49 protein-coding genes and 3 tRNA genes are annotated in these 51,493 nt (G+C 61.6%); 30 read left to right on the forward strand and 22 right to left on the reverse strand.

The window, feature by feature from the left end:
• Window positions 1-1,443: SDR family oxidoreductase (locus LJE93_04990; protein ID MCG6948257.1), on the forward strand; the 1,443-nt coding region annotated here is incomplete at its 5' end.
• 164 nt (window positions 1,444-1,607) lie between these two features.
• Here the strand turns inward: LJE93_04990 and LJE93_04995 are convergent.
• Both LJE93_04995 and LJE93_05000 read right to left on the reverse strand, forming a co-directional pair.
• Window positions 1,608-1,895, reverse strand: a complete 288-nt coding sequence (locus LJE93_04995) for an RNA-binding protein (GenBank protein MCG6948258.1) — start codon at window positions 1,893-1,895, stop codon at window positions 1,608-1,610.
• 168 nt (window positions 1,896-2,063) lie between these two features.
• Window positions 2,064-2,693 (reverse strand): hypothetical protein, encoded by a 630-nt coding sequence (locus LJE93_05000; GenBank protein ID MCG6948259.1) that lies wholly within the window; start codon window positions 2,691-2,693, stop codon window positions 2,064-2,066.
• An 84-nt stretch (window positions 2,694-2,777) separates the two neighbouring features.
• On the opposite strand from LJE93_05000, the gene pheA reads away from it, so the two are divergent.
• From pheA to LJE93_05025, 5 genes are read left to right on the forward strand one after another with little or no spacing between them, the layout of a single operon-like run.
• Window positions 2,778-3,956, forward strand: a complete 1,179-nt coding sequence (gene pheA / locus LJE93_05005) for a prephenate dehydratase (GenBank protein ID MCG6948260.1) — start codon at window positions 2,778-2,780, stop codon at window positions 3,954-3,956.
• The gene (locus LJE93_05010) at window positions 3,953-4,762 is read left to right on the forward strand and encodes an MOSC domain-containing protein (protein MCG6948261.1); all 810 of its coding nucleotides are present in this window, start codon (window positions 3,953-3,955) and stop codon (window positions 4,760-4,762) included. The genes pheA and LJE93_05010 overlap by 4 nt, the downstream gene beginning before the upstream one ends.
• A gap of 30 nt (window positions 4,763-4,792) precedes the next feature.
• A complete protein-coding gene (locus LJE93_05015) occupies window positions 4,793-5,698 on the forward strand; it encodes a cation diffusion facilitator family transporter (GenBank protein MCG6948262.1) in 906 nt (301 codons plus the stop codon).
• A 42-nt stretch (window positions 5,699-5,740) separates the two neighbouring features.
• Window positions 5,741-7,480: a phospholipid carrier-dependent glycosyltransferase gene (locus LJE93_05020; GenBank protein ID MCG6948263.1), complete on the forward strand. Its 1,740-nt coding sequence runs from the start codon at window positions 5,741-5,743 to the stop codon at window positions 7,478-7,480.
• Window positions 7,480-8,379, forward strand: a complete 900-nt coding sequence (locus LJE93_05025) for a prenyltransferase (protein MCG6948264.1) — start codon at window positions 7,480-7,482, stop codon at window positions 8,377-8,379. The genes LJE93_05020 and LJE93_05025 overlap by 1 nt, the downstream gene beginning before the upstream one ends.
• A gap of 140 nt (window positions 8,380-8,519) precedes the next feature.
• Here the strand turns inward: LJE93_05025 and LJE93_05030 are convergent, their stop codons facing one another.
• Genes LJE93_05030 through LJE93_05040 form a run of 3 tightly spaced genes read right to left on the reverse strand, consistent with a single transcriptional unit; the run spans window position 8,520 to window position 11,658 of the window.
• A complete protein-coding gene (locus tag LJE93_05030) occupies window positions 8,520-9,722 on the reverse strand; it encodes a GGDEF domain-containing protein (protein ID MCG6948265.1) in 1,203 nt (400 codons plus the stop codon).
• Between the two features lie 47 nt (window positions 9,723-9,769).
• Window positions 9,770-10,132: a hypothetical protein gene (locus tag LJE93_05035; protein ID MCG6948266.1), complete on the reverse strand. Its 363-nt coding sequence runs from the start codon at window positions 10,130-10,132 to the stop codon at window positions 9,770-9,772.
• On the reverse strand, window positions 10,129-11,658 hold the full coding sequence (locus LJE93_05040) for an MFS transporter (GenBank protein MCG6948267.1): 1,530 nt from the start codon (window positions 11,656-11,658) through the stop codon (window positions 10,129-10,131). Before LJE93_05040 ends, LJE93_05035 begins: the two co-directional genes overlap by 4 nt.
• 164 nt (window positions 11,659-11,822) lie before the next feature.
• Between LJE93_05040 and LJE93_05045 the strand changes: the two genes are divergently transcribed.
• A complete protein-coding gene (locus LJE93_05045) occupies window positions 11,823-13,139 on the forward strand; it encodes a hypothetical protein (protein MCG6948268.1) in 1,317 nt (438 codons plus the stop codon).
• A gap of 52 nt (window positions 13,140-13,191) precedes the next feature.
• Here LJE93_05045 and LJE93_05050 read toward each other — a convergent pair whose 3' ends face one another.
• Window positions 13,192-13,863 carry a TetR family transcriptional regulator gene (locus tag LJE93_05050; GenBank protein ID MCG6948269.1) on the reverse strand — a complete coding sequence of 224 codons (672 nt, stop codon included), beginning with the start codon at window positions 13,861-13,863 and terminating at the stop codon, window positions 13,192-13,194.
• 213 nt (window positions 13,864-14,076) lie between these two features.
• Here LJE93_05050 and LJE93_05055 point away from each other — a divergent pair, with 213 nt between their 5' ends.
• Both LJE93_05055 and LJE93_05060 read left to right on the forward strand, forming a co-directional pair.
• Window positions 14,077-14,712 carry a TetR family transcriptional regulator gene (locus tag LJE93_05055; GenBank protein MCG6948270.1) on the forward strand — a complete coding sequence of 212 codons (636 nt, stop codon included), beginning with the start codon at window positions 14,077-14,079 and terminating at the stop codon, window positions 14,710-14,712.
• A complete protein-coding gene (locus LJE93_05060; protein ID MCG6948271.1) occupies window positions 14,709-16,478 on the forward strand; it encodes a long-chain fatty acid--CoA ligase in 1,770 nt (589 codons plus the stop codon). Before LJE93_05055 ends, LJE93_05060 begins: the two co-directional genes overlap by 4 nt.
• 49 nt (window positions 16,479-16,527) lie before the next feature.
• Here LJE93_05060 and LJE93_05065 read toward each other — a convergent pair whose 3' ends face one another.
• From LJE93_05065 to LJE93_05085, 5 genes are all read right to left on the reverse strand, one after another.
• Window positions 16,528-18,033 carry a SpoIIE family protein phosphatase gene (locus tag LJE93_05065; GenBank protein MCG6948272.1) on the reverse strand — a complete coding sequence of 502 codons (1,506 nt, stop codon included), beginning with the start codon at window positions 18,031-18,033 and terminating at the stop codon, window positions 16,528-16,530.
• Entirely contained in the window at window positions 18,014-18,382 is a 369-nt protein-coding gene (locus LJE93_05070) for an STAS domain-containing protein (protein ID MCG6948273.1), read from the reverse strand. Before LJE93_05070 ends, LJE93_05065 begins: the two co-directional genes overlap by 20 nt.
• Window positions 18,379-18,795, reverse strand: coding sequence for an ATP-binding protein (locus tag LJE93_05075; GenBank protein MCG6948274.1), 417 nt, complete (start codon window positions 18,793-18,795; stop codon window positions 18,379-18,381). Before LJE93_05075 ends, LJE93_05070 begins: the two co-directional genes overlap by 4 nt.
• Before the next feature lie 7 nt (window positions 18,796-18,802).
• On the reverse strand, window positions 18,803-18,955 hold the full coding sequence (locus LJE93_05080; protein MCG6948275.1) for a hypothetical protein: 153 nt from the start codon (window positions 18,953-18,955) through the stop codon (window positions 18,803-18,805).
• 145 nt (window positions 18,956-19,100) lie between these two features.
• The gene (locus LJE93_05085; GenBank protein MCG6948276.1) at window positions 19,101-20,582 is read right to left on the reverse strand and encodes a sigma-54-dependent Fis family transcriptional regulator; all 1,482 of its coding nucleotides are present in this window, start codon (window positions 20,580-20,582) and stop codon (window positions 19,101-19,103) included.
• A 159-nt stretch (window positions 20,583-20,741) separates the two neighbouring features.
• On the opposite strand from LJE93_05085, the gene LJE93_05090 reads away from it, so the two are divergent.
• The gene (locus tag LJE93_05090) at window positions 20,742-22,091 is read left to right on the forward strand and encodes a sulfatase (GenBank protein ID MCG6948277.1); all 1,350 of its coding nucleotides are present in this window, start codon (window positions 20,742-20,744) and stop codon (window positions 22,089-22,091) included.
• Window positions 22,092-22,138: 47 nt separating this feature from the next.
• On the opposite strand, the gene LJE93_05095 is transcribed toward LJE93_05090, so the two are convergent.
• Complete coding sequence (locus LJE93_05095; GenBank protein MCG6948278.1) at window positions 22,139-22,621, reverse strand: hypothetical protein; 483 nt, start codon at window positions 22,619-22,621, stop codon at window positions 22,139-22,141.
• A 161-nt stretch (window positions 22,622-22,782) separates the two neighbouring features.
• On the opposite strand from LJE93_05095, the gene LJE93_05100 reads away from it, so the two are divergent.
• Window positions 22,783-23,079, forward strand: a complete 297-nt coding sequence (locus tag LJE93_05100) for an isoamylase early set domain-containing protein (protein MCG6948279.1) — start codon at window positions 22,783-22,785, stop codon at window positions 23,077-23,079.
• Window positions 23,080-23,429: 350 nt separating this feature from the next.
• On the opposite strand, the gene LJE93_05105 is transcribed toward LJE93_05100, so the two are convergent.
• A tRNA-Asp gene (locus tag LJE93_05105) sits at window positions 23,430-23,506 on the reverse strand.
• A 19-nt stretch (window positions 23,507-23,525) separates the two neighbouring features.
• Window positions 23,526-23,602 (reverse strand) — tRNA-Val (locus LJE93_05110).
• Between the two features lie 159 nt (window positions 23,603-23,761).
• Between LJE93_05110 and LJE93_05115 the strand changes: the two genes are divergently transcribed.
• The 4 genes from LJE93_05115 to LJE93_05130 all read left to right on the forward strand — a co-directional run bounded on the left by LJE93_05115 (window position 23,762) and on the right by LJE93_05130 (window position 28,758).
• Window positions 23,762-24,880, forward strand: a complete 1,119-nt coding sequence (locus LJE93_05115; GenBank protein ID MCG6948280.1) for a hypothetical protein — start codon at window positions 23,762-23,764, stop codon at window positions 24,878-24,880.
• 13 nt (window positions 24,881-24,893) lie between these two features.
• Entirely contained in the window at window positions 24,894-26,546 is a 1,653-nt protein-coding gene (locus tag LJE93_05120; protein ID MCG6948281.1) for a hypothetical protein, read from the forward strand.
• A 15-nt stretch (window positions 26,547-26,561) separates the two neighbouring features.
• Window positions 26,562-27,029 (forward strand): NYN domain-containing protein, encoded by a 468-nt coding sequence (locus LJE93_05125; GenBank protein ID MCG6948282.1) that lies wholly within the window; start codon window positions 26,562-26,564, stop codon window positions 27,027-27,029.
• Window positions 27,030-27,201: 172 nt separating this feature from the next.
• Window positions 27,202-28,758, forward strand: coding sequence for an aldehyde dehydrogenase family protein (locus LJE93_05130; GenBank protein MCG6948283.1), 1,557 nt, complete (start codon window positions 27,202-27,204; stop codon window positions 28,756-28,758).
• A 60-nt stretch (window positions 28,759-28,818) separates the two neighbouring features.
• On the opposite strand, the gene LJE93_05135 is transcribed toward LJE93_05130, so the two are convergent.
• Window positions 28,819-29,901, reverse strand: coding sequence for a hypothetical protein (locus tag LJE93_05135; protein ID MCG6948284.1), 1,083 nt, complete (start codon window positions 29,899-29,901; stop codon window positions 28,819-28,821).
• A gap of 114 nt (window positions 29,902-30,015) precedes the next feature.
• Here LJE93_05135 and LJE93_05140 point away from each other — a divergent pair, with 114 nt between their 5' ends.
• Window positions 30,016-31,353, forward strand: coding sequence for a sigma-54 dependent transcriptional regulator (locus tag LJE93_05140; protein MCG6948285.1), 1,338 nt, complete (start codon window positions 30,016-30,018; stop codon window positions 31,351-31,353).
• Window positions 31,353-31,937, forward strand: a complete 585-nt coding sequence (gene pyrE / locus LJE93_05145) for an orotate phosphoribosyltransferase (protein ID MCG6948286.1) — start codon at window positions 31,353-31,355, stop codon at window positions 31,935-31,937. Before LJE93_05140 ends, pyrE begins: the two co-directional genes overlap by 1 nt.
• A gap of 115 nt (window positions 31,938-32,052) precedes the next feature.
• Here the strand turns inward: pyrE and folK are convergent, their stop codons facing one another.
• On the reverse strand, window positions 32,053-32,562 hold the full coding sequence (gene folK / locus LJE93_05150) for a 2-amino-4-hydroxy-6-hydroxymethyldihydropteridine diphosphokinase (GenBank protein MCG6948287.1): 510 nt from the start codon (window positions 32,560-32,562) through the stop codon (window positions 32,053-32,055).
• 96 nt (window positions 32,563-32,658) lie between these two features.
• On the opposite strand from folK, the gene LJE93_05155 reads away from it, so the two are divergent.
• Both LJE93_05155 and LJE93_05160 read left to right on the forward strand, forming a co-directional pair.
• Window positions 32,659-34,170: a hypothetical protein gene (locus tag LJE93_05155; protein MCG6948288.1), complete on the forward strand. Its 1,512-nt coding sequence runs from the start codon at window positions 32,659-32,661 to the stop codon at window positions 34,168-34,170.
• A gap of 136 nt (window positions 34,171-34,306) precedes the next feature.
• A complete protein-coding gene (locus LJE93_05160; protein ID MCG6948289.1) occupies window positions 34,307-36,916 on the forward strand; it encodes a PBP1A family penicillin-binding protein in 2,610 nt (869 codons plus the stop codon).
• 106 nt (window positions 36,917-37,022) lie between these two features.
• Here LJE93_05160 and LJE93_05165 read toward each other — a convergent pair whose 3' ends face one another.
• Window positions 37,023-37,496, reverse strand: coding sequence for a thioredoxin family protein (locus LJE93_05165; GenBank protein ID MCG6948290.1), 474 nt, complete (start codon window positions 37,494-37,496; stop codon window positions 37,023-37,025).
• Between the two features lie 132 nt (window positions 37,497-37,628).
• Here LJE93_05165 and LJE93_05170 point away from each other — a divergent pair, with 132 nt between their 5' ends.
• From LJE93_05170 to fusA, 10 genes are all read left to right on the forward strand, one after another.
• Window positions 37,629-38,861 (forward strand): PP2C family protein-serine/threonine phosphatase, encoded by a 1,233-nt coding sequence (locus LJE93_05170; protein ID MCG6948291.1) that lies wholly within the window; start codon window positions 37,629-37,631, stop codon window positions 38,859-38,861.
• On the forward strand, window positions 38,858-39,562 hold the full coding sequence (locus tag LJE93_05175) for a hypothetical protein (GenBank protein MCG6948292.1): 705 nt from the start codon (window positions 38,858-38,860) through the stop codon (window positions 39,560-39,562). The genes LJE93_05170 and LJE93_05175 overlap by 4 nt, the downstream gene beginning before the upstream one ends.
• A gap of 163 nt (window positions 39,563-39,725) precedes the next feature.
• Window positions 39,726-41,813: a FecR family protein gene (locus tag LJE93_05180; GenBank protein ID MCG6948293.1), complete on the forward strand. Its 2,088-nt coding sequence runs from the start codon at window positions 39,726-39,728 to the stop codon at window positions 41,811-41,813.
• A gap of 77 nt (window positions 41,814-41,890) precedes the next feature.
• On the forward strand, window positions 41,891-42,322 hold the full coding sequence (locus tag LJE93_05185) for a cytidine deaminase (protein ID MCG6948294.1): 432 nt from the start codon (window positions 41,891-41,893) through the stop codon (window positions 42,320-42,322).
• Window positions 42,323-42,656: 334 nt separating this feature from the next.
• Window positions 42,657-43,250 carry a TrmH family RNA methyltransferase gene (locus LJE93_05190; protein MCG6948295.1) on the forward strand — a complete coding sequence of 198 codons (594 nt, stop codon included), beginning with the start codon at window positions 42,657-42,659 and terminating at the stop codon, window positions 43,248-43,250.
• Between the two features lie 141 nt (window positions 43,251-43,391).
• Complete coding sequence (gene pal / locus LJE93_05195; GenBank protein MCG6948296.1) at window positions 43,392-43,967, forward strand: peptidoglycan-associated lipoprotein Pal; 576 nt, start codon at window positions 43,392-43,394, stop codon at window positions 43,965-43,967.
• A 10-nt stretch (window positions 43,968-43,977) separates the two neighbouring features.
• Window positions 43,978-44,814, forward strand: coding sequence for a tol-pal system protein YbgF (gene ybgF, locus LJE93_05200; GenBank protein MCG6948297.1), 837 nt, complete (start codon window positions 43,978-43,980; stop codon window positions 44,812-44,814).
• Between the two features lie 304 nt (window positions 44,815-45,118).
• The gene (gene rpsT, locus LJE93_05205; protein MCG6948298.1) at window positions 45,119-45,409 is read left to right on the forward strand and encodes a 30S ribosomal protein S20; all 291 of its coding nucleotides are present in this window, start codon (window positions 45,119-45,121) and stop codon (window positions 45,407-45,409) included.
• Window positions 45,410-45,413: 4 nt separating this feature from the next.
• Window positions 45,414-46,322 (forward strand): phosphoribosylaminoimidazolesuccinocarboxamide synthase, encoded by a 909-nt coding sequence (locus LJE93_05210; protein ID MCG6948299.1) that lies wholly within the window; start codon window positions 45,414-45,416, stop codon window positions 46,320-46,322.
• Window positions 46,323-46,366: 44 nt separating this feature from the next.
• The gene (gene fusA / locus LJE93_05215; GenBank protein ID MCG6948300.1) at window positions 46,367-48,448 is read left to right on the forward strand and encodes an elongation factor G; all 2,082 of its coding nucleotides are present in this window, start codon (window positions 46,367-46,369) and stop codon (window positions 48,446-48,448) included.
• Between the two features lie 157 nt (window positions 48,449-48,605).
• Here the strand turns inward: fusA and LJE93_05220 are convergent, their stop codons facing one another.
• From LJE93_05220 to LJE93_05230, 3 genes are read right to left on the reverse strand one after another with little or no spacing between them, the layout of a single operon-like run.
• On the reverse strand, window positions 48,606-49,982 hold the full coding sequence (locus LJE93_05220) for an FAD-binding oxidoreductase (GenBank protein MCG6948301.1): 1,377 nt from the start codon (window positions 49,980-49,982) through the stop codon (window positions 48,606-48,608).
• A gap of 27 nt (window positions 49,983-50,009) precedes the next feature.
• Complete coding sequence (locus LJE93_05225) at window positions 50,010-50,429, reverse strand: PIN domain-containing protein (protein ID MCG6948302.1); 420 nt, start codon at window positions 50,427-50,429, stop codon at window positions 50,010-50,012.
• Entirely contained in the window at window positions 50,430-50,678 is a 249-nt protein-coding gene (locus LJE93_05230) for an AbrB/MazE/SpoVT family DNA-binding domain-containing protein (protein ID MCG6948303.1), read from the reverse strand.
• 130 nt (window positions 50,679-50,808) lie between these two features.
• Here LJE93_05230 and LJE93_05235 point away from each other — a divergent pair.
• Window positions 50,809-50,891, forward strand: a tRNA-Leu gene (locus LJE93_05235).
• A 39-nt stretch (window positions 50,892-50,930) separates the two neighbouring features.
• On the opposite strand, the gene LJE93_05240 is transcribed toward LJE93_05235, so the two are convergent.
• Together LJE93_05240 and LJE93_05245 are read right to left on the reverse strand one after the other, a co-directional pair.
• Window positions 50,931-51,071: a hypothetical protein gene (locus LJE93_05240; protein ID MCG6948304.1), complete on the reverse strand. Its 141-nt coding sequence runs from the start codon at window positions 51,069-51,071 to the stop codon at window positions 50,931-50,933.
• Window positions 51,072-51,170: 99 nt separating this feature from the next.
• A partial coding sequence (locus LJE93_05245; protein MCG6948305.1) for a transposase occupies window positions 51,171-51,493 on the reverse strand: 323 nt, incomplete at its 5' end.

The following is a 51,493-nucleotide window of genomic DNA, read 5'->3' on the forward strand; positions in this document are numbered from 1 at the left end:
GGAGGCCGGCTGGTCCCCTTTCTGCTCGAATCGGGCTATCGAGTCAGATGTCTGGCGCGGAGCCCGAAGAAGTTGAAGGACAGAGGCTGGGCCTCCGAACCGAAGGTTGAGATCGTCGCCGGTGACCTGGTGAACACCGAAACGCTCGGGAAACAGATGCTCGGTTGCAGCGCCGCCTACCACCTCGCGCACTCGATGGTAGTTCGACGAGAGAGCCAGACCACCCAGGACGAGGAGCTCGCATATTGTTTCGCGCAAGCCGCCGCTCGAGCCGGGTGTGAGCGGGTTATCTATCTCGGTGGACTCGCGGAGGCTCGTGAGCATGCGAGCGCACGCTTGCGCTCGCGCACGGAAGTGGAGGCTGCACTCAGGTCGGGCCCAACTCCGGTAACGGTCCTTCGCGCGGGCACAATCATCGGCGCGGGTTCCGCGTCGTTCGAGATTCTGCGCTACCTGGTCGAACGGCAACCGGTGATGGTCGCGCCAAGCTGGGTAGGCCATCCATGCCAGCCGATTGCTGTTCGCAACGTCCTTCAATACCTCGTGTCGGCTCTGGAACGTGCGCCGTCGGCATCATGTTCATTCGACATCGGTGGACCCAAAGTCGTTCCCTACAGAGAGGTGATACAGCACATGGCGAAGGCCCTGGGCCTTCCTCGCCGGCCTGTCCTGCCGGTCCCGCTGATGACCGCGCGAATGGCTGCCCTCTGGATTCATCTCGTGACGCCGGTGAGCTATGGAACTGCGTTGCCCCTCGCGGACGGTCTCCAGATCGGAGCGGTGTGCCGCGACGAAAGCGCCCAACGTTCGATGCCGCAGCGGCTGCTCGGTGTTCGCGAGTCGATTGACGATGCGCTCGGTAAGGTGGCCGCGGGTGCGGTGGAGACCTCGTGGACCGACGCTGGGCTGATTTCAGGCGACCCTGACTGGGCAGGGGGGACCGTATTCGTGCATCGAGAAGAAACCGAGGTCGTCGCGTCAGCGGAAGACCTGTTCCGCAGCGTCTGCAGGATCGGCGGTCGCCACGGCTGGTATGCGGCGGATTCCCTGTGGAGGCTTCGCGGACTCATGGATCGGGTGATAGGCGGACCGGGGCTCGATCGGGGCCGAAGGAGTCCTGATCAGATTCGACACGGAGATGCTCTCGATTTCTGGCGTGTCACCGAGATTGAGCCCAACCGCTCTTTGATCCTGCGCGCCGAAATGAAGGTCCCCGGAGAGGCCATCCTGGAATTTCGAATGTGGCCGATGGAGTACCGGCCTGGCATGACCGTGCTCGAGCAGACTGCTCGCTTCACACCAAAGGGCCTGACGGGGGTGTTGTACTGGTATTCCGTGTTGCCCTTCCACGGCATCGTCTTTCGCGGGATGATCGACGGCATTCGTCGCGCGGCAGAGAAGCGGGCTGCCGCCAATTCCGGTGACCCCCGTGTCTCGAGTTGAGTGCGCGGCCAGGTGAAGGCCCGCAGAGGCGGGGGTGACTCACGTCTTCGGAATGAGAAAGACCGTCTGGTTGCCTCCCGAGGAGGTCGGGAAAGGTCACGGGCACCAAAAAACCCCCTCCACGTGGGAGGGGGTCGATGGATCGCCTTGGCGGGCGAGGCTATTTACCAACCGCCGCGGTGGCCGCCGCCACCACCGCCACCACGCCGGTCCTGGGCCACGTCGACCCGGATCGGTCGGCCGTCCAGCTGAAAGCCGTTCATCGCCGATATCGCCTTGTCGGCAGCCTCGTCATCGGAGAAGGTAACGAACCCGAAACCACGCGAGCGGCCGGTGTCGCGGTCCGTGATCACCTTGGCCTCGGTGACCTCGCCGAACTGCGCGAAAGCCTCGTGCAGCCCTTCGTTGGTTGTATCCCAGCTCAGACTTCCTACGAACAGTTTCTTGCTCATCGCTCCCGTTTTCCTTTCGGGGCTTCGCCGCCCCTCCGTCGCTCGGTTTCGGCAAATCTTCCATTTTGCCGTTTCGCCGGACGCCCCGCTGGCATCCACAAAGGCGCACCAATATACATGGGAATTGCGGGTTTTCGGCCGAGATGTCGCTAGCCACGCTGGCAGCAATCACGGGGTTGTCGCGGTGGTGGCCGGCGGGTAGCCGCATGCCGTCAGGAGAGTCGTGACGAGCTCGAGGCGCGTTCGCAAGGCGTCCGGGTTCTCGTCGAGGCGTCGCACGCGCGGTGACCACCGGATGTCGATCCGATTCGGATGGACGTGAACGCTCTCGAAATTCTCACTTGTGGCAAGGGCGCGTAACGCTTTGCGCACGGACTCAGTACCGAAGAGCGATCGCAGGCTGCCTTCATCGCTGCCGGCAAAGCGGAGGAGCGCATCGAGCTCGCGATCACTGATCTCGAAATCCTTGACGAGGCCGATTTTGGCCAGCAGCCGGCTGCCGGGTTTTTCGATCTCGGCGGTCCAGCGGCCCGGAGCGGCAATCGACATCTTCAGGGTGGCGCCTCCGCGGTCGTACTGCGAGGGATACTGAATCAGGTAACGGCACGAATATCCTCGGTACATGCCGTCGACCGCGCCGCGAAGAAACCCGCCGTGCCGCGATGTGCCGAGCTCGAATGCAGGGCCCAGGAGCTCGGCCCGCCGCTGCCCCTTTCTCAGGAGCAGAAAGCCGGCGAGTGTGAGACCGGCCGTCACGACGGCTGCGACCAGGGCGATGTGCATCGTTGCCGGATCCATGTCACGAACATCAGTGTAACCGGTGGTCGGTGTCAAGGGGCTCCGCAGTACCGATCGCGCTTCCTCGGGCTACAATGCATCGCCATGAATGATCTCGAGAGACTTCGCGGCAAGCTGGACGAGGTTGACCGGCGCCTGCTCGAGGCGCTCGGCGACCGGCTGAAGACGGTGGCAGAGATTGCGCGGGTCAAGGCCACGGGCCTGTCCTTTCTCCGTGACCACGACCGCGAGTCGGAGCTCCTGGAGCGGGTCGAGGGCTGGGCCAGAGAGCTCGGGCTCGACGGTTTCCGGACCCACGAGATCTACCGCGAGATCATCGCCATGTCGCTCAAGGCGCAGGAGGAAGCGCTGCTCAAGCGCGAGCAGGTGGAGCGCTCTGCTCGCGGGGCGCACCGGGTCGCATTTCAGGGTATCGAGGGGTCCTACAGTCAGCTGGCAGCTCGAAAGTACTTCGCTGTGCGGTCCGAGGGCATGGAGTTCGTCGGCACGCGGACGTTTTCCGAGGCGTTGACCCTGGCCGAAAGCGGAGAGGTGGGCTATGCATTCCTGCCGGTGGAGAACACCACCGCAGGCTCCATCAACCAGACCTACGATCTGCTGCGCCAGACGGCTCTCTCGATTGTTGGTGAAGAGGTGCTTCACGTGCGCCACCGGCTTCTCGGGCTACCGGGTGCGAAAGAGGAGGGCCTGCGACGCGTGCTGTCCCACCCGCAGGCGCTGACCCAGTGCTCGCGCTTCCTCGGGTCGTTGGAGGGCGTCGAACTGGTGGCATTCGTGGACACTGCCGCCGCGGCTCGAGAGGTGAGCGGCTCCGATGATCTGTCGCAAGCTGCCATCGCCAGTGCCGAGGCCGGAGAGATCTACGGCCTGACGGCGCTTCGCGACGGAATTGCGGATCAGGAGGAGAACTGGACGCGATTCGTCGTCATTTCGGGCCTCGAGATCGAGCTCGACCCGCGCATTCCGGCAAAGACCTCGCTGGTGTTCACGACCCCTCACAGGGAGGGAGCGCTGGCCCACTGTCTTCAGATTCTCGCCGAACACGGAGTGAACCTGACCAAGCTCGAATCACGGCCCGTCCCGCAGCGCCCCTGGGAGTACCTCTTCTACGCCGACATCGAGGGATTCGTGGGGTCGGAGAGCACGAGACTGGCCGTCGCCGAGCTTCGGCGCGAGTGCCCGTATCTGAGGGTCCTGGGGAGTTACCCTGCGCGCACCACGGCCGACGGATCGGTTGATAGATTCTCGGAGGACGGCGTGTGATCCGCGTCAGCCGACTTTTCATTTACCCGATCAAATCGTGTCGTGGCGTCGAGGTGGGCGAAGCCCGGGTGGGCGCTACCGGTTTCGAGCACGACCGGCGGTGGATGCTCGTCGGTGGAGACGGTTCGTTTCTCAGCCAACGCGAATATCCGCGAATGGCGCTGGTCAAAGTCCGGGTTGGAGAGGACCGGCTCAGCCTGGCGGCCCCGGGTCTCCCGGCGTTCGAGGTGGGGTTCGGCGAAGAACCGCGGCGGAGCAGTCGAGTCACCGTGTGGGACGACGTCTGCGAAGCCGTCGACGAGGGTGAAAAGGCTGCTCGTTGGTTCTCCGAACACCTCGGTGTTTCCGCTCGACTCGTGCGGCTGGCCGACGACGATGCGCGGCCGCTGAGCTCACCTGCGGCCCAGCCAGGAGATCGCGTTTCCTTTGCAGACGGCTTTCCGTTTCTCCTCCTTTCACAGGCATCGCATGACGGCCTCAACCGTCGATTGTCGCTTCCGGTGCCCATCGATCGATTCCGGGCGAACATTGTGGTGGATGGCTGTGAACCCCACGCCGAGGACCGGTGGGATCAGGTCCGCGTCGGTGAGGTGGAGTTCAAGGTCGCGAAACCGTGTGCCCGCTGTGTCATCACGACCGTCGATCAGGCGACCGGGGAACGGGGCCGGGAGCCCTTACGAACACTCTCGACCTATCGGACGCGGGACGGCCAGGTGCTCTTCGGCCAGAACCTGGTGCACCGGGGTTCGGGGATCGTCCGGCTTGGCGACCCGGTGGAGATACTCGCCGATATCCGAAACCGATGATCAACCTGCGACAGTTGCTACAATGACTACATGCAAGAGCAGACCATAATGGCATCGAGATCAGCAAGGGTGTCTCAGGTGGGTTGGGTCGGTCTGCTCTGCAATCTGGCATTGGCGGCCGGCAAGGCGGCCGCCGGCATCGCCGGTAACAGCCAGGCGGTGCTCGCCGACGCCCTTCACAGCTTGACCGATTCGGTGACCGATGTTGCGGTAATCCTCGGTGTCAAATATTGGACGGCGCCCGCCGACGAGGACCATCCGCACGGCCACGGGCGGATCGAGACCCTGATTACGGTGGCGATCGGCCTGGTCGTCGGTGCGGTGGCTGTCGGCATGGGTGCGCACGCCATCCGGGGTCTGCGCAGCGATGTCCTGATCGTTCCCTCAGGCGTGGCACTGGGCGTGTCACTGGCCTCGATAGCGATCAAGGAAGTTCTGTACCGATGGACCGCCAGGGTCGGACGCGAAGTGAAGTCACCGGCTCTGGTGGCCAACGCGTGGCACCATCGATCGGACGCGATCTCCTCGATACCCGCGGCGGTGGCGGTTGGGGTGGCTCTGATCGATCCGGAGTGGGCCGTGGTCGACAGGGTCGGTGCGGTGGTTGTGTGCCTCCTGATCCTGCAGGCGTCGTGGCGCATTCTTCGTCCCGCGCTGGACCAACTGGTTGACACCGGGGCGCCGACAGCCGCTCGGAAACGCATCGAAGAGCTTGCTTTGGAGGTCGACGGCGTGGAAGACGCCCACGCTGTGCGCACCCGGTACGTCGGATCGGAGCTGGCGGTGGATCTGCACGTGGAGGTGGATGGCGGGCTCAGCGTCGGCGAGGGTCACTCGATCGCGGTTGCGGTGCGCAGGAAGCTGCTCGAGAACGGTCCTGACGTGACGGACGCAGTGGTCCAGATTGAACCGCACAAGCTGCCGACCGGGAGCTGAAGGGGTTCGGGCTGGGTGGGCTCGTCATCATCAGGTGCCACCATGAAATCGAGTGGTCTGGGATTTTCAGCGTCGGGCGCGGTTGTGTGGCTTACCGTTGTTGCCCTGGCGGTCTCCTTCGGGATTGGTGGATACGGCCTGATCGAGCCTGACGAGGGCCGCAACGCCGAGGTCGCACGCGAAATGGCGGCGACCGACAATTACGTGTTGCCGCACCTCAACGGGCTGCCGTATCTGGACAAGCCAGTTCTCTATTTTGCCGCGGTCGCCGGGATGGTCGAGTTCATGGGTCCGACCGAGCTCGCTGCACGAAGTGTGTCCCTCATGTTCGGCCTGGCGACGGCAGCCCTCGTTGGGGGGTTCGCCTATCGACGATGGGGCCTCGACGCGGCTGTGGTGGCCGCCACTGCGGCCGCCACCGCACCGCTCGCGCTCGGTCTGTCGCGGGTCGTGATCATGGACTCGATGTTGAGCTTTTTCGTGGCCCTCGCCCTCATGGCTTTTTTCATCGCAATCGAGAAACGAAACGGCGCTGAGGAATTGGCAGCGGGCGGCCGGACCTCGATGTACTGGACCCTGGTCGCGTGGGCGGCAATGGGGCTCGGCGTGCTGACCAAAGGTCCGGTTGCGATTGCGGTTCCACTTCTTGCAGCGACCGTCTACGGCATTCGAAGACGCTCCCTGCGTACCGTGTGGCACCCGTTCGGTTTTGTGACGATGTTGATCATCGTTCTGCCGTGGGTGTGGGCCGTCTTGCGGGAGGTTCCGGATTTCTTCAGGTATGTCGTCGTTACCGAGACGTGGGCGAGAATGACTACGGATGAACTCGGTCGGACAGAGCCTTTCTGGTTCTTCGTACCGGTCCTGTTGTTCGGTGCCTTCCCGTGGTCGTTCCTCGTGCTGTCGAATCTGCGAGCGAATTTGATTCCGGACGACCCTGACGACCGTTGGATCCGCCTCTATCTGTGGTTGTGGATTGTGTTACCGCTCGTGTTTTTCTCTCTTGCGCGCGGCAAACAGGAGCAATACGTGCTCCCCCTGATACCTGCGGTGGCGCTCCTGATCTCAGGCCAGTGGTCGGATCGCCAGAGAGGGGTTCGCGTGGCCGCATCGGCGTGGGCACTTCTCGGCCTGGCGGCATTGTTATATGCCTCTCTCGGAATGCCGGGTCTCGATACCTCGCGGGTTTCAGCTGCGGTGGCTTCGCGGACGGCGATTTTCTTCGGTGTGGTGGCACTGGTTGGGGCGTGTGTGGCCGGGTTCGGTTCTGTCGCGCGGTATTCTCTGGCGGTTATTGGCTTGGCATTTCCGCTGATGATGCTCCCAGTTGCCAGCTCCGTTCTGATGAAGGAGGTGGCGGCGAGTCGATCGACACGAGGTCTGGCGGCGGCAATCGAGGATCACCTGACACCGCTCACCCAACTGCTGTGGATCGAGAGCTACGCACCTGGGATGTCGTTTTATCTGGAGAGGCCCATCCCAGTGGCGTCGATTGACGGTAATGAGCTTCGGAGCAACTACATCCTTGGTCACGCGGAGGCATACTTCGACGAAGCGGGTGTGATTCGGCCGCTGGCTTCTGCGTGGCGGGAAATGGCGGCCTGCAACGGGCCGCAGTTCTTCCTTTTCGGCGTCAAGAAGCCAGATCTCCGGAAAGCGGCCGAGGCGGCAGGTTGGCAGCAGTTGACCAAAAACCGACGCTGGATGGTCTATGGTCCGGATTGCAGCCGAGAGACCGGGTCGGCCAGCGAACCGCCCGGCCGAGAAACGGTGGTGAATTGATGCCTGGAATCAGAGAGTTTGCGAGCGTGGCTCGTGCCCCTTTTCTGCTACTGCCCCCGACGCTGGTTGCTTCGGGTGCTGCGGCGGCCGCTTGGGACGGAGCATTCTCCTGGACGCGAACCTTCCTTGCCGCTGTAGGTCTGGTGGCTCTGCACATGGCGGTCAATATTTTCAACGAGTGGAGCGACATGCGCACCGGGATCGACCTCGAGACCGAGCGCACGCCGTTCTCCGGCGGCAGTGGGACTCTGCCGGCCAGCGGTATGAGCCTGCGGACAGCCCTGGTCTTCGGCCTGGTCTGCAGCAGCGTCGGGCTCGCCATCGGGTTGTGGTTCGTGTCGAAAGTCGGGTGGGTGCTGGTGCCGCTGATGATTGCGGGGGCGGTGTCCGTGCTCGCTTACACCGATTTTTTGGCGCGGATCGGGATCGGCGAACTGGCGGCCGGCTTCGGACTCGGTGCGGGACCGGTGATCGGCAGTGCACTCGTGCAGGGCGGAGGGTGGAGTCACGCTGCCGTTGCTGCGTCGATTCCAGCATTCTTCATGACGTTCAATCTGCTTCTCCTGAACGAATTCCCTGATGAGGAGGCCGACCGCAAAGGCGGGCGGCGAAACCTCGTGATTCTCTTCGGGAGGAAGTCGGCGGCCCGGATCTACGCTCTCGCGGGGTGTGCAACGCCCGCTTCGGTCGCGAGTGCGGTGGTCGTCGGTATTCTTCCGCCGATGTGCTTGACCGCGGCTTTGCCGTCACTTCTATTGACCAAGCCGCTCAAGTGGGCCTTCACCGATCCGTCGCAGTCGGTGCCCATTCCTGCCCTCGGCGCGAATGTCGTATGGAATCTGGCGACGAACACGCTCTTGGCGTTGGCTCTGGTTGTGGCGATACTTTTTCGGAGTTAAGAGTTAAGAGTTAAGAGTTAAGAGTTGAGAGTTGAGAGTTGAGAGTGGAGAGTGGAGAGTACTTCCTGCCCGTCCCAATGGGACCGGGAGGGTGGGTGGGAACTCTCAACTCAAAACTCACAACTCAAAACTGCCGAAGGCTACGCGCTCCTGACCCCGTACCGCACCACCCGATTCCTCCCCTTGCTCTTGGCCCGATACAGGGCTCTGTCGGCCGCTTGTAGAACTGCCTCTGTGCCGACCGCCCGGGCGGAAGGTCCGGCAAAACCGATGCTCACAGATACGTTGATCAGCTTCGGAGATCGACTCTGTTTGCGCGGAGGATCGGGTTTCTTTCGTGGGCGGTTGGGCCCCCGAAGGGCGAAACGCCGGTTGGCGATCGCTTCCCGTACGTTCTCGAGCGGATCCGCGGCGCCCGACGGTTTGGTGCCCGGGAAGACGATCGCGAACTCCTCACCGCCGTAGCGATAGGCCTTTCCGCCGCCACCGACCTTCTGCAACTCGGTCGCGACCATGCGCAACGCCTGGTCTCCCGCGGCGTGGCCGTGGCGATCGTTGAATCGTTTGAAATGGTCGACATCGGCCATCGCAATCGTGTAGTCGCCGTTGAGAGTGCGGAGCGCTTCCTCCAGCGCTCGTCTTCCGGGAAGGCCGGTGAGCTCGTCGTGATAGGCGAGGCGATAGGAATCCTCGACCAGTCCGGTCAGCAGCACGAGCTGTGCGGCGGTGAAGCCGAGGGTCGCTGCGTGGGGTCCTCTCCAGGAGAGCAGGGCGATGGAAGCAGCCACGATCACCCACAGCAGCGAACCCTCGAAAGTGGTGCGGCGGGCCGCGAAAGCCAGGGCGATGAATGCGCCAGCTATCAGAAAAACGAGTCGTGAGAAATCGGGCGATGTGAGGAGCTCACCGATGCTTCGGACAAGGCTGTTACCCGCTTCCGAAGGCACCAAACCGGCGACCTGTCCGACGAGGACCGCCTGGAGAACGACAATCGCTGCCAGAAGGAGGATCGTTGGCCCGGTGATCGGTTGCTCTGGAAGCAGCGAGAGCAGCGCCAGAGTGATCGGCAAGAAGAACGACAGGGTGGCGAGGCCGACCTCCGAAGACGGGTCTGCCAACGGGCCGCGGGAGAGGAAGTTCGCGAGCGCGACGGCGAGTGCGGCGATCACCAGCCGACCACGCCGGAACCTCCACCCGAGAACCAGCAGGAGAACCGCGAGGAACTCGGCGAGCACGTTGGTTATCGGTCGTTGCGCCTCCGGCAGGCCGGAGATGCCAGCGATCCAGGCCGCCAGAACCGGCAGACCCCCAACGACCATCGTGATCTTGCCGGCGCCCCTCATCATTCAATTGTAAGTTCGATAGTGGAGGCTTCAGGAAAAATGCGGGTTCAGCGCCGCCAACGCATCCGAACGAGATAGGTGTCGCCGGTGCGGGTCGACCACAACATGTTCTCATCATCCGGAAACTCGAGATCGTAGACGGTGGATTTTCCGCCTTCGGTCGTGACCTCGATGCGCGAGCCTCTGAGCAGCTTGTAGCTGGCCCATTCCTCGCCGTTCAGGCTGATGAAGGTCTCGGAGAAATTGTACGAGTCGGTGTTGGTGAAATCCATCTCGACCTTGTGCCAGTCGCCCTGAATGCGTACGTTGTTGTTCGAGAGCACGGCAATGGTGTCGCGATTGGACCACAGCCACGCCGCGCCCACAGCCAGGACTACCAGGATGAACAGCCGAGTCAGGAAGGATTTCACGTGTTTTCTCCTTGCGCAGGCTGCTGGACCGCATATCTGTTATACACCAAGAGCCCGATCGCCGTCGTGATGGCGAGTCCCGCGAACAGCACCCACATGACACCCGGCCGGTCGACTCCGTATGGACCGTAGTGCTGATAGGCGAGGCCCGAAAGAAGGCCTCCAAACAGGTTGCCAAGAGCGACGCACCAGTAAAAGTAACCCATGTACATGCCGACTTTTTCAGGGGGGGCGATACGCCCCGCGTACTCCTTGGAGCGCGGACTGGCCAGCATCTCGCCAACCGAGAACACGAGAACCGCCGCGACCACCACCCAGCCGGTCGCACCGGCGAGGTAGATCAGGAAGCTGACAACGGTTACTGTAACGCCGAGAATGATGCTGGTGAGGGGCGACCTGCGGCGCACCAGATAGGCGATGAAAACCTGGAAGCAGATGATGCCGAAAGCGTTGAGGTTGATGATGTACTCGGGCTTGATCTGACCGTTCTCGAGGAGGGCCCGGCTCCAGTTCGTGATATCGGCGCCGACCAGGCTGGCGAAGCCGGTCAACGCGGCGAGCAGATCTGATGTGTCGATGTAATCGCGGATGTACTCGGGCAGGGTCATGAAGATCTGGTTGAAAGAGGTCCAGAAACCGGCCATCAGGAGCAGGAAGATCAGATAACGTCCCTCCCCGACCTTCATCGGCTGCAGCAGCCACGGCGCCGACTGATCTTTGCCTGCGGCCCGGAGCACCATGTCGAAGAGGAGGTTGAACCCGAGCCATGTCGCTGCAAGCGCTCCCACCAGCGGGAAGCTCCACCATTTGGACCCCATCACCAACATGACCAGAAGGCCGGCGACGAGCACAAAGAAACGGGCGTTACCCACGACGCCGATCATTCCGGAAAAGACCTCCCTGAGACTCCGTTGGCTTTCTGCCTGGGCGTCTCGAGGCGGTTCCCTATAGAGGGCGATGCAGGTGAGGCCCATGATGATGATCCAACTGGCGGAAGCCCAGAAGACGTACTTCCAATCCCAGCCGCGAACAATGCCGGCGACGATCGGGCCGATGAATCCCCCGATGTTGACCATCATGTAAAAGATGCCGAATCCCATCGATCCGGTTTCCTCGTTGGTTGTCTTGACAACGGTCGATATGACGACCGGCTTGAACATCCCGTGGCCGACCGCCACCAGGAAGTAGACCGAGAGAAATCCCCAGAAGGTGCGCGGTGCAGCGAGCAGTATGTAGGCCGGAGCCATTACGACCGCCGAAGCGAGGAACATACGTTTGTAGCCGAAACGGTCGGCAAGGGCGCCGAAGACAGCCGGGAAGAGGTACAGGAAGAAGGTTGCGAGCCCCTGAATCACCCCGCGGTCTTCAGAGCTGAAACCGAGGCCGCCGTCGGCAACACTGTTGGTGAGATAGAGGGTGGATACCGCGTAGAAGCCGTACCAGCCCATGCGCTCGAAGATCTCCATTGCGTTGGCGGTCCAGAAGGACTGTGGGAATTGTCGCCAGACGGACTGTGTCTCGGTCACTCGGTGTCTCCCAACGCGCTCTGCGCCACGTCACCGTACGGAGACTGCATGCGGGTGTCAATTGGTGTAGGACCAGACCTCGGGCTTCTCTTGTGACAAATCACCACCCGAATCGGGTAACTCCTCCGGGCTCGATGTCGTACATTGACCAAGCGAGTCGATTCATGGTGACCTTTGTATCTTTATTCCTCTGGCTGATGACCGGGGAGCAGCCGGTCAGGGTAGCGGTCGACCCGACGGTAGCGTCGGTCGAGATTCTGCTCGATGGACAGAGCATCGGGGTCGCGACCGATCCGGCTTGGCAGGTCACAGCCGATTTCGGCCAGCGCTTGCGACCTCACGAACTGGTTGCGATCGCGCGGGACGAATCCGGCCGAGAGGTCGACCGCGAGGTTCAGGTGATCAACCTCCCTCGACCGGAGGCGGAGGTCGAGCTGGTGTTCGAGGAAGGAACGCCAGAGGCGCCGACGTCGTTGCGAGTGATCACTGTGAGCGCCGAACGGCTCGAGCCGCTCGCGGTTTTTGCCACCTTTGACGGTGTGATGCTGCCGAAGGAGGGTGACGGACGTTTTCGTCTGCCACCGTACGATCGCCGGCAGATGCACCTTGTTTCCGCCGAAGCGTATTACCCGGACGGGATCACCGCTCGACGTGATGTCACGTTCGGAGGCACCTACGGCGGCAGGATTGCCACCGAGCTCACTGCCGTACCGGTGACCGTCGATAAGCGACGAGATCTGCGTGCCGGGGATCTCGGGGGACTGCTCCGGGCGCGCGGCGAGGTTCTCAGTGTTGCCGCCGTGGACCGTCCGGGCGGGCGGGTCTATTTCGTGCGTGATCATTCGGCATGGCCGGCTCTTCGCAGGACCGGCTACCAGTTGGATCGGCGCCGGCACACGACTCGTATGAGGTTCAACAAATTGCTCTCCAACATGGCGCAGGGTCCCGGAGCCATATCGGAAATCCCGTCTCAGAAAGAGAGATTTTACCTGATCGTTCCCAACCCGGCCTTTACCCGAGGCCTGGCACTTTATCCGATTCTCCAACCCTTCAATATCGACCGCTGGGGGCTGCCGTGGCTGGCCACCCACCTGGTGAGCAACGAAGCCGCGATACCAGGACAGCGACTGCCCGATGCGGTGGCCGTGGCGGCGCTCCGGGCGGCGGGTGACGGCTGTCCTCGCGCCGTGGTGTTGGTGCTGGGCGGGGATGGGTTTGAGGCGGGCAACTATGGCGCCGTAGCTGTGCGCGAGTACCTGAGGACCCTCAAGGTGCCGCTCTACGTGTGGAGGGTCGCCGGTGAACCGATCACGCCCTGGGGTCGGGCGGAGATCGTCGACAGCACCCACTCACTGTCCGGGGCCTCGAAGGGTCTTCTCAAGGATCTCCGTCGCCAGTGGATCGTGTGGGTCGAGGGGCTCCACCTGCCGAATGAGATCGAGATCGATGAAAACCGTTTCGGGATCCGTCTCGCAAACTGAAAAGGGGGCCGCAACGGTCACCCGGGCATTGGAACATCTGGGTTGATTGCGCTCAGTTGCGGGTCGGCTGGCCTGCAGGACCCGCCACCGCAAAATTCAACAGGGCGACGATGATCGCCGTCAGCTCGTGTTCGAAATCGAAATGATAGACCTCGAGACCGGGTACCGAAAAAGAGCTGTCGATTGAAGCAGGATGGCTTCCTGCCCACGACAGCCCTGCGACAACGGCTTCGATTCGAACAAGGAGGCGAAGCGCACCTGCCTCGTTCAGGCTCTCAATACGCTCGGCCATGGCGGGAGCCAGGGAGGACATCATTCGACGGTGGCGATGCCGGAACGCTGTCGTGGTTTCGAGATCGATGTTTGGAATGATGGTGGAGTGGAGAAGCCCGTGGAGGCGAACCAGTGTGGCTTTCGAGACCAGCGTCGAGGAGATGGCACGGGCCGCGGCGGGGATTTGAACGGTTCCTGCGTCCTCCCTGGCGAGGGCCTCGATCTCTGCGTACCAGGTGCCGAGTTGCTGCTCGAAGAGGCGGAGAAAGAGCTCCTCCTTGGTTCGGAAGTAGAGGTAAAGAGTTCCCTTGGCGATGCCGGCGCGTTCGGCAATTCTCTCCATCGAGATGTCGCCGTAGGACCAACCTTGGAGGAGCTCGCCGGCGGATGCAAGGATCTGTTGGCGGCGGGCTTCTTTTTCCACCGCCCCGGTGGCCCGGCGTTTACCCATGATGATTCTTGATTGAACTGACCATAAGTCATTTATAAACGACTATTGGTCATTTTTCAAACGAGGAGTATCCCCCCCAGTGCGGATTCGTCCTGGCGCGTGCCAAGGCTGTGCCTGCACAGGAGGTTTCGAGGCATTCGCAGCGATGCCAGACCTTGACACGGTGCGTGGGTCGTTCAAACATGAATGAGTGCTCATTCACCGGGAGGACACATGCCGGAGAGCCAGAAGAGCCGTGAGTTGACGCCCCGCGAACAGAAACGAAACCGGATTCTCCGTGCGGCTATCGAGGTCTTCGCATCGAAGGGCTATTTCGCGGCACGCATGACCGACGTCGCCGCCGAAGCTGATGTGGCGGACGGCACTTTGTACCTCTACTTCGAGGGCAAGGAGCACCTGTTGATGTCGATCTTCGACGACGTTCTGGGACGCTTCATCGACCATCTCGATGCTGAAATATCAGAACTGACTGATCCGATCGAGAAGCTCGCGGTGATGGTCCGGCTCCACCTCGAGACCGTCGGACGAGACCGTGCGCTGGCCAACCTACTCCAGATCGAAACCAGACACTCACGCCGATTCATGAGCCTTTTCACCCGTGGTAAACTCGGCGAGTATTTGAATCGGGTGCGCGACATCATAGTGGAGGGCCAGGAGTTGGGCGTGTTCCGAGGAGATATCAGTCCCGGACTCGCCACCAATCTCGTCTTCGGTGCGGTCGACGAGCTTGTCACCAGCTGGCTGCTGGCCGAGCATCCAGGTGACCTCCTGCGCCACTACCGACCGCTGGTCAGCATGTTGACCGACGGCATTTCACCCTGTCGCCATCACGGGGGAGAGCAACCATGACCGAGAAGACTGTCCTCGATCTGTACCGGTGCGATTTCGAAAACCCGAAGGAAGAGCACTATTTTCACTACACCCTCGACGGCCACACCACGACCAGCACCGAGGAGTTCTTCAGCAACACGGCGGGACTCGCGGTCGGCCTCGAAAAGCTCGGCGTCGGCCGTGGCGACCGAGTGATGCTGTTGACGGACAACCGACCGGAGTGGCACATGGTGGATCTCGCCACAGTCGATCTCGGCGCCGCCGACGTGCCGGTGTACGGCACGCTGACTCCGTCCAAAATCGCTTACCAGGTCAAAGACTCCGGCTCCAAGATCGCGATTGCTGAAAACGCAGAGCAAATGGCGAAATTCCTGCAAATTCGCGATGAGTGTCCGACTCTCGAGCACGTGATCCAGATCGATGGCCCGTGTGCGGCTGGCGTGTTACCGCTGGCCGAGGTCATTGATACCGGGAGATCGGGAGAGTCGGAAGACCTTTTCTGGCAACGCGCCGAGAGAGTCGCTGCCGAAGATCTCCTGACCCTGATCTACACCTCGGGCACCACCGGCAACCCCAAGGGCGTGGCGCTGACCCACGAAAACCTGGTGCAGAACGTTCTCCCATCTGCAGAGAGGGCCGCGGTCGATCGTGACGATTTCTGTCTCGAGTTCCTGCCCCTGTGCCACGTATTCGAGAGAATGCTCGGCTACCTTTACATGTACAAGGGAGTCACCAAGGCATACTGCTCCGTCTACCACGTCGGTGACCTGGTCGCCACGATCAAACCGACGGTCTTCGCGAGCGTGCCGCGAATTTACGAAAAGGTCTACGACAAGGTCAACGACAAGGTGAACAACTCGCCTGCCGTGCGCCGCGCGTTGTTCAACTGGGCGCTGGGAGTCGGCCGCAAGGCGTATCCCGAGAGACTTGCCGGGGGCGATCCCGGCGGGATCTCCTACCGGCTTGCGGATGCTCTCGTGCTGTCGAAGGTGCGGGAGGCCCTTGGTGGTCGGCTGCGGTTCTGCGTCTCCGGGGGCGCGCCACTGCCGCTGTTCATCAACGAGTTCTTCCACTCGGTCGGCATCCGGATCCTCGAGGGCTATGGCCTCACCGAAACCTCTCCAGTGATTTCAGTCAACGGATTCAGCGGTGGAGAGACGCGTCTGGGAACGGTGGGTCGCGCGATTTCGAACGTCGACGCCAAGATAGCCGAGGACGGCGAGCTGTGCGTCAAAGGGCCGTCGATCATGAAGGAATACTGGAACCTGCCGGACAAGACGGCCGAGGTTTTCGATGCGGACGGTTACTTCCTGACAGGTGACATCGCGGAAATCGACAGCGAGGGTTTCATCCGCATTACCGATCGAAAGAAGGACCTGATCGTGACCGCGGGTGGCAAGAACATCGCCCCGCAGCCGATCGAGGCAGAGCTCAAGCGCTCGCCGTTGGTCGACAACGCGGTGATCATCGGCGACCGGAGGCCGTACCTGGTTGTATTGCTCTCACCCAACACCGAAGCCGTAGAACAGTGGGCTGAGAACGAAGGCGTCACCTACTCGTCGATCGGGGAAGTCACCAGCAATCCGAAGCTTGCCGAGGCTTTCGCCGAGGTCGTGGAAAACACCAACAATGGCCTCGCGAGTTACGAGCAGATCAAAAAGCACGCGATTCTGCCGCTCATGTTGTCGATCGAGGATGGGACCCTGACCCCGACTCTCAAAGTCAAACGGCGAGTCGTGGAGAAGGAGTACCTGGACCTGATCGAGAGCCTGTACGAGGGCTAGCTGTGGCGTCTCACAAGGATGGTCAGTGAAAGGCAGAATCTGACAACCGCTACAGGCGTTCCACCACCAGAAGCGTGGCATCATCCTCCAGCGACCCGCCTCCGGTGTGGTTTTCCACCGCCCGGAGGATCTCGTCGCAGAGATTCTCGGCGGTAGGTTTTTCGACCGCGGCGGTCACCTCAGCGACCCGCTGAACCCCGAACTCCTCCTCGTGCGAATCTTCCGCCTCCGTGAGACCGTCCGTATAGAGCACCGCCAGATCACCAGGCTCCAGCCGCGCGGCAGATTCCGTGTACTTCGCCGAGTCGAGGATGCCGAGCGGCAGCCCGCTGCTCGTGAGCTCCTCGATCGAACCATCGGCCCGCCTGATGAGGATCGGGAGGTGGCCGGCGTTCACGGCTCGCAGCGAACCGTCGCGATCGATACTGACCATGGCCAGGGTCGCGAATCGATTATCGGCGGTGGCTCCGAAAAGGTAGGCATTGATGCGTTCTGCAAGCTCGGCAAGGTCGCGCGATCCACGCGCCATCAGGCGCACCCCGGCATGGACGCCGGAGGCGATCATGCCCGCTCCGACTCCCTTTCCGGATACATCGGTGACCGTGGCGATCAACGTATCGTCGCGGATCAGCACGTCATAGGTGTCGCCCGCGACCTGCCTGCTCGACGATGAACGAACGGCAAGACGAAATCCCTCGAGGTCCGGGAATTCCCGCGGGTGGAGGTGCGACTGGATGACGGCCGCCATCTCGAGCTCTCGTTTGAGCCGTTCACGCTCGAGCGATTCGCGCGTCAGCCTCACGTACTCCATTGCGACGGTAACCTGAACCGCAAACAGCTCGAGCAGGCGCACATCGTTGGCCGCAAATGGCTCGGTGCCGGCTCTCGCCTCTTTGTCGGAAGCGACCAGCAGCCCGAGGGTTCCGGAATCGGTCTGCAATGGAAGCGCGACCACCTCATCGGTATAGATTCCGTGCAGCCAGGCTTTGCCGATTTCGTTTTCAGCGAGGCGAGTCGGACCGAAGCCGCCGGCGACGGCTGCCGACTCCGGCGAATCACCGAGGTAGAGATGTGCGGAGCGGACGCCGAGCAGCGCAACCAGGTGGCTGATCAGTTCTTCAGCGATCGCTTCGGTCTCGAGAATGTCGCCGATGCCGGTCGCGATGGAGCGGATTGCCTCGAGCTCCCAGAGGTGGATCCGTTCATCAAAGCGGCTACGTTTGAGCTCTTCGCGAAGCTGCCAGGCCCGGAGGCCGATCCTGACCGCATCGAGAGTCGATTCATCGAGACGATCGAGCTGGAGTAACCGCATGCACCAGTGACCCTCACCGCTACCGAACGGGATCTCACTCCAGCCCTCGGTCGCGTTCTCGACCTGGGGAGAAACCGTTCTCGGCCAGCGGGCGACCGGATCCTCGCCGCTCTTCAGAACCCCCGCTCGCGAACCGGATTCCTCCACCACCACCCTGAGGATTTCTTCGGGGAGGTCAGGACCGGCGTGACCGCTGAGCGCGATATCCGCGAGGCGCAGCAGATCAGACAGAGAGGTCTCCAAGGATGGCGGTTTGGGCAGCGTCGCGATCCGGAAAGATCGTCGCGTACTGTACGAGGCCCATGATTTCGAAGGTTTTGGAAATCGTTGGCGTTAGATTACAGAAGGCGAGTTGGCCCTTTTCGTCCATCAGCTTTTCGAGTATTTCGAGAAGGATCGAAACCCCGATAGAGTTGATGATCCGCGTGCCGTCGAGATCAATGAGAAGCTTCTTGCAGCCCTGACTCATCAAGGTGTTGGCCGCGTCGGCGATGGCCTGTCCACCTTCGTTATTGATGTATCCGGACGCGGCGATGACGCCAACGTCGCCAGAGATGAAATCCTGAGAGATCTTGATCCGCTCTTCGTTCATTGTGTACCTTCCACCAGCTTGCGCATAGCTACCACGGTTTTGCCGGGTGTCGACTCTATCTGAACATCGTCCATCAGTTCCCTAATCAACGTCAGGCCCCACCCCCGTTTCGAGGCGCAACCAATGACTCGAGAAGCGCTGTTCTTTGGCGCCGTCTCCGGGTCGAATCCTCCACCGTGGTCCTCGACCTCTATTACGAGGCAACGTTTGGAATCGTGGTTGTCCTCCCGCAGCCGGACGGTCACCGGCCCCCCTCCGTGCTCCATGGCGTTCAGGCACGCCTCGACCACGGCCACGCTCGATGCCTCGACGTGCGTCTGGTGCATCCCGAGGGCGCCACCCAGGGTCTCTACAGCCTTGGCTGCCACCAACTCCACGTTGGGCACCACCGGAAGGTGCAGGACCACCTCCATGATGAGCCTACAACTGTAGCAGAACTCGCGTCAGCGTCCACGCAAGCTTGATGTGTGGGATTGCGGGGTCGAGGTTGAAGGTCAGCACTTGCGCCATGGCGACTGCGAGAGCAGTGATGGTCGCGGCAGCCGAAAAGCGTTGGATCGCAATGGACCTCATCAAACAACCTCCGCTGTCACAAGTGGCAAGAACCGTGCCAAAACCCAACCCTGCATGTACACATCTCAATTGGTGTATTTTGCATCAAGTGAAGCAGGAATGACTATTGAATGGTTGTTAAGTTGTTTTTAAGAGGGGATTAATATCAATTGATGCTTTCTGCATCATGAGTTGCAAAACGCTGCAATTTTCTGTAGAGGGTTGTGCGATCGATGCCCAGGATGCGGGCGGCCTCCTGCCGGTTGCCATCCACCGCTCGCAGTACGGCCTCGATGTGGCGCCTCTCCACCTCGGACAGGCTTACGAGGCCGCCGGAGCTCGGATCTTGCTTGCTTTCGACGTCGAGCCGCAGGTCGTCCACCGTAATCGTCTCTTCCGGAGCCAGGGCGATGGCCGCCTGGATCGCGTTCTCCAGCTCCCGAACATTGCCTGGAAACGGGTGCGCCATCAGCGCTGCGAGGGCTTCGCGCGACAGTGAGAGGCCCGGGCGGCCGAACCGCTCACCATACAGCTCGAGAAAATGTCGCGCTAGAAGCGGAATATCTCCCCGGCGTTCACGCAGGGGTGGAACGTCGACAACGACCACCCGAAGGCGGTAATACAGATCTTGGCGGAACTCGCCCTGCTCCACCATTGCCTCCAGGTCGCGGTTGGTCGCGGTCACCAAGTGGATGTCGACCGGAATTCTTTCGCGACCGCCAAGCCGCTCGAATTCACGTTCCTGTACGACCCGCAGAAGCTTTGCCTGGAGTGCAAGAGAAAGGTCGGCCACCTCGTCGAGAAACAGAGTGCCGCCGTTGGCGAGCTCGATCTTGCCGTGCCGCCGCTGGACGCCGGTGGCTACGCCCTCTTCGATACCGAAGAGCTCGGACTCGAGGAGGGTTTCCGGAAGCGCGGCGCAGTTGAGCGGAACGAACGGCGCCCGCGCTCGATCGGAGAATGAGTGGAGGAGAAGCGCCACACGTTCCTTGCCGACCCCGGATTCGCCCCGTAGCAGCACGTTGACTCCGGTCGGAGCGGCTCGCCGTACCAGTTCCAACATGCCCTCGATCTGGCTCGACTCGCCGATGAAGCCCTCTCTCCGCGCGACGTCGCGAAGCGCCCGGTTTTCATCGGCCAGCCGCTGGCGATCACGCTCGATCGCCTGAATACGGCGCGCCGTGGCGACTGCTGTCGCGACCATCCGCGCCATCGACTGCAGCAGGCGAGCGTCCGTTTCGGAGAAGGGAATCCTCCCCTCGCGGGTTTCCTTGTCGGCGAGCACGACCATCCCGAGGTTGCGTTGCTGCCAGAAGATCGGGGCCGCCATCAGCTCGAATGGAGGTTCCTCTGTGTTTCGTTGCGTGCTGACCACCTGGCCGGCGGCGAGCTCCTCCAGAAGGTGGGTATCGAAGAAGGACCTCACGACCTCGAGGCTTTGCGGGAGCCCGACCGAGCGTACCAGGGCTTCCTGGCCGCCCGGATGGAGGGTGCTGACGAAGCCGGAACGTGCATCGAGGGTTCCCACCGCGCGCTGCAGCAGCTCCTCGATCAGCTCTTCCTCCGAAAGAACGCCGCCGATCGTCAGCGACAGATCGACCAGCGTCTCGAGCTGGAGGCCGCGCCAATCTCGGTAAAAAGAATCCATCTGTGGTCAAGTGTACCGTGAGACGTACACTGATACTGGCTTTCAGCGCCATCCGCCACCTGGCGGGGCGAGGGCGGGACATCTCCGATCGAAGTTACGGCAGACTCGAGTACAATACGCGGCCAACAACGACCCGTGGGGAATTTTCAGGGTATGTCGATGCATCGCAAACTCATCTGTACGTCAACGTTCATCCTGCTCGCCGCGGTGGTGGTGTCGCCGGTTCCCTGCGAATCGGCCGAACCGGGCCCATCGGTCGTGATCATTACCGTGGATGCTCTGCGAGCCGATCACCTCGGTGCCTACGGTTACGCTCGCCCGACCTCGCCGGTCATCGATCAGCTGATGTCCGACGGCCAGCGTTTCGAACGCGCGTGGACGCCCGAACCGCTGACCGGGCCAGCCATGTGTTCGATGATCACCGGCCTCTATCCGCACGTTCACGCGGCAACACGGAACGGCCTTCGCATGCGGGAAGGACTCGATTCGTTGCCGAAAATCCTGGCGAAAAACGGCTGGAAGACTGCGGCCTTCGTCGGCACCTGGACGCTTAAAGACAATCTGACACGCCTCGGCGAGCATTTCGACACCTACGGCGAGCGGCTCGAACGGCGTCGGTGGTTCGGCATTCTCAACAGCGAGGCCACCGCCGAAGACCTCACCGATGACGCCCTGGGTTGGCTGGGCGAAGAACGAAAAAAGGGACCGGAAAAACCATTCTTCCTTTGGGTCCACTACATCGAACCACACGCGCCATATCGCCTTTGGGAGGAGTTCGCCGGCGGGCTGGGCGTCAACCCGGGAAAAGCCACCAAAGCCGACCGATACGACACCGAGATTGCAGCCGTGGATGAGTCGATCGGCCGGTTGCTGAACGGTTTGCGACAGGCGGTAGACGAGAAGGACCTCTTGATCGTGTTTACCGCCGACCACGGCGAGAGTCTGGGTGAGCACGACTACTGGGGCCACGGCCGATACCTTTACGAGCCGTCCCTCCGCATACCCCTCGGAGTCATCTGGAAGGGGGCCATCCGGGCAGGCACCGTCAGCTCCCAGGCGAATCTCCTCGATCTGATGCCGACCCTGCTCGAGCTCGTCGGGCTCGATGTGCCCCCGGATCTGCCAGGTGCGAGCTGGGCAAAGACAGTCCTTGGTGGCGTCGAGCTCGAAGAACGCGTTGGCTGTTTCCAGGCCCATCGTGGCGCGGTCCATGGCGGCACCCACGACAGCGACAAGAAGAGATCCAAAGGCCTCCTCTCGGTGGGCGTCATCGGGGGTGCCCGAAAAGAAATCGTCCACCTCGACCCGCAGACCAGGTTTCTCTTCAACCTCGACGAGGATCCGCTGGAGTTGCAGAGCGCGGTTCCGGCCGGCTCGCAACCCTCGAAGGAGCTGTTCAGTTGCCTGGCTGAGGTCTCTGATGGGCTCGGGAGCCTCGATCGGCTTGCCACGGAGAAGCTCGACGCCGAGACGGTCGAGAAATTGCGTGCGCTCGGTTATTTGGAATGACCCTGCCGGCCATCTGATCTTCGGCCGGGCGGCCGGCCGCCGACGCATCAGGGTTCGTTGATCAGATTTTCGAGGGCCGATCTCAGATCATCCATCTGATCTCCGCTCAATCTCTGGCCCAGCTGACTCGCGAGGTAGAGCAAAATGCCGAACAGGCCGACCATCGGGATACTCGCCAGCGCCCAGGGAGTTCGGTCGGTTGCCCACTGCGCGTAGCCCCAGGTGCTGCCGACCAGGAGGGCGAACCCGAGACCGAAGGCTAAAAAGACGTACAGCGTCCACACGTTGGGTTGCGGTGCGAACTGGCACCGGAGTCGCGATCTTTCGCCATCCTGATCAGCGGTGACGCTGAGCCACGGCGACCACAGTCGGCGGTCGCTCTCGGGCACGAACAGCTCTGCATGGCGGCCCACCGATACGCCGGCACAGTGGGGGCACTTTGGAAGGCGGTCGCGCAGTCGTTCCATGATCGCGTCGGCATCGCGGTCGAACTCGATTTCGAAGCGCGGCCTGATGCGCGCCGTGCTCACCGTAACGCTCTCTTCATATCAGAATTGATTCCGGGTCGCAGTGTATAACAACCGTGTGCCCCACCGGGAGTCGTCATCGAAGGCGGATTACGGACCGATGAAAAAGGGAATGTCGTGGGCGACTGGAGCGTTCGAACAGTGGTCGCGATAAAGGAGTCCTCATGATCAAGCGCAGGAAGATCAGTGGTTCGGACACGGTCAAAGTCAGCTTCATTCTGCCCGCCGACGACTCCCGGCTGCCGGCTTCCGTGGTCGGCGATTTCAACCAGTGGGATCCCAGTGCGGACCTCATGGTACGTCGCAGCAACGGAACCTTCAGCGCGGTGGTGCCGCTGGTCTGCGGAGAGACTTATCGCTTTCGCTACCGCTCAGACGATGGTGCCTGGTTCAACGAAGAAGCGGCTGACGGGTACGATGCCAACGTCCATGGTTCTACCGACTGTCTCATAGAGCTTTGATCCGGGTGGGGATGAACCCCGCTCCAACAGTCTTCAGGGTCGGGAGACAGCGCCAGTGACCGGAGTCAGGAACAGGAACCGGGGCAGTGGTCATGCTCCGAGAGGCCGCCATGTTCACCTCAGGCTTCTCGCACACGCTCGTGCAGCCGAGCCTGAAGACTTGCAGATGGCTTTGGCTTTGATTGACGAGGTGCGAGCGGTGACTTGGCGGTTGTTGCACCCGAAGAACTGACGTGGCGGGGCCGACGAGACTCGACCACGGAGGGGCTGGGAGGGGTGGAGAAGTGGCGACGTCGAGGACATCCAGTGAAAAACAAAGGCCGCCCGTGGGGGCGGCCGACTTATTCACATGGCGGGGCCGACGAGACTCGAACTCGCGACCTCAGGCGTGACAGGCCTGCGTTCTAACCAGCTGAACTACGACCCCGCATCTGCCCGGTCAGAGTTGGTGGGAGGTGGGGGACTCGAACCCACGACCCCCTGCGTGTAAGGCAGGTGCTCTGACCAACTGAGCTAACCTCCCGAACGGATGACCGTTGGGAGCGTTATGGTAGAGGTCAATCCCATGTGTGTCAAGCTTGTGGGAGTCGTCGGTCACGGGTTTTCCAAGACCGGTCGGTGGCTGACTCTCATCGATTTTGTTTGCTTTACAACTCCCCGCGAGACGCAATACACTTGGGCCATGAGTGACCCACATGAGATATGGCGTCTCGGGCAGTGGATCGGCCGCCGAGAGGGCGGCGCGGCGCGTCTCTCGTGGGATGGTGGTGAACTGATAATTCGCGTCCACGACGGTCGAATACGCTTTGCCGAAGGGATCGATTCGAATGAGCTCAGCAAACGGTTGAGCTGCCAACCGACCGGCCGGACAGATCTCCTGGAAGAAGCCCGCGCGCTGGCTGGCGAAGGACAGATCGCCGAGAACCACGCCATGAGTGCAGCCAAGGAGCTGATTCAAAAGGACCTCAATGCGTGGCTGCTCGATCCGAACCGGGAGCTGGAAATCATCGAGGGGGAACCCGACGAGGTTGACGGCGCTACGATCTCGATTACGCATGCTCTGGTCGAGCTGGTTTTGTCTGACATCTCGGGTGACACGGCCCGGGCGATTCTTCCGGACGATGATGTGTTGCTCGCGCGCTCGCCAGGATTCCTCGAGCTCTACGCGCCGCTGCGTCTCTCGGAAGAGGCGGATTTGATCGTTTCCAGAATCACCGGCGAGAAGGCGGTCAACGAAATTGCAGAGAGCTCGGCTCACGGTGCGCGCGAGGTCATGCGTCTTCTCTCGGGCCTGGTCGTTACCGGAATTCTCGAGCCTGAAACGCCTCTGCACATCAGTGACGAAGTCGACCTCCTCCCGGCGGAGGAGTTTGAAGTCGAGTCGAAGAAGAGCATTCCGGTCTCCTGGATCGTGGCGGCTGCAGCCGTACTCTTGGTCGTGCTCGCGGTGATCATCTTCATCATGACGCGATCCGGGGAGTCCGTGCCGGCGCAGGGCGCGATAGCCACTGAGGGACTCGCCTGGACGTTGGTGATCGACATGGGCTGTGAACCTCAGGACCTGCAAAGGGTGCTTCGAAAGGCCCAGGAGAATCCGAAGGCGGTCCGACCCGTTGCGACGGAAGCCAACGAGGACGGTGAGCAGTGCTGGCGCCTCGTGTGGGGCCGGTTTTCTTCCCGCGACGCAGCCATCGCAGCTACCGGCGGAGTGCCGGACGACTTGTTGCAGCAGGGCTTCGACCCGCATCCGATCGAACTGACCGGAGAAGAGACGGTGCCATCAGCCCCCGCGGGCGGTTAATCCCATGTCGATGATGCGAAACCGACCCCTGCCATCCCTGATGGCTGATCTGGCAAAAGGCAAGGTCACCGGCACGCTCAGCTCGACCTCCGGCGGCCAGACCAGAGAAATCATGTTCACCAACGGCGAGATCCGTGCAGCCCGTTCGTATGTCGAAGACGAGAAGCTCGGAACCTGGTTGGTGGAGCAGGAAGTTCTGACGGAAGACGATCGGGCGCTCATGCTCCTCGCCCAGGGTGGCGGCGGCGATGAGCCTTTCGGTCAGATCCTGATCGAGAAGGGATACCTCACCCTCGAGGTGCTCGACAAAGAACTCGAACAGCTTGCGCTCGAAATCATTCGTCGGGCGGCGAGAGCAAAGGGGGCGGAAAACGAGTTCATCGATGGCGCTGGGGAAGGTCAGCTCGATACGCTCCCCAACGTCGTGACTTCCGAGGTCATCCTCCTCGCCGCGAGGGAGTTCTCGGACGTTGACGCGATCCGCGAAATGATCGGGTCGACCGACCGGATAATCAAGCTAAGGAGTTCGCTGAACGACATGCTCGAAGAGGTTCAGCTGACTCCGACGGAGGGATTTCTCCTCAGTCGCTTGGACGGGGCCGGCAACCTTACCGGACTGATTCGGCTCTCCTCTCTGCCGGAAGAGGATACCTATCTGACGCTTTACCCCCTGTTGTTGTCGGGAACCGTGGTCATCCTCAGCGAGGACGGAGAACCGCTGCCGGAACCAGAGGTCGAGTCGACGGCGCCTCCTGAAGAGCAAGTACGAGAAGAGGTACCACAGGTCGAAGAGGCGCCCGCAGAGGATACCGGCGAAACCAAGGTGCCCGAGGAGAAACTGATTGAAGACGAGCCTTCTGGGGAAAAACCCGCCACCATCGCTGATGATGCGACAGAGCGTACGGAGGACGGCGTCGACTTCACCGAAAAGCAACTCGAGGAGCGTCGATTCATTCTGAAGCTCTCGGAAGACGTCACCAAGGTGGACCACTATCGCGCGCTCGGCCTCAAACGCACCGCCAACCCGAACGAGGTGGACGACGCTTGGAAAAAGCTCCAGAATCGTTACTCGCCGGATTCGGTCGCATCCTACCTGACGGACATGACCTCTCACCTCGAGCGGATCGTCGAGCGGGGCCGCGCCGCGCACGAGGTGCTTTCTTCGCTTCGTGACCGGTCGCGCTACGACAAAATTCTGCGATCACTCGACCGGGACTACGAAGCAATCGAGAAATCGCACAAAGAAGAGGAGGGCGCCAGAGCCCGTAGAGCGCTGGTCGAGGCGAACATCAAGCGAGCGGACGAGCTCATCAAACAAGACGAGTTCTTCCTCGCCATTCAGCTGCTCGAGCAAGCGTGCTCAATTCAGCCGCGGCCGAGGGAACTCATCAAGCTGTCGCGGCTCCTGCAGCGCAACCCGCCTTGGGTGAACCGCGCGCTGGCATGCCTGCGGCGTGCGATCGAGACGGATCCGAAGAACGTAGAAGCGTGGCTGGAGCTCGCGGATTTCTGGCGGCGGCGCAATCACGCGGAACGTCAGCGCAAGTCCCTCGAAAGGGTCCTCGCGATCGATCCGGACCATGAAGAGGCGAACCAGATGTACAAGGACCTGGTGGGCAACCGAGAACTGCAGAGACTGCTTCGCCGTGCCCGCCAGATGCGTTGATCAGTCGCGCTTCCGATGCCAGTTATCATCGACGGCAACAACCTGCTCCACACACTTCCCGATCGCCAGAGGAATCGAAAAGAGGTTCGTCGACTCGCGCTCGAAACGGTTCGACACGAAACGATGCAGCTGGTCGTGGTCTTCGACGGACCCGCTCCGTCCGGATGTCCCGAGGTCGAGGTCCTCGGCTCGGTCACCGTCCGGTACTCGGGGTCGGCGAGTGCGGACGAGACCATCCTGCGTCTGCTGCCAAGCGGCAAAGCACAAGGCTGGGTCGTCGTGACCGATGACCGGGATCTCGGCAGGCGAGCGAGGGAGCTGGGTGCGAGCGTCCGGCCCGTGAGCCATTGGCGCGGGCGAAATCCACCTCGGCGACGGCGCGTGTCGACCGAGCCGAAGCTGTCCTCGCACGAGGTGGGTGAGTGGGAGGCATACTTTTCCGCCCCAGATGAAGAGTCCGTCACTGACCCGCATGATTCATGAAGCCTCGACGCACGGGTTGTTGCTGTCCGTCAGGCATCCTCGTTTCGGGTCGGAGGGTGGCAACTCAAAACTCAAAAATCTCAACTCAAAATTCGAACGGGCCTTCGGGTTGGCAGGACCTGATGAGATCGGTAGAATCCCGGCGCGGTGAAATTACGCCGGAGGTTCACAGATGGCCAACCACATCAACCAAATCAAGAAATCGTTCTCCGACCTCGGGATCGAGATGAATTTCGGGATCGAGGCATCGAATATCGGCGCCTGCACCGGCGAGTGGGTCGTCGCCGAAGACATGCACGAACTGATCTCGGTCAATCCGACTGACGGCCAGCCAATCGCTTCAGTCATCCAGGCGGATGAGGCGGCATACGAAAGGGTCGTGGCGACTGCAGCCGAGACCTTCAAGTCCTGGCGGATGATGCCCGCTCCGGCTCGCGGTGAAATCGTCCGTGACCTCGGCAACGAGTTGCGGATCTTCAAGGATCCCCTCGGCAAGCTCGTGTCACTCGAGATGGGCAAGATCCTCTCCGAAGGCCTTGGCGAGGTTCAGGAGATGATCGACATGTGTGATTTCGCGGTCGGTCTCTCGCGCCAGCTTTATGGCCCTACGATGATGTCGGAACGTGCACGCCACCGGATGTATGAGCAGTGGCACCCGCTCGGCGTCGTTGGTGTCGTCACCGCCTTCAACTTCCCGGTCGCAGTATGGGCGTGGAACGCCGCACTTGCTGCCGTGTGTGGCGACACCGTCATCTGGAAGCCGTCGTCGGACACCCCGTTGACCGCGATAGCCGTGCAGCACATCTGCAACCGGGTCATGGACCGCCATGGAGTGCCCGGGGTCTTCAGCCTCGTTGTTGGCCCGGGACGCACGGTGGGAGAGCGCATGATCAACGATTCACGGGTTCCGCTCATCTCGTTTACCGGGTCCACCAAGATGGGCCGCCACGTATCAGAAACCGCGGCCCGGCGGTTCGGCCGAAGCATTCTCGAGCTGGGCGGCAACAATGCGATCATCGTCGCTGAAGACGCCGACCTCGAGCTTGCTGTGCGTGCCATTCTCTTTGCCGCAGTCGGTACGGCCGGTCAACGCTGCACTAGCCTGCGCCGTCTCTTCCTTCAAAAGGGTATCGCCGGTGAGGTCATCGATCGCCTGCTCAAGGCCTACCCGAGCATCGCCATCGGCGACCCGCTCGACGAAAACGTCCTGATGGGACCGCTTGTCAACGAACGTGCAGTCGAGGATCACATGGCTGCGCTCGAGGCAATTCGTGAGCAGGGCGGCGAGATTCTGTATGGCGGCGGTCGACCGGACCGTGAGGGCTTCTTTGTCGAGCCGACGATAGTCAAGGCCCGGCCCGACATCGAGATCGCGCAGGACGAAACCTTCGCACCGATTCTCTACGTCTTCGAGTATGACGACCTCGGCGAGGCCATTCACTATCACAATGCGGTGATGCAGGGCCTGTCGTCAGCGGTCTTCACCTCGAACCTCCATACCGCCGAGAAGTTCCTTTCGCACGAAGGCTCGGACTGCGGCATCGCCAATGTCAACATCGGCACCTCGGGCGCAGAGATCGGCGGCGCGTTCGGTGGAGAGAAGGAGACGGGCGGTGGTCGCGAGGCCGGATCGGATGCGTGGAAAGCGTACATGCGGCGCCAGACCTGCACCATCAACTGGGGTGGTGAACTACCATTGGCCCAAGGCGTGAAGTTCGACGTGGAGTAGGGGCGGGTCGGGTCGATTCAAAAACTACCAACGACGCCGGAATCTGATCGAAAGAACGGATTACGGAACGGTCTGTGACCAGTTGGTGAGGTCACCCGACTGGAACCCATCGGAGAACACAGCGCTATTGTCAGCGAGAGAGACAACTGTTACGCCATAGTGGGCCATCCCGGAATACGACCCACCCCACGTCATTTGATGGTCCGTGTAGTCCCAGGTGTCGTGGATGTATATGAGCGAGCCAGCGGTGTTGTAGCCGTAACCGAGCATCGTGTGTCCCGCTACGTGAATGAGGACCGGCCGCCCGGCATCGATCTCCTGCTGGAACTGTTCGAACGAAAATCCATACGGAAGCCCTTGCTCGATGATGTACTGGTTGAAGCGGTTCGTCACAACGTATCCCCGCGATTCGAAGAACAGTTGGAGACCGTATCCACCATCCGCCGCATAGGCCGAGCTCGAAAATTGCTCGCCGTTCGTCCAAAAATAGAATGTCGTTGCACCATCAACATTGTTGAAGTTCGACTGATTCGTCCTCATGAAATCCGCAGTGCAGTCGGTGGCCGTATGTTCGGGCCAGCCGTTAGTGATGAAAGGGTCTGGACCTGCGTTTCCATAATTCTCGTAGTAGTCATCAACGTGTCCCCTCACGGCGCGTCCATCCAGGCCCTGGTGGGTCGCGCTCAACGGACATTCCCCATATCCCCATGCGCTGTTGTCCATCGGACAGCGTCCGCCATTGGTGGGTCCGGTGTACATGTTGGGGTAGCCTGTGTTGTCGTAGTGCCCAGCGAGCATCGCCGCAGATGTCGCTGAACAGCCGTACGACCAATCGAAAGCCGGAACACTCGAAAGGACATTGACCCCCGCCGCCATGTTCGTTTCTGGCACGAGCGCGGCTTTCATTTTCACCGCGGGAGGAAGGCCGCCCGGTACAACGATCCTGTCGAGAAGCGCCCCACCTGGCAGCTCGATTGTTTCAATGTCCCGCAGATCGAGGGGTGAGAGGGCGGAAACCGCTGAAGCTATTACGGCGATTACCACCGTTGAAGTGAGGATTATTCTGCATTTCCTCATACCCGCTCCCAACGTGTGTCGAGCCGCCCTCATATTCACGCTATCGACGTGGCTGTCACGAGTCAATGAAGATAGGTTTTTTTAAACTAAATTTGACATTTGATAAGTGAGATATAACCTATTATGCTCTTGAATGGCCCCTGGACCCCTTGAAGTGATCACACTGCTACCATGGTCCACATGGAAGGCACGGTTCTGGTCATCGACGACGACCCGGGGGTCCGAAAAGCGCTCAAACGCATCCTGACCGGGGCCGGCTATCATTTCGAGGAGGCCAGCGATGCCTTCCAGGCGCTGGAAGCCATCGATGCCAGCCCGCCGGATGCGGCGTTGCTCGACATCAAGATGCCCGGGTTGGACGGGCTCGGCTTGATGGAGAACCTCAACCAGCGGGGCCTCGAGATTCCAATCGTGATTCTGACCGGCCATGGCGACGAGTTCACCTCGAGCCAGTGCCTCGAAGCGGGCGCCGCCGGCTACCTGACCAAGCCGCCCGATCGGGCGGAACTGCTGCTTGCCGTTCAGGGAGCGGTCGCTCAGGGTCGGGTGAGAAAGGAGCTCGGCCGGATCGCCGAGCCACCACCACTCCTCGGCGACAGCACGGAAATGCACCAGCTACGCGACGAGATCGCCCGCGTGGCCCCGTCGCATGCGACGGTGATGGTCGAAGGCGAGTCGGGGACCGGCAAGGAGCTTGTGGCGAGGCGCTTGCACCATCTCTCCGACCGAGCGCGGCGCCCGTTCGTACGGGTCAACTCGGCGGCAATCCCGGAGGAGCTCATCGAATCCGAGCTCTTCGGCCACGAGAAAGGGTCCTTTACCGGCGCCCACCGGCGCCAGGTCGGCAAGTTCGTCCAGGCCGACGGCGGGACGATTTTCCTCGACGAAGTCGGCGATATGAGCCTCAAGACCCAGGCCAAGGTGCTGCGGGTGTTGCAGGACGGGGAGGTCGAGCCGGTCGGTGCGGGTCGGGCCTTTCAAGTCGACGTGCGGGTCATCGCCGCGACCAATAAGAACCTGGTCGAAGAGGTGCAGGCCGGAAACTTCCGAGAAGATCTCTTCTACCGGCTCGCGGTGGTGGTTCTCAAGACTCCACCGCTCCGGAAACATCCCGGGGACATCCCGGCCCTGGTCGAGCATCTCACCGATCAGTTCTGCCGGGAGTACAACCGCCGACCCAAGACATGGGCGGCACCCGCTCTCGACCAGCTCGCCCGCCACCAGTGGCCCGGCAACGTGCGCGAGCTGAAAAACGTCGTCGAACGCGCCGTCATCATGGAGCTCGAGGACACCATCTCGGTAGTCGACCTGCCGATACTTCCGCAAAGCGGTGCCGCGGATTCGCTGCTCGACATTGCATCCCTGCAGGAGTTCCAGCGGCAATCCGAGATTGCCTTCCTGCTGCACCACCTCGAGCGCAACGGGTGGAACGTGGCTGCGACAGCTCGGGTCATTGGCACGCCGCGCTCCAACCTGTACAAGAAAATGCGTGCCTACGGCATCGAGCGGGAGCAGTAGTGAGCGGCGGCATCACCTTGCAGGATCTGACAGCCTGCGGGGCCCACCAGCGAGGCCATTTCCTGCTCTCTTCGGGTCTGCACTCGGCGGACTATCTCCAGTGTGCACTCTATCTTGCCCACCCTCGGCGCTCGGCTCACGCGGGTGGATTGCTCGCCGGTGCGATCGTGGAGGCCGGTTTCGATCCGGAGATCATTGTCGCCCCGGCGATGGGAGGGCTGATCATCGGCCACGAGACTGCCCGCGCCCTCGACCTGCCATTCATATTCACCGAGCGAGCCGAGGGGGAGATGTTGCTGAGGCGTGGTTTCGGGCTCGCCCCCGGTCAGCGAGTGGTGGTGGTCGAAGATGTCGTTACGACGGGTCGCTCGACGCGGGAGGTGATCTCGATCCTCGAAAATCTCGGCGCCGAGGTGACCGGTGTGGCCTCACAGGTCAACCGGTCGGGCGACCCGCAGCCCTTCGCACCACTCTCCAGCCGCGCACTTCTCGAGGTCGAGTTTCCGACCTGGAAACCTGAAGAGTGCCCGCTGTGCCGCGATGGCGAGCCGATTGCCAAGCCGGGCTCACGACCGATCACATAGGTAGTTTTGAGTTCTCGGTTTTGAGTTTTGAGTTCTGTTCGCTCACTCACGTTTGACACAGGGGTGGGTGGGGGGATAACTCAAAACTCGTAACTCAAAACTCGTAACTCAAAACTCAAAACTCAAAACTCATAACTCCGAGTATGGCGTCCGGCTCATGGCGACGAGCCTCCTCGGCCAGCTCTTCAACCGTGAGTCCGAGGAACGGGTGAACCCAGTCGGCCGCGATCTCCGCCGCCGGCTCGAGGGCGAAACGTCTTTGGTGAAAACGGGGGTGTGGGAGCTCGAGGACAGGACCGCGGCAGACCAGATCGTCGGCCATAAGGAGGTCGAGATCCAGGCAACGAGGCCCCCACCGTTCCTCCAGCGATCGATCCCGCCCGGCCGCTGTTTCGAGTTGACGGCATCGATCCAATAGGTGCCTCGGTTCTCGTGGCCACGCGACGATCGCTGCCGCGTTGAGGTAGTCCGGCTGCGAGGGTCCAATCGCACGGGTGCGCCAGAGGCGAGAGGTCGCGAGAACGTCTCCGTCGCGAGCCAGACGATCGAGACAGTCTCGAAAAACCGCCCGCGATTGGCCCTGATTGCTACCGAGACCGAGAAGCACTTTCAACAAGGATTCCATCATAGTTGATTTAGATCACAGGGTGACATCAACCCGCCCTGTAATATGGTAATGAGGGCGTTTTGCCGTTCAACGGCGTGTCGGGATGGAGAACACATGAAACGATCAAAGGCACGAACTGTGTTGGTGTTCGCCCTTGTTGCAGGTCTGTTGTCGTCAGCGAGTGCAGTTTCCGGCGCCAGGCCCGAGGGCTCCCACCCGGTGGTCCCTCGCCAAGACCGAGAGAGAAGGCCGGCACTTGCCAGGATCCAGGGTGTACTCACGGTCGTGTCCGGTGACCCGCGACCAGGTAATCCCTTTCCTCCGGTCGAGACTATCTTCCTGCGACGAGCCTCCGGCGTCGAGATCGAATTGATCTTCGAACCCGAGCAACTGGCTGCCCTGGGCGGCACCTGGCAGCTCGACGGGCGGGCCGTCGAAGTGGTGATCGAACCAACTGAGGGAGCCATCGCGAAGTCTGCCGCCAGAATGCCCGCGCAGGTACGGTCCGCCCGACTGCTGAGAGACTCGACCTTCGACAAGGCAGCCGTTACCGCCAAGGCGGTCACCGGCGCGCAGCCGTGGGTGTCGATCCTCTGCAAGTTTTCGGACGTATCCGGTGAACCGAAACCTCTTTCGTTCTTCCAGGGGATGTACGCGTCGACCTATCCCGGGCTCGACCATTACTGGCGTCAGCTTTCATACGACACCGCCAACGTGTCGGGCAGCATGGCGGTGGCCTGGGTGACGCTGCCCTATCCCGTGAGCCACTACGAGAGCACGTCGAGTGACAGGCTCAGTGATATGGCTATTGACTGCACCGCGGCGGCCGATCACCTCGTGTATTTCCCGGATTTCGTGGGCATCAACATGATGTTCAACGATACATTCGGCCCCTACGCGTGGGGTGGAAGCCGATACATGACCCTCGACGGTCAGACAAAACGATACCGGGTGACCTGGGAACCCCCATGGGGTTACCAAAACATCGGCGTGATCGCGCACGAGATGGGCCACGGCTTCGGCCTCCCGCATTCGAACAACGCCGATGGTGATGCCGACCCTTACGACAATCCGTGGGACGTGATGAGTAACAGCTGGGGGTACGCTCTCAGCCACTCGACCTACGGAACGGTCGGCAAGGGGACCATCGGCTACCACGCGGACATACTCGGCTGGATTCCGCCCTCGCAGAAGCTTGACGTAAACTCGGCCGGGATCTATACCGCGACGGTCGACAATCTCGAGCTACCGTCAACCGCCAACCTACGCCTCATAAACGTTCAGATCCCCGACTCATCGATGCATTACACGGTGGAGGTCCGAGATCTCGTGAGCTACGACGCCAAGCTTCCGGGTTTTGCAGTCGTGATCCACGAGGTTTACCCGGGCAGGAAGGAAGACGCCTGGCTGGTGGATGTCGAAAACCCGGCCAATGGCGCCGATGCCGGTGCAATGTGGCTCCCCGGCGAGTGCTTCGAGGACGAGCCGAACGAGATCGAGATCTGCGTCCAGAGCCTGACCACCGAGGGCTACGTCGTCAGAGTATCGTATGGCGACACCGGAGTGATCTTTTTGGATGGCCTCGAGGAAGGCAGTACCGCAAGTTGGAGCAGCACTGTGCCGTGACAAACGGGATCGTTGGGGCGTATATCGTTACACTGAGACATTGGTTTTCGTGAGGCTCTGCGAAGTCAGACGCGCGCCACAGAATTGCCTTGGCTTTGCCATCCTACGACTGCACCGCATCTGCTAAAGTCCACCCGTGATCAGGAAGAAGACCGTTCCTGCGGGAAAGACACCGCCGAAGAGCATCACTGGGGTGTTCAGGAAACTGACGTCCGGCAAGAGCTGGATGTCCCTCGCGATCGTGCTGCTGTGGGCGGCGGTTGCCGGCTGCCTGGTGGGTGCCGTCGGAGGGTGGGCGATTGCCCAGTTTCTGCGCGTGCCGCAGGTCGATCTGCTGGACACCTTCGAGCCTGCCGCGACGACCCAGATCTACGCCGCCGACGGCCAGCAGGTCGCGTCCTACGCTCTCGAACAGCGCTTCGTGCTTCGCCCGGAGGAAATCCCCGAGCACTTCAAGCTGGCGGTGGTGGCAATCGAGGACGCCGACTTCTTCTCGCACGGAGGAGTCGATCCGCAGGCGATCATGCGTGCCGCGTGGTACAGCTTGTTGGATCGTCGGATCGGTTCGAGAGGTGGCGCGTCGACCCTGACCCAGCAGTTGGCGCTCAACCTGTTTCTCAAGCGCGAACGCACGATCGGCCGCAAGGTCAAGGAAGCGCTCCTCGCGATGGACATCGAGAAACGCTACTCGAAAGATCAAATTTTGACCATGTACGCCAACCAGATCTTCCTCGGCCACGGCGCCTACGGGGTGGAGGCGGCGTCCAACCTATATTTCGAGAAACCGGCCGCGGAGCTCACGCTGGCGGAGGCCGCGCTTCTGGCCGGGATGATTCCGAGCGCCAACAATCTGTTCGACCCGATCCGGCGGCCGGAGAACGCGCTCGAGCGGCGCAATAAGGTCCTCGCGCGGATGCTCGAGCTTGGATTCATCGATCGAGAGGCGTACGAGGAGGCGATTGCGCAGGACCTGGGAGTCGACCTGCACCGCGAGCAGGTGGAGACCGGCGCCTACTTTCTCGAGATGACCCGGCAGGAGATCGAGCGCCGATATGGAACCGACGCCCTCTACACCAGCGGCCTTCAGGTCCATCTGACGATGGATTCGAAGCTGCAAGCAGAGGCGGAGCGGGCCGTTCGCGAAGGGCTCGTCAATCTGGAGATGACCTACATTGGATACCGTCGTCCGCCGAACGTCCTCGTAGATAGCGAGCTCGAGGACGTGGGTGCGTACCAGCATCCGAGCTGGGAGAACCTGGAGCTGGTCCCCGGTGCGATGGTGCATGCCGTTGTTCAGGAGGTGTCGACGCGAAAGGCGAATCTGCGAATCGGTGACCGCGCCGCCGAGCTTGGTCTCGGGTCCGCGAAATGGACGCGCTCGAACTCTCTCAAGAGGATCCTGAAGACCGGGGATCTGGTCTTCGTCAAACTGCCCGATCCCTTGCCCGAGGATCCCGAGGCTGTGCTCTCGGTCGGGTTGCTCCAGGAACCCGAGGTCGAGGGCGCCTTGATCGCTCTGGACAACCGGTCGGGCGCGATCCTGGCTCTTGTCGGCGGGTTCGACTTCGAACGCTCCGAGTTCAACCGTGCGGTCCAGTCAGAACTGCAATGTGGCTCGGCCTTCAAACCGTTCGTCTATCTGACAGCCTTCGAGCACGGATTCACGCCGGCCGACACCGTGTTCGACGCGCCGTTTCTGCTCCCCGACAGTAATGGAGAGCTCACATATTGCCCGAAAAACTACTACGAAAAATATTACGGCATTACGACCCTGCGGCGAGCCCTCGAGCTCAGCTACAACGCGTCCGCGGTCAAGCTGCAGCAACTGGCGGGCAGTCGGTCGGTGGTCGAAACCGCACGGAAGTTTGGAATCAGCACCGAACTCCATCCATACCCCTCGCTGGCGCTTGGGTCGCTCGGAGTCCGCTTGATCGATCTGGTGCGCGCCTACTCGGGGATCGCCAATCTCGGCGAGGTGCCGGAGCCGTTCTACATCGCCGAGGTCTACGACCGTGACGGGCGCCTGCAGGAGCAGTTCTTCCCACATACCGAGCGCGTCATGTCAGAGGCGGTGACGTACCTGGGACTGTACATGCTGCGGGGCGTCATCCAGCACGGTACCGGCAATAGCGCTGCCCGGTTCGAAGCCAATCTCGCCGGCAAGACCGGCACGACCGATCTCTACTCTGATGCGTGGTTCGTGGGCTTTTCGCCGCGCGTCACGGTCGGGGTCTGGGTTGGCCGTGACCTCAAGGCGCCGATTGCCAAGAAGATGACCGGAGCCATGGCCGCACAGCCGATCTGGAATGACTTCATGACAAATTACCTGGACACGCTCACCCCGGAAGAGCTGGCGGAGGATTTTCAGGTGCCGCCAGGAATCGTCTTCACGCCGGTGGACGCGGCCACCGGAGAGCGCGCGGTGCCGCCGTGCAGCCACCAGCAAGAGGTGATTCTCGAAGCGTTCCTCGATGGTACCGAACCGATCGACCCGTGCAACGAGGAGATGGGGGAGATCATCAATCTTCCGTGGCCGTTCCAGCTGTCGTATTACTCACCCAAGCCGGGAGAGCCGATGCCGACCATGGAGGCGATCGGTTTTGCAGACGATCGGCTTCGACCGACGCCGACACCGGAGCAGCAGGCGGAGTTGGAACGCATCGCCACCGATGAAGGTCCCTACGCTGCCGAAAAGCGCCGACTCAAAATGGGAGTGAGGAGACCTGAAACGGACGAAACAAATTAGGAATTCGGAATGAGGAATGAGGAATTCCCACCCCACCTCCCGTCCTGCGTCGGTGGGCGGGAGCTCAAAATTGAGAATTCAGAATTCAGAATTCAGTTTTCAACCGTCAGCTTTCCTGCAGAAATCCCTCGACGGCCTCGAGGAAGCTGTCCGGAGGCATGTAACCTGGAATTCGGCCGATTTCCAGACCACTGCCGTCCAGAACGATGACCGTCGGGAGACCGTCGACCCGATACTGGTCGGAGAGTGCGCGGCCATCGCCTTCGACATCCAGGCTCAACGGCACGACCTGGTCTTGGAGAAACGAGGCCACCCTGGCATCGCTGAGTGTTGTCGACTCGAGACGCTTGCACCAAACGCACCAGTCGGCATAGAAATTGACGAGCACCGGCTTGCCCTCGTCCTTCGCGCGTTCGAGCGCCGCCGGGAGGTCCTTCTCCCACTTCACGGCAACGGTGCGGTGGTTGCTGACGGTGTCGACCGGCCCTTGCGCCACCGGCTCGGAACGGTTGCAGGCGGATGACGCCACGAGGGCCGCGGCGGCGAGAATGAGAAATGTGCGCTGTCCGATACTCTTCACGATGCTCCTCCAGGGCCGTCCTTTCGGCCGGTTGGCGTGAGTATATCACCTTTTGGCTATACGCTTCTATGATATTCCGAAGCCTGAAGTTACGGCCTTGCGCCCGATTTGATCCCGTGACATGATCCGCCCGTGCCACGACCCTCGATTTCGCTGTTTCGTCGTATAGAAAGTGCGCTCGAGACGATTTCACTCGGGTCGACACCGCTGGAGACAATCCACCTCGCAGCTGATTTCATCGCCGACAGTTTTGCGGAAGATCTCGGAATCAAGGGAGGCCGGATCTACGCGCAGGATGACGGCAGTTTCGAGCTGGTCGAAACCTTCGGCGACGCATCCAGGGATCCGATCGGATTGCGGGTCTGGAAGACCTATCCGCCGTTCGATCGTTTACTCGACGTCGGTTCGGTGGTCATGCGGCGGGACGACCCCCGCCTCGACCAACGGCTCGAGGCGGACCTCGGAACGCGCGAATGGTTCGCGGCAGTGGCCGTCGCAGATGGGCGGTATGTTCTCTCTTTCGACGTCGAGCCGGCTGGCGGAGATCACGAAGACCTCGTCTCAACCCTCAACATCATCCGACTCGCGGTCAACCAGAAGCTGCGTGAAGAGAGGGTGAACGAGCTGGTCGAAGAGGCGCGGCAGATCCAGACCTCGATCCTTCCGCGCCAGCTTCCGCAGCCTGGAGACTTCGAGATCGCCGCGCGAACGGTGGCGGCGGAAGTTGTCGGTGGAGACTTCTACGACGTCATCACTCTCGACGATGATGTCTTTGCCGTGGCGGTCGCCGACGCCACCGGGCACGGTCTCCCGGCTGCTCTCCAGGTGCGCGATGTTTTCACCGGGCTTCGAATGGGTCTTGCCAGGGAATTCAAGCTGACTCGTACAGTCGCCCGCCTCAACCAGATCATTCACCGCAGTCGGCTGGCGACCAAATTCGTTTCACTGTTCCTGGCCGAAATGAACCTCGACGGCAGGATCATATTCTGCAACGCCGGGCATCCCCCGGCGGTGCTGATGCGGGCGGACGGATCGGTCTCGTTTTTACGAGCGGGAGGAATGATACTCGGGCCGAGCGCGGATGCGCGCTATAGCTTCGGCATCGATCAGCTCGATCCGGGGGACCTGATGGCACTCTACACCGACGGCATCACGGAGGCAGCCGGCGAGCCCGACGGCGATGAGTATGGCGAAGAGCGTTTGGTGAGCGCAATGAGAGCTGCTCGCCACCTCGACCCGATCGCGATCGTCGATCGAGTTTTTTCGGACGTCGAGGAGTTCGCCGCAGTCTCACCACCGGCGGACGATCAGACCCTTGTGGTCATTAAACGGCACGCACCAGAAATCGAGGAGATACCGGCATGATCGACTTCGGACCCGCAGCCTTCTTCGACCTCGCCGGCTTCTCCCATCCGGACCTTATGGCTCCCGAAGAACCGGTGTGGGCGGCCCTCGGCAAGAAGCTGAGTGGCTACCTCGAATCCTGGACGGACTGGAGCATCAACATCGACCTGCCAGCCGGGGTACATCTCCTGGGTGATCGAATCGCCATTGCATCCGGTTGCTCGATCGAGCCTGGAGCAGTCATCATCGGGCCGGCGATTCTGGAGGAGAACGTCCAGATCCGGACCGGGGCCTACGTTCGGCAGAATGTGATCCTGACAGCCGGCAGCCTGGTCGGTGCCCACAGCGAGGTCAAGGGGTCGATTCTGTTCCCGGGCGCCAAGGCTCCGCACCAGGCGTACGTCGGCGATACGATTCTGGGCCGAGACGTCAACCTCGGTGCGGGCACGATTTGCTCGAACGTCAAGAACGTCGGTCGCGAGGTCAGCTTTTCGGCGGGCGGCGAGACCCACCACACGGGGCTGAGAAAGTTTGGCGCTATCCTCGGGGATGGCTGCAAGACTGGCTGCAATACCGTTCTCAACCCAGGTGTTCTGATGGGCCCTGGCTCGGTGACCTATACCAACGCGAGCATCCGTGGCGGTTTCTATCCCGCGGGCACCCTCGTCAAGGTGCGCCAGACACAGCAGGTTTCCGAGATGCGGAAGCTGCAGCGAGAGTGATCTAAGAATTCTCAATTCTTGATTCTCAATTCTCAATTCCCTTTCACCTCCAGTACTCAGGGACGGTGGGCGGTGGTAAATCCCAATTCCAGAATCCGAAATCCCAAATCGGCTTCTTTTGGCACCACAATTGCACTTTTAGGGGTCGACCGGGAGGTGGAAGATGAAAAAGGTCCTGATCGCGGGGTTGCTGCTCGCACTCGGCGGCGTTTCGATGGCCTCTGCTGAGGACGAAATGACCTCGCTGAGCTACATCTCGTATCTCGAGCGCTACGCGACGGTCCAACCGGCCAATCAGGAAGAGAGTCTCGAGGCGGTCATCAACATGCCCCTGGTCGGAGGAGACCGCGTGGACACCGCTCGTGAAGCGAGAATGGAGATCATCCTTGCCGACGGAAACACCGTGTGGCTGGATGAGTACACAACCTTGAGTCTCGACGCAGTCGCGTTCAGCCGGGATTCCGGTTCCGATCGCAGCGTGATGTACCTTGCCGAAGGCTCGATCATTCTCGAAATCACGGAGTTCGACCTCTCCGACAAACCGATCCGGATCGACGGGCGTGCCGCCACCGTTTATCTCGACGCGCGTGGGCTCTACCGCGTGCGGGCATTGCCGAACGGCGGGCTGCGAGTCGAAGTCATGGACGGTCTCGCCGAAGCGGTCACCTCCTCGGGTGGCGTCCTGATTCGCGCACAGTCGTCGGCCGAGGTCGGGGCGGGAGCAGTGCAGCGGAGCGAGAACCAGGTTTTCTGGAGCGACGATTTCGCGGCCTGGGTGGACATGAGGCGACAGATCCCTGGTGGAGAGAGCTCCCAGCACGTCGATCTTCGGTACTCGCGGCAGGCTGCTCAGCTGGACAACTACGGGAGCTGGATCTACGTCGACTCCATCAACTCCTGGGCGTGGCAGCCGACAGTCGGTGTCGATTGGGCGCCCTATCGGGCCGGTCGCTGGTACTGGACGCCGACCGGGTGGTCGTGGCTGTCGTACGAACCGTGGGGCTGGCTGCCCTACCACTACGGATCGTGGCACTTTTCAGTCGGGTTCGGTTGGGTGTGGGCCTGGGGCGGCTACTGGTCGCCCGCGTGGGTGAACTGGGTGTGGTGGCCGGGCTACGTTGGCTGGTGCCCCTACGGCTACTACAACAATTGGTATTGGAATTACTACGGTGGCTACTACCCCGGCCACTCGCCGCCTTATCGTCCTCCGTATCCCGGCGGCGGTGGCGGTAGTGCAGTTCCACGGAGGGACGTGATTCCGCCACGAAGAGCGGACAAACGCGTCACCGGATTGACCGGAGAGAACCCGAACCCGCACGCATCGCAAGCCGCGGTCGATATCAACGGCAGGGTCCGCATGGCATCTGTCGATCGAAGAGGCTGGACAGCTGTCCGGCAAGAGGATTTCGCGAGCCCCAACCTGACTCGTCTCGCGTCTTCCGGTCGACGTGTGATGCCTGCTGAAGGCGATCAGATGGGCGTCGTCATGACCGGTCCGTTGGCGACGAGGTCGCCGTCGCGTGCCAAACCCTCGACGGAGCTCGAGCGCGTGTTCCGTGGGGTCGAGACAAGAAACCCGACAGACGTGTCCGCCCTGATGGCACGCGACGAATCCGCCAATCCTGATGCCGTGCGGCGGCTCGCCCGGCCGACGACGGTTGCGGACATCGGCCGGCGATCGGTCGAAGCCGCGGCGGTCAGTCGCAAGGCCGACTCTCTACGGCGGTCGTTGGCAGTGGGGTCTGCTCTCGAGACATCGACCGCCTCGCGTCTTGCGCAGCCCAACCGTTACCGGCCGACGATGTACGGCGAAAGCGGCGAGAAAAGCTCCGGATCGGCCTCTACACCCGGCACCTCGAGCGGTTCGAGACAGCTGGTTCAACCGCAGACCCGATCGCGCAGCGTGGATTCGGCACGTCCGGTTATCGTCCCCGGTTCACGATCCTCGGTCTATAGCCGGCCGACCACCTCGACCTCTCGCACTTCGGCAACCGGCAGGTCGACCACCCGAGCGCCGAGCTCGGTCGGCAGCAGCTCTGGTCGCAGTAGCTCTCCGCGGTCGAGTTCCGTGAGCGGGTCCCGCTCCGCCGGCTCGCGATCGACAGCGGGTACGAGCCGTTCGAGCGGTGGCAGCTCGAGGTCGTCCGCCAGTGGCAGCCGGTCCTCCAGCGGCGGCTCCCGGTCGTCGGCCGGAAGCAGCCGCCCGTCGGGCGGTTCCTCGACGAAGAGCTCGGGGGCCAGAAAACGCTGACGCGCAAGCTGAAACAATTATTCGCATCACGGCGGACCCTCCGGCTTTAGTGCGTCCAGTCGCGGTATAGTTGCTGCATGTCGGATCTCGATGAAACGATGATCGACCGCCTGGTTCACGCTGCTTCGATGGTGCGCGAAAAAGCTCACGCTCCCTATTCGCGGTTCACGGTCGGGGCTGCTGTTCTCGATGGCGAAGGTCGGGTGCACGTGGGGTGCAACGTCGAGAATGCATCCTACGGCCTCAGCGTCTGTGCCGAGCGGAACGCGATTTCGGCGGCGGCGGCGGCAGGTGCGGGACGCATCGACGGCCTGGCGGTCGTCACCGATACCGACCCACCGACCTCCCCGTGTGGCGCCTGTCGGCAGGTGCTGATCGAGTTCGGGGATTTCCCGGTGATTCTCGCCAATCCGGCCGGCAAGCGAATCCTGACCACTGTCAGCGATCTCCTCCCCGACGCCTTCACCCCGGAATCTCTTCGGAAGAACCTCGAGTCACGAAGCCCGTAGGGCGTCCGTAATTCATAACTCAAAATTGAGAATTCAAAATTCGCGAAAGTACGGCCGTTTTGCGACCACAAAACGCGCGTCGCCGTGCTGAAGTGGAACCGGAAAATTTCCCCGATTTACCCCCCTTGACACGGCGGTTTCCCGGTTCCATATTGGAAGGGTCCTCAGGGACCGCGGGTGTTTGACGGACCTCACAGCCGCGATACCCCCTGAAAAGGTCCGGGCGGGCACACCCGCCGCGACGAAATCCCGCTCCACGCGGGATTTCGTTATTTCTGCAATTCCCCCGGCAGTAACGCCGTGCGAAACTGCCGGGGGAATTGCCGTGACCGATATGAAGCATCGACTCGCCATGGAACGGCGGCTAGCTCGCCGCGAACGGCGGCGCGAGGAATATCGGCGGGGTCTCCGGCCGATGGCAATTGCAGCCTGGGAAATCTCCAAGGAGCACAACGTGGGCTCGCTGGTTCGCACGGCTCACGCGGTGGCGGCTGAGGAGGTCATCCTGGTTGGTGAACGGGAGTGGAACGTCGAGGCCGCCCGTACATCCGAGCTCTACACCACCGTCAGACAGCTGGCCGGGCTGGAAGCATTCAGGGCCCACCTGCAAGCACAACGATGGAACCTGGTGGCGGTGGAGCTCGATCAGCGCTCCGTCAGCATCTTCGATGCCGAGTATCCGGACCGGCCGTGCTTCCTTCTCGGCGCAGAGCTCGGTGGCGTGCCCGAGCAACTTCTCGAAGAAGCGGCGCTCGTGGTTCAGATCCCCCAATGGGGACTCGTGCCCTCTCTCAACCTGGCGGTCGCGGGCTCGATCGTCGCGTACGACTACCTCGCAAAGCTGAACAAAACCGGGCGACTCGCCCGACCGGACGGAGGTCTCGTCGAGGACGTGGGAGACCGGGATGACGGGGATCACACAGGATGAATCGTCGGTCGTCAGGATCGGTTGTTCGTGCTGTGACGGCCTGCTAAAGTGGGCCCGCACAGGCAAAGTCGATTTGTATCGAAGACAACAGCGCCGCCCGCAATAGACACCCGGCGACAAGACCGGGCCAAGGAGGCATCAATGCGTGATGCGACACGTTTGGCAGCTACCGCCCTGATAATCATTTTGGCGTTTTCGCTCGGTGCCTGCAAAAGCAGCAGCCCAAAGATGGACGCGCCCCCGCCTCAGCCGACTCCGGTGCCGACTCCGGATGCCGATGCTGTGGCTGAAGAGGTCGTGCACGAGCCGGTGACCGAGACAATCGTGTCCGAGGAGGTCACGGAGGAGCTGCCCGATGACATCGCACAGCTCAACGCGAGGGGTTATTTGGCGGACGTCTTCTTCGACACCGACCGATTCGATCTCACCGCGTCCGGGCGAGATGCGCTGGCCGAGAATGCGGCGTGGTTGCAAAGGCACTCCACGATTTCGATTCTCGTCGAGGGTCATTGCGACGAACGAAACACCCGCGAGTACAACCTCGCGCTGGGCGAACGTCGAGCGAGTGCAGTGCGAGACTACCTGGTCTTTCTCGGCATCGCGCCACAGCGAATCCAGACCATTTCATATGGGGAGGAGCGACCATTTGCTCAGGGGCACGACGAGGGCGCGTGGAAGCTCAACCGTCGTTCCCACTTCGTGATCGTTGCGCGATAGGAGCGAGATCATGTATCCAAGAGTTCTTCTCGTCGTCGGCATCGCGTTCCTGGTTCCGCTTGCCGCCTGTACCTCGTCGGAGGACATGGCACTTCTGCATCGGGAGATCACGGATGTCCAGCGGTCGGTTGACAGTCTTCAAACCGAGGTTCTCGATCAGTCGGATCTGCAGAGCATGGAGCGATCGATGGAGGAGATGACGACAAAGAATCTCCGTTCCAACGCCGATCTCGCTCTCAAGGTCGAGGAGCTGCAGGAGCAGATCGAGGCCCTGCACGCCAGCCTCGAAATTACGACCAGGCGCTTGCAGGCCATATCGCAGGAGTTGGCCGCGGCGCGGGCTCAGGGCGGTACCGGCGTCGTGCTGCCTCCGGTGACGGTGGTCCCGGGTGGGGGTGGCGAGGGTTCGACTGCCGCCAATACCGAACAGTCCACTCCGACAATGGCGGGCACCGCCGGCACGAGCCCGGACGCGCTCTACCGCTCGGCCTACGAGGACTATATGCGGGGCAATTACGATCTCGCAGCAGACGGCTTCCGCGAATACATGCGGCGCTGGCCCAACACCGAGCTCACCGACAATGCCCTTTATTGGGTTGGCGAGTGTCAGGATGCGCAGGAGAAGCCCCAGGAAGCCCTCGACACCTTCACCCAGGTCCTGGAAGATTATCCGACCTCCGACAAGGCGGCAGCGGCTCAGCTCAAAAAGGGCCTGATCTACCTCAAGATGGGTGACCAGGGGCAGGGTGTGGTCAACCTTCAGTACGTGGTCTACGAACATCCGGGTACTCGCGAAGCGGATCTCGCGCGCGAGCAGCTGCGCTCTCTCGGGCTCACCATCCGCTGACGTGTCCACCATCGGATACTGGATACTGGATACTGGATGCTGGATTCTGGATACTGGATCCGCCTGTCCACCCCTGGACGCGTTGATTTTGAGAAAACCGAACTGTTGCCATCCAATATCCAACATCCAACATCGAGTATCCAGCATCGAGCATCCAGCATCCAGCATCCAGCATCCAGAATCGCGCCTCCCGGCTGCCAATCGGTGAAAATACAGCCAGCACTAGCCTAATTTCGACGTTTCCGCTATCATGTCCGACCCAGTGCCGCGCGCGCCGCGCGGGACGTGACGAAGGAGTGTTTCGATGGCTACGATCAAAGGCACGAAGAAGCAAGCGCGTAAGCGCCACCGCCAGTCTCTCGAGCGGCGGATGCGGAACCGATCGGTTCGCACGCGCGTGCGTCGGCAGATGCGGCTGATGCGAGCCGCCATCGCCGAGGGTGACAAGAAAACGGTAGAGAAACTCCTGCCCGAAACGATGTCGATCATCGACGTCGGCTGGCGCAAGGGCGTGTTCCACCGCAACACTGCGGCCCGATATAAATCCCGCATGGCGAAGCAGGCCCAGGCGGTGATCTCGGGCGCGAAAGCTTGAGGCGATGAGTCAGGCCCTGCTCACCACCTCCATCCCTTCCGGAAACCTGGTGAGCCGGGGCAAGGTCCGCGACATCTATGCCACCGACCAGGCTCTGATCCTGGTGGCGACGGACCGTATCAGCGCGTTCGACAGTGTGCTGTCGCCGGGTATCCCCGGACGGGGCGAGATTCTCACCCGGCTTTCCACCTTCTGGTTCCAGCGATTTGCTGACCGCGTTCCGAACCATCTTGTCGCCACCGAGCTGACCGATTTTCCGGAGCCGTTCAGCGCCCATCCCGAGCTCGCCGGGCGGAGTGTCCTGGCGCGGAAGCTCGAGCCGATTCCGGTCGAGTGCGTCGCGCGTGGCTACCTCGCCGGTTCCGGGTGGAAGGAGTACCAGGCTGACGGCACCGTGTGCGGCATCGAACTGCCGCCGGGGCTGACCGAGTCGGCCAAGCTCCCTGAGCCGATATTCACGCCGGCGACCAAGGCCAGCGATGGCCACGACGAAAACATCAGCTTCGAGCGGATGGTGGAGATCGTCGGCAAAGAGACCGCGACCAGCCTTCGCGACCTGACGCTCGAGCTCTACGCCGCGGCGGCCGAGTACGCGCGCGATCGCGGCATCCTGATTGCCGACACGAAGTTCGAGTTCGGGTTCGATGAGAATGGGCGGATTGTCTGGATGGACGAAGCCCTGACTCCCGATTCGTCACGCTTCTGGCCGGCCGACGACTACGAGGCCGGGCGGTCGCAGGCTTCATTCGACAAGCAGTACGTGCGCGACTGGCTCGAGGCCAGCGGGTGGGACAAGGAACCGCCCGCCCCGACCCTTCCGCCCGAAGTGGTCGAGGGCACCCTGTCCCGCTATCGTGAGGCCTATCGCCTGCTGACGGGAGAAGACCTGGTTTTGGCGGCGGCAAAAGACTGAGACAGCATTCTTCGGGCACTACCCGACGAGCAGAGGAGATTCCCATGACCGTGTATGCGACCGAGAACATTCGCAATGTGGCAGTGGTGGGTCACTCCGACACCGGCAAGACCTCCCTGGTTTCGGCATTGCTCTTCGACAGTGGAGCCGTCAACCGGCTTTGCAAGGTGGATGACGGCAACACCACGACGGATTTCGATGAGGACGAGCACGACCGGAAGATCACGATCAGCACTGCTGTCGCCCACTTCGAGCACAATGGGAAGAAGGTCAACCTGATCGATACGCCGGGGTACGGCATCTTCACCACCGACGCGATCCAGGGGCTGAGGGTGGCCGACGCCGCCCTGATGATGATCTCTGCGGTCGGTGGTGTCGAGGTCCAGACGGAGAAGATGTGGAAGGCAGCTGCCGGATTCGATCTGCCCGTGCTCTTCGCGATCAATCAGATGGATCGGGACAGGGCGTCCTTCTCGCGCACCCTCGACTCGCTGCAGAAAAAGTACGGCCGCGAAGTGACGCCGCTGCAGCTGCCGATCGGCGCGGAGTCGAGCTTCACCGGAGTCGTGGACCTGGTCAGCGGCAAGGCATTCAACTGGGAACACGATGAGAGCGGCAACGCTACCGAAGGAGACATCCCCGCCGATATGGCAGACGAGGTGGCGTCGGCGCGGGAAGCTCTGATGGAAATGGTTGCCGAGCAGGACGAGGATCTGATGGAGGCATACCTCGAGGCGGGCGAACTCGACGCCGAAACCTTCGCGGGCGGCCTCAAAAAGGCAATCACCGCGCGCGAGCTCTTCCCCGTCTTCGCGCTCGCTGCCGGCAAGAATATCGGCGTGCAGCCTTTGATGAACGGGCTCACCGATCTCGTGCCCTCTCCAGACTGGCGGCCTGTCAAGGCGACGGTCGACGGCGAAGACCAGGAACTTGCGGTCTCGAAGGACGCACCCTTCGCTGCGTACGTTTTCAAGACCATCTCCGATCCGTTTGCCGGTCGCATCACGCTGTTGCGGGTATTCAGCGGCGGCGTGGCATCTGATGCGAACGTCAGTAACGCAATCAACGGCGCGACCGAGAAGCTCGGCGGTCTGTCGGCGCCGCAGGGCAAGGATCTCGAGCATGTTACCGAGCTCGCCCCGGGCGACATCGGCGCCGTGCCCAAGCTCAAGGAGACCCACACCGGCGATACCCTGTGCGAGATCAAGAAAGCTATCGTCATCGAGCCGGTGCCGATTCCGGAGCCTGCAATCAGCTTCGCTCTTGAAGCCGGATCCAAAAACGATGAGAACAAGCTCGGGCCTGCCCTGGCCAGGATCCGCGACGAAGACCCGACCATCACGGTTGGCCGAGACCCGCAAACCAAGGAGATGCTGATCTCGGGCGCCGGCCAGCTTCACGTCGAAGTCATGGTCGGTCGGCTCAAGAAACGTTACAACGTCAACGTCGTACTCCATCAACCGAAGGTCCCCTATCGCGAGACCATCACCGGCTCGGCAGAGGTCACCACCCGCCACAAGAAGCAGACCGGCGGTGCCGGCCAGTTCGCCCAGTGCGCGATCAAGATGGAGCCCAACAAAGGACAGGGCTACGAGTTCGTCGACAAGATCTTCGGCGGTTCGATTTCCCAGGGTTATCGCCCGGCGGTGGACAAGGGCGTTCAGGAAGCGGCCGAACGCGGTGTCCTCGCGGGCTACCCGATGGTCGACTTCAAGGTCACCCTGCTCGACGGCAAGGAACATTCGGTCGACTCGTCCGAAATGGCCTTCAAGATCTGCGGCCGCAAGGCCTTCAAGGAGGCCGCCAACCAGTGCAAGCCGATCCTCCTCGAACCGATCATGCAGATCGCGGTCTACGCGCCCGAAGACAACCTCGGCGATGTGATGGGCGATCTCAACTCGCGCCGCGGCAAGGTCCAGGGCATGGACTCCGGGGACGGTACGACAACCGTCAATGCGCAGGTGCCGCTGGCCGAAATGCTGACCTATGCGCCGACTCTCCGTTCGATCACCCAGGGCCGCGGCGACTACCACATGGAGTTCGCCGAGTATGCCCAGGTGCCTAAGCAGCTGCAGGACAAGATTGTGGCTGCGGCGGCCAAGGACGAGGAGGAGGACGAGGACTAGAATCCGGAATCCGGAATCCGGAATGAGGAATGAGGAATTCCCACCCGTCCTCCCGTGAAACGGAGGGCGGTTTTCTTGTCAGCCCGCAGTAGAGATCTCATGGATAATGCGGGCCAGGTCAAAACGTTTGAACGTTGAACCTTTCAACGTTTTCGCTTCACAGCTGGGTGTCGTCGTCCCAATCGGCAATCTTCGCCAGATACTCCTCGTCCTCGAAGCGAGTGGGGTGGAAGGCGGGCGCGTAGTCCGGCAGCTCTCCTCCGACGATATGCGCCGCCACCAGCTCCGAGGTCGCCGCCGATGCCATCAGCCCATAACCCGAAAGCGCACCGTGCACGAAGGCTCCCTCGATCGGCAGCGGCCCGACGAGCGGCCGGTTGTCATTCGTTTTGGTGTAGTAGCCGCCGTCGACATATGATTTCGGCATTCTCTCGACATAGGCTCCGAGGCCGGGAATCATGGTCGAGATCCCGCGCAGGCAGATCTCCGCGTAGTGGTCCGGGATCGGCAGCGGGAAGTTCTCCGCCACCGGATCGAGATGGTAGGGCCACAGAATCAGCAGGTGCCGGCTCTCTCCTCCACCTTCGATTCGGGCGTGGACTCCCGGCGGCATCTCGCCCGCCAGGATCTCGCCGTCGGGCAACCCGGCAATGAACTCGCATTCCTCGTCAGTCCAGTCGAGCTGCTGTGGATCCTCCCAGATCATGAACGGAGCACCACGCGGCACCACGCCGAGGTGGTCCTCGATCGACACCTTGAGGTGGAGCTCGGAGAAGACCGGCAGCTCGAGACCGAGCAGGGCACCAACCTCTTTCAGCATCGGGCCGGCGGCCAACACGAACCGGGGGGTCGAGATCGACGTGATCCCACTGGCAGTCCCGACCTGCACCGAGGACACCCGGCGACCCGCCGTCTCGATCCACTCGACCCGGCCCTCGATCACCTCGACGCCCGCGGCCCTGGCCTCTTCCAGCAGCAGCATCCCGAGCTGCTGGCCGGAAAACCAGCCGCAGCGTCGGGCGTGCAGGACTGCAACCGTCTCCGGCGCGAGACAGGGGAAGGCCTCGTGGATTAGTTCCTCATCGAGGATCAGGTCGGCCCCGTCCGGTGGCTGCTCCCAGCCCTGGGACAGAGCGGGCTGATAGTCGAGTCGCCCGCGGCTGCGGCCGTGGATCCGCAGCGGTCCCGCGCCGTAGCTCGAGGCGAGGACTCCGGCCTCCCGCATCTTCTCGGCCTGCTCCTGGTTGGAGGTCGCGTAGAGATAGCCGCGCCGGTTCATCAGGAAGCGGTTGTCGCTCGCCATCGCCAGCTCCTCGAGGAGGTCGATCGAGCGATTCATCATCCGCACCATGGAGTCGTCCGGCCCCGGCCACCAGTTGCGGTAGGCCTCGGTCGACTTGTCAGAGGTCAGGCTCATGGGCGGTCGCTCGTCCACCAGCACCACGTTTCGCACCCCGTGCTTGACCGCCAGCTGCCAGGCGGTTGAGATCCCGGCGATCCCAGCGCCACAAATCACGACGTTAGCGGCTGGCATGATTCGTGCGGGTCTCGGCCATCGTGATCATGACCGGGATACCAGCTGAAGCGCCTCCCGCAAGGGCACCACTCGCACTTTCCCCACGGTTTTCCCAAACAGCTGGCCGAAGTGACGGCGATCTCCGGTCACCAAAAGATCCGCATCGGCCGCAGCCGCCGCTGCAAGAATCGGTGCGTCGTTCTCGGGAAGACCGTGACCAGTGGCCCACGAAACAAGCCCCGGTCCACCCTCTGGCACTCGCGTCAAGTGATCGGTAAGTACCTCCAGGTCATTTGCGGCAGAGGGATGTTTGACCAGGATGTTTCGTCTGGCCTCATTGATGGCGTGCGTGGAGGACACGAGTTCACAGAATCCGTTTTCAGCCAATCTGAAAAGTCCCCGTGCGCGCCCGTCAATCGCTTGAGCGGCAGAGAACAGTACGTTGGCGTCGAGAAAGAGGCGCACTCAAGAACCCTTGAGCCTCTTTTCGAGGTGCTCCCTTTCCTCGGGAGTCATTCGGTCCTCTTCCATGAACTCGGCGACCCGCGCATCGCTGTAGATCTCGATCGGATAGACCCCAGCGGGGCGGAGAAGAATAGCTCCGTCTGCAGTTGCCTCGACGAGCAGAATCGCCTCGGCTTCGATCCCCAACTGGTCAAGTACTGCCTTGGGTATCGAGACCTGTCCACGCTTTCCCAATTTCGCAGTTTCCATGAATTCATGATATCATAATACCGGATTTTCGTGAACAATTCACCAGTTTGCTGTTCTGAGACAGAGGGAACCCACAATTCGCCTTTTCAACAATGCCGGCCGGTTTCCAGCTATCATGCTGGTACCTCCTGCCGGAGTGGCGGAATGGCAGACGCTGGGGACTTAAAATCCTCTCGCCGTATGGCGGTCCGGGTTCGAATCCCGGCTCCGGCATTTCAACGCCAGGGTTGCTCGTGCGCTAGGCGCACGAGCTCACGTCGAAGCCAGCCGATGGCCGCACGCCGCCTCCGACCATCCGCCCAGCGGCAGCGGCCATTGCGGCTGCCTTTCGCCGTGATCGACCCCCGCCTCCGGCACCAAAACATTACGAGTGAGTCCCTGTACCTTTTGCATGACGAACCTACTCAGAATTCCTCGGGAATAAACAATGAGTGATTGCAAAGGTTGGCACCGATGCAAAGGGTGGCACCGATGTGACCCGCCCCCAAGTTGTTAATCCAATCCCAATGTTAGGCCCTTAGCAGCCAAATCCCAAGGTTGAGGCAATGGCACCTCCCCTAGGGGAGGTGCAATCGCGATGGTTTCCGGTGCCGGCGGCCGATACCCCAGCGAGCTGTGAGGGCGCCTGGTGTTGTACTCCTGTCTCCATCTTTCGACCAGCACCTCCGCCTCCCTCAGGGTGAAAAAGATTTCGCCGTTCAGTAGCTCATCGCGAAGCTTCCCATTGAATGACTCGATATATCCGTTCTCCCACGGACTCCCGGGCTCGATGAACAGTGTCTTCACGTCGACCCGAGCCAACCACTCTCGGACAG

Source organism: Acidobacteriota bacterium, assembly GCA_022340665.1.
GTDB lineage: Bacteria > Acidobacteriota > Thermoanaerobaculia > Thermoanaerobaculales > Sulfomarinibacteraceae > Sulfomarinibacter.

Coding starts and splice junctions, on each gene's coding strand:
- LJE93_05190 (MCG6948295.1), top strand. CDS start 42,657: ATGAAGCATCGACTCGCCATGGAACGGCGGCTAGCTCGCCGCGAACGG.
- LJE93_05100 (MCG6948279.1), top strand. CDS start 22,783: ATGATCAAGCGCAGGAAGATCAGTGGTTCGGACACGGTCAAAGTCAGC.
- LJE93_05180 (MCG6948293.1), top strand. CDS start 39,726: ATGAAAAAGGTCCTGATCGCGGGGTTGCTGCTCGCACTCGGCGGCGTT.
- LJE93_05240 (MCG6948304.1), bottom strand. CDS start 51,071: ATGCAAAAGGTACAGGGACTCACTCGTAATGTTTTGGTGCCGGAGGCG.
- LJE93_05155 (MCG6948288.1), top strand. CDS start 32,659: ATGAAACGATCAAAGGCACGAACTGTGTTGGTGTTCGCCCTTGTTGCA.
- LJE93_05050 (MCG6948269.1), bottom strand. CDS start 13,863: ATGGGTAAACGCCGGGCCACCGGGGCGGTGGAAAAAGAAGCCCGCCGC.
- LJE93_05015 (MCG6948262.1), top strand. CDS start 4,793: ATGCAAGAGCAGACCATAATGGCATCGAGATCAGCAAGGGTGTCTCAG.
- LJE93_05185 (MCG6948294.1), top strand. CDS start 41,891: ATGTCGGATCTCGATGAAACGATGATCGACCGCCTGGTTCACGCTGCT.
- LJE93_05075 (MCG6948274.1), bottom strand. CDS start 18,795: ATGGAGGTGGTCCTGCACCTTCCGGTGGTGCCCAACGTGGAGTTGGTG.
- ybgF (MCG6948297.1), top strand. CDS start 43,978: ATGTATCCAAGAGTTCTTCTCGTCGTCGGCATCGCGTTCCTGGTTCCG.
- rpsT (MCG6948298.1), top strand. CDS start 45,119: ATGGCTACGATCAAAGGCACGAAGAAGCAAGCGCGTAAGCGCCACCGC.
- LJE93_05085 (MCG6948276.1), bottom strand. CDS start 20,582: ATGGATTCTTTTTACCGAGATTGGCGCGGCCTCCAGCTCGAGACGCTG.
- LJE93_05025 (MCG6948264.1), top strand. CDS start 7,480: ATGCCTGGAATCAGAGAGTTTGCGAGCGTGGCTCGTGCCCCTTTTCTG.
- pal (MCG6948296.1), top strand. CDS start 43,392: ATGCGTGATGCGACACGTTTGGCAGCTACCGCCCTGATAATCATTTTG.
- LJE93_05000 (MCG6948259.1), bottom strand. CDS start 2,693: ATGGATCCGGCAACGATGCACATCGCCCTGGTCGCAGCCGTCGTGACG.
- LJE93_05070 (MCG6948273.1), bottom strand. CDS start 18,382: ATGAACGAAGAGCGGATCAAGATCTCTCAGGATTTCATCTCTGGCGAC.
- LJE93_05045 (MCG6948268.1), top strand. CDS start 11,823: ATGGTGACCTTTGTATCTTTATTCCTCTGGCTGATGACCGGGGAGCAG.
- LJE93_05210 (MCG6948299.1), top strand. CDS start 45,414: ATGAGTCAGGCCCTGCTCACCACCTCCATCCCTTCCGGAAACCTGGTG.
- LJE93_05115 (MCG6948280.1), top strand. CDS start 23,762: ATGAGTGACCCACATGAGATATGGCGTCTCGGGCAGTGGATCGGCCGC.
- LJE93_05140 (MCG6948285.1), top strand. CDS start 30,016: ATGGAAGGCACGGTTCTGGTCATCGACGACGACCCGGGGGTCCGAAAA.
- LJE93_05020 (MCG6948263.1), top strand. CDS start 5,741: ATGAAATCGAGTGGTCTGGGATTTTCAGCGTCGGGCGCGGTTGTGTGG.
- pheA (MCG6948260.1), top strand. CDS start 2,778: ATGAATGATCTCGAGAGACTTCGCGGCAAGCTGGACGAGGTTGACCGG.
- LJE93_05055 (MCG6948270.1), top strand. CDS start 14,077: ATGCCGGAGAGCCAGAAGAGCCGTGAGTTGACGCCCCGCGAACAGAAA.
- LJE93_05060 (MCG6948271.1), top strand. CDS start 14,709: ATGACCGAGAAGACTGTCCTCGATCTGTACCGGTGCGATTTCGAAAAC.
- fusA (MCG6948300.1), top strand. CDS start 46,367: ATGACCGTGTATGCGACCGAGAACATTCGCAATGTGGCAGTGGTGGGT.
- LJE93_04995 (MCG6948258.1), bottom strand. CDS start 1,895: ATGAGCAAGAAACTGTTCGTAGGAAGTCTGAGCTGGGATACAACCAAC.
- LJE93_05220 (MCG6948301.1), bottom strand. CDS start 49,982: ATGCCAGCCGCTAACGTCGTGATTTGTGGCGCTGGGATCGCCGGGATC.
- folK (MCG6948287.1), bottom strand. CDS start 32,562: ATGGAATCCTTGTTGAAAGTGCTTCTCGGTCTCGGTAGCAATCAGGGC.
- LJE93_05130 (MCG6948283.1), top strand. CDS start 27,202: ATGGCCAACCACATCAACCAAATCAAGAAATCGTTCTCCGACCTCGGG.
- LJE93_05090 (MCG6948277.1), top strand. CDS start 20,742: ATGCATCGCAAACTCATCTGTACGTCAACGTTCATCCTGCTCGCCGCG.
- LJE93_05030 (MCG6948265.1), bottom strand. CDS start 9,722: ATGAGGGGCGCCGGCAAGATCACGATGGTCGTTGGGGGTCTGCCGGTT.
- LJE93_05120 (MCG6948281.1), top strand. CDS start 24,894: ATGCGAAACCGACCCCTGCCATCCCTGATGGCTGATCTGGCAAAAGGC.
- LJE93_05175 (MCG6948292.1), top strand. CDS start 38,858: ATGATCGACTTCGGACCCGCAGCCTTCTTCGACCTCGCCGGCTTCTCC.
- LJE93_05080 (MCG6948275.1), bottom strand. CDS start 18,955: ATGAGGTCCATTGCGATCCAACGCTTTTCGGCTGCCGCGACCATCACT.
- LJE93_05125 (MCG6948282.1), top strand. CDS start 26,562: ATGCCAGTTATCATCGACGGCAACAACCTGCTCCACACACTTCCCGAT.
- LJE93_05230 (MCG6948303.1), bottom strand. CDS start 50,678: ATGGAAACTGCGAAATTGGGAAAGCGTGGACAGGTCTCGATACCCAAG.